At 64.1% G+C, this 57,093-nt stretch carries 54 protein-coding genes (2 of these 54 running past the window's edge); 25 read left to right on the forward strand and 29 right to left on the reverse strand.

Annotation, left to right across the window (positions count from 1 at the left end; translation table 11 throughout):
- The 4 genes from V3314_RS00530 to V3314_RS00545 form a co-directional block, all read right to left on the reverse strand.
- Positions 1-358 carry the 5' portion of a pseudouridine synthase gene (locus V3314_RS00530; protein ID WP_085599635.1) on the reverse strand. It extends 281 nt beyond the left edge of the window, so only the first 358 of its 639 coding nucleotides appear in the window; it begins with the start codon at positions 356-358; the stop codon falls past the left edge of the window.
- 6 nt (positions 359-364) lie between these two features.
- On the reverse strand, positions 365-1,828 hold the full coding sequence (amn, locus tag V3314_RS00535) for an AMP nucleosidase (RefSeq protein WP_085625739.1): 1,464 nt from the start codon (positions 1,826-1,828) through the stop codon (positions 365-367).
- Between the two features lie 177 nt (positions 1,829-2,005).
- Positions 2,006-3,658, reverse strand: coding sequence for an acyl-CoA dehydrogenase family protein (locus tag V3314_RS00540; protein ID WP_046613208.1), 1,653 nt, complete (start codon positions 3,656-3,658; stop codon positions 2,006-2,008).
- Positions 3,659-3,870: 212 nt separating this feature from the next.
- Complete coding sequence (locus V3314_RS00545) at positions 3,871-5,859, reverse strand: hybrid sensor histidine kinase/response regulator (protein ID WP_196173156.1); 1,989 nt, start codon at positions 5,857-5,859, stop codon at positions 3,871-3,873.
- Positions 5,860-6,124: 265 nt separating this feature from the next.
- Here V3314_RS00545 and V3314_RS00550 point away from each other — a divergent pair, with 265 nt between their 5' ends.
- From V3314_RS00550 to V3314_RS00565, 4 genes are all read left to right on the forward strand, one after another.
- Positions 6,125-6,922: a hydroxymethylpyrimidine/phosphomethylpyrimidine kinase gene (locus V3314_RS00550; RefSeq protein ID WP_046613210.1), complete on the forward strand. Its 798-nt coding sequence runs from the start codon at positions 6,125-6,127 to the stop codon at positions 6,920-6,922.
- Positions 6,923-6,935: 13 nt separating this feature from the next.
- Positions 6,936-7,559 (forward strand): thiamine phosphate synthase, encoded by a 624-nt coding sequence (gene thiE / locus V3314_RS00555; protein WP_046613211.1) that lies wholly within the window; start codon positions 6,936-6,938, stop codon positions 7,557-7,559.
- A gap of 15 nt (positions 7,560-7,574) precedes the next feature.
- Positions 7,575-8,858 (forward strand): glutamate-1-semialdehyde 2,1-aminomutase, encoded by a 1,284-nt coding sequence (gene hemL / locus V3314_RS00560; protein ID WP_013974339.1) that lies wholly within the window; start codon positions 7,575-7,577, stop codon positions 8,856-8,858.
- A gap of 257 nt (positions 8,859-9,115) precedes the next feature.
- Positions 9,116-9,661 carry a tetratricopeptide repeat protein gene (locus V3314_RS00565; protein WP_046613212.1) on the forward strand — a complete coding sequence of 182 codons (546 nt, stop codon included), beginning with the start codon at positions 9,116-9,118 and terminating at the stop codon, positions 9,659-9,661.
- 3 nt (positions 9,662-9,664) lie between these two features.
- Here V3314_RS00565 and V3314_RS00570 read toward each other — a convergent pair whose 3' ends face one another.
- Complete coding sequence (locus V3314_RS00570; RefSeq protein ID WP_013974341.1) at positions 9,665-9,991, reverse strand: DUF1820 family protein; 327 nt, start codon at positions 9,989-9,991, stop codon at positions 9,665-9,667.
- Between the two features lie 276 nt (positions 9,992-10,267).
- Between V3314_RS00570 and V3314_RS00575 the strand changes: the two genes are divergently transcribed.
- Genes V3314_RS00575 through lnt form a run of 4 tightly spaced genes read left to right on the forward strand, consistent with a single transcriptional unit; the run spans position 10,268 to position 14,123 of the window.
- Positions 10,268-11,266 (forward strand): PhoH family protein, encoded by a 999-nt coding sequence (locus V3314_RS00575; RefSeq protein WP_013974342.1) that lies wholly within the window; start codon positions 10,268-10,270, stop codon positions 11,264-11,266.
- Positions 11,259-11,732: an rRNA maturation RNase YbeY gene (gene ybeY / locus V3314_RS00580; protein WP_085599647.1), complete on the forward strand. Its 474-nt coding sequence runs from the start codon at positions 11,259-11,261 to the stop codon at positions 11,730-11,732. Before V3314_RS00575 ends, ybeY begins: the two co-directional genes overlap by 8 nt.
- A gap of 25 nt (positions 11,733-11,757) precedes the next feature.
- Positions 11,758-12,597: an HlyC/CorC family transporter gene (locus V3314_RS00585; RefSeq protein ID WP_046613214.1), complete on the forward strand. Its 840-nt coding sequence runs from the start codon at positions 11,758-11,760 to the stop codon at positions 12,595-12,597.
- A gap of 8 nt (positions 12,598-12,605) precedes the next feature.
- Positions 12,606-14,123 carry an apolipoprotein N-acyltransferase gene (gene lnt / locus V3314_RS00590; RefSeq protein ID WP_046613216.1) on the forward strand — a complete coding sequence of 506 codons (1,518 nt, stop codon included), beginning with the start codon at positions 12,606-12,608 and terminating at the stop codon, positions 14,121-14,123.
- Positions 14,124-14,248: 125 nt separating this feature from the next.
- On the opposite strand, the gene V3314_RS00595 is transcribed toward lnt, so the two are convergent.
- A complete protein-coding gene (locus tag V3314_RS00595) occupies positions 14,249-15,010 on the reverse strand; it encodes a YdcF family protein (protein WP_046613217.1) in 762 nt (253 codons plus the stop codon).
- A 136-nt stretch (positions 15,011-15,146) separates the two neighbouring features.
- Complete coding sequence (locus V3314_RS00600) at positions 15,147-15,461, reverse strand: hypothetical protein (RefSeq protein ID WP_003257582.1); 315 nt, start codon at positions 15,459-15,461, stop codon at positions 15,147-15,149.
- Positions 15,462-15,688: 227 nt separating this feature from the next.
- Here V3314_RS00600 and leuS point away from each other — a divergent pair, with 227 nt between their 5' ends.
- The 5 genes from leuS to V3314_RS00625 all read left to right on the forward strand — a co-directional run bounded on the left by leuS (position 15,689) and on the right by V3314_RS00625 (position 21,723).
- Positions 15,689-18,295, forward strand: coding sequence for a leucine--tRNA ligase (gene leuS / locus V3314_RS00605; protein WP_322492394.1), 2,607 nt, complete (start codon positions 15,689-15,691; stop codon positions 18,293-18,295).
- A 60-nt stretch (positions 18,296-18,355) separates the two neighbouring features.
- Positions 18,356-18,961 carry an LPS assembly lipoprotein LptE gene (gene lptE / locus V3314_RS00610; RefSeq protein WP_003257580.1) on the forward strand — a complete coding sequence of 202 codons (606 nt, stop codon included), beginning with the start codon at positions 18,356-18,358 and terminating at the stop codon, positions 18,959-18,961.
- 39 nt (positions 18,962-19,000) lie between these two features.
- Positions 19,001-20,038, forward strand: coding sequence for a DNA polymerase III subunit delta (holA, locus tag V3314_RS00615; protein ID WP_322492393.1), 1,038 nt, complete (start codon positions 19,001-19,003; stop codon positions 20,036-20,038).
- A gap of 143 nt (positions 20,039-20,181) precedes the next feature.
- On the forward strand, positions 20,182-20,346 hold the full coding sequence (gene arfA, locus V3314_RS00620; RefSeq protein ID WP_025340762.1) for an alternative ribosome rescue factor ArfA: 165 nt from the start codon (positions 20,182-20,184) through the stop codon (positions 20,344-20,346).
- 60 nt (positions 20,347-20,406) lie between these two features.
- Positions 20,407-21,723 (forward strand): lytic murein transglycosylase, encoded by a 1,317-nt coding sequence (locus V3314_RS00625; protein ID WP_322492392.1) that lies wholly within the window; start codon positions 20,407-20,409, stop codon positions 21,721-21,723.
- A 134-nt stretch (positions 21,724-21,857) separates the two neighbouring features.
- Here V3314_RS00625 and V3314_RS00630 read toward each other — a convergent pair whose 3' ends face one another.
- The 13 genes from V3314_RS00630 to V3314_RS00690 form a co-directional block, all read right to left on the reverse strand.
- Positions 21,858-22,796 (reverse strand): LD-carboxypeptidase, encoded by a 939-nt coding sequence (locus V3314_RS00630; RefSeq protein WP_046613222.1) that lies wholly within the window; start codon positions 22,794-22,796, stop codon positions 21,858-21,860.
- Positions 22,797-22,883: 87 nt separating this feature from the next.
- Entirely contained in the window at positions 22,884-23,900 is a 1,017-nt protein-coding gene (gene lipA, locus V3314_RS00635) for a lipoyl synthase (RefSeq protein ID WP_003257574.1), read from the reverse strand.
- A gap of 2 nt (positions 23,901-23,902) precedes the next feature.
- Positions 23,903-24,550: a lipoyl(octanoyl) transferase LipB gene (gene lipB, locus V3314_RS00640; RefSeq protein ID WP_013974352.1), complete on the reverse strand. Its 648-nt coding sequence runs from the start codon at positions 24,548-24,550 to the stop codon at positions 23,903-23,905.
- Positions 24,550-24,825: a DUF493 domain-containing protein gene (locus tag V3314_RS00645; RefSeq protein WP_043211184.1), complete on the reverse strand. Its 276-nt coding sequence runs from the start codon at positions 24,823-24,825 to the stop codon at positions 24,550-24,552. The genes lipB and V3314_RS00645 overlap by 1 nt, the downstream gene beginning before the upstream one ends.
- Positions 24,826-24,898: 73 nt before the next feature.
- On the reverse strand, positions 24,899-26,059 hold the full coding sequence (locus V3314_RS00650; protein ID WP_046613224.1) for a D-alanyl-D-alanine carboxypeptidase family protein: 1,161 nt from the start codon (positions 26,057-26,059) through the stop codon (positions 24,899-24,901).
- A gap of 357 nt (positions 26,060-26,416) precedes the next feature.
- Positions 26,417-27,418, reverse strand: coding sequence for a septal ring lytic transglycosylase RlpA family protein (locus V3314_RS00655; RefSeq protein WP_046613225.1), 1,002 nt, complete (start codon positions 27,416-27,418; stop codon positions 26,417-26,419).
- Positions 27,418-28,428 carry a lytic murein transglycosylase B gene (gene mltB, locus V3314_RS00660; protein ID WP_039613594.1) on the reverse strand — a complete coding sequence of 337 codons (1,011 nt, stop codon included), beginning with the start codon at positions 28,426-28,428 and terminating at the stop codon, positions 27,418-27,420. Before mltB ends, V3314_RS00655 begins: the two co-directional genes overlap by 1 nt.
- Before the next feature lie 17 nt (positions 28,429-28,445).
- On the reverse strand, positions 28,446-29,549 hold the full coding sequence (gene rodA / locus V3314_RS00665; RefSeq protein ID WP_046613723.1) for a rod shape-determining protein RodA: 1,104 nt from the start codon (positions 29,547-29,549) through the stop codon (positions 28,446-28,448).
- 38 nt (positions 29,550-29,587) lie between these two features.
- Positions 29,588-31,477 (reverse strand): penicillin-binding protein 2, encoded by a 1,890-nt coding sequence (gene mrdA / locus V3314_RS00670; RefSeq protein ID WP_015271942.1) that lies wholly within the window; start codon positions 31,475-31,477, stop codon positions 29,588-29,590.
- A gap of 16 nt (positions 31,478-31,493) precedes the next feature.
- Entirely contained in the window at positions 31,494-31,961 is a 468-nt protein-coding gene (gene rlmH / locus V3314_RS00675; RefSeq protein ID WP_003249722.1) for a 23S rRNA (pseudouridine(1915)-N(3))-methyltransferase RlmH, read from the reverse strand.
- Positions 31,962-31,971: 10 nt separating this feature from the next.
- Positions 31,972-32,391, reverse strand: a complete 420-nt coding sequence (rsfS, locus tag V3314_RS00680; protein ID WP_013974359.1) for a ribosome silencing factor — start codon at positions 32,389-32,391, stop codon at positions 31,972-31,974.
- A gap of 43 nt (positions 32,392-32,434) precedes the next feature.
- Entirely contained in the window at positions 32,435-33,094 is a 660-nt protein-coding gene (gene nadD / locus V3314_RS00685; RefSeq protein ID WP_046613227.1) for a nicotinate-nucleotide adenylyltransferase, read from the reverse strand.
- Position 33,095: 1 nt separating this feature from the next.
- Complete coding sequence (locus tag V3314_RS00690) at positions 33,096-34,367, reverse strand: glutamate-5-semialdehyde dehydrogenase (RefSeq protein ID WP_085599653.1); 1,272 nt, start codon at positions 34,365-34,367, stop codon at positions 33,096-33,098.
- A gap of 330 nt (positions 34,368-34,697) precedes the next feature.
- Here V3314_RS00690 and V3314_RS00695 point away from each other — a divergent pair, with 330 nt between their 5' ends.
- Both V3314_RS00695 and V3314_RS00700 read left to right on the forward strand, forming a co-directional pair.
- On the forward strand, positions 34,698-35,366 hold the full coding sequence (locus V3314_RS00695; protein WP_046613229.1) for a DNA-3-methyladenine glycosylase: 669 nt from the start codon (positions 34,698-34,700) through the stop codon (positions 35,364-35,366).
- Between the two features lie 3 nt (positions 35,367-35,369).
- On the forward strand, positions 35,370-36,686 hold the full coding sequence (locus V3314_RS00700) for a bifunctional DedA family/phosphatase PAP2 family protein (protein ID WP_338459830.1): 1,317 nt from the start codon (positions 35,370-35,372) through the stop codon (positions 36,684-36,686).
- Between the two features lie 111 nt (positions 36,687-36,797).
- Here the strand turns inward: V3314_RS00700 and V3314_RS00705 are convergent, their stop codons facing one another.
- From V3314_RS00705 to V3314_RS00715, 3 genes are read right to left on the reverse strand one after another with little or no spacing between them, the layout of a single operon-like run.
- Positions 36,798-37,388, reverse strand: coding sequence for an LON peptidase substrate-binding domain-containing protein (locus V3314_RS00705; protein WP_039613550.1), 591 nt, complete (start codon positions 37,386-37,388; stop codon positions 36,798-36,800).
- Positions 37,389-37,397: 9 nt separating this feature from the next.
- Positions 37,398-38,114: an LrgB family protein gene (locus V3314_RS00710; RefSeq protein WP_338459831.1), complete on the reverse strand. Its 717-nt coding sequence runs from the start codon at positions 38,112-38,114 to the stop codon at positions 37,398-37,400.
- Positions 38,111-38,473 (reverse strand): CidA/LrgA family protein, encoded by a 363-nt coding sequence (locus V3314_RS00715; protein WP_046613232.1) that lies wholly within the window; start codon positions 38,471-38,473, stop codon positions 38,111-38,113. Before V3314_RS00715 ends, V3314_RS00710 begins: the two co-directional genes overlap by 4 nt.
- Before the next feature lie 144 nt (positions 38,474-38,617).
- On the opposite strand from V3314_RS00715, the gene V3314_RS00720 reads away from it, so the two are divergent.
- The 9 genes from V3314_RS00720 to V3314_RS00760 all read left to right on the forward strand — a co-directional run bounded on the left by V3314_RS00720 (position 38,618) and on the right by V3314_RS00760 (position 49,868).
- A complete protein-coding gene (locus tag V3314_RS00720; RefSeq protein ID WP_046613233.1) occupies positions 38,618-39,073 on the forward strand; it encodes a MaoC family dehydratase in 456 nt (151 codons plus the stop codon).
- Between the two features lie 220 nt (positions 39,074-39,293).
- Positions 39,294-40,172, forward strand: coding sequence for a 50S ribosomal protein L11 methyltransferase (gene prmA / locus V3314_RS00725; protein WP_046613234.1), 879 nt, complete (start codon positions 39,294-39,296; stop codon positions 40,170-40,172).
- Between the two features lie 42 nt (positions 40,173-40,214).
- Positions 40,215-41,576: a DUF3426 domain-containing protein gene (locus V3314_RS00730; protein ID WP_338459832.1), complete on the forward strand. Its 1,362-nt coding sequence runs from the start codon at positions 40,215-40,217 to the stop codon at positions 41,574-41,576.
- Between the two features lie 253 nt (positions 41,577-41,829).
- Positions 41,830-42,843 (forward strand): tRNA dihydrouridine synthase DusB, encoded by a 1,014-nt coding sequence (dusB, locus tag V3314_RS00735; RefSeq protein ID WP_046613238.1) that lies wholly within the window; start codon positions 41,830-41,832, stop codon positions 42,841-42,843.
- Complete coding sequence (fis, locus tag V3314_RS00740; protein WP_012274390.1) at positions 42,840-43,160, forward strand: DNA-binding transcriptional regulator Fis; 321 nt, start codon at positions 42,840-42,842, stop codon at positions 43,158-43,160. The genes dusB and fis overlap by 4 nt, the downstream gene beginning before the upstream one ends.
- An 81-nt stretch (positions 43,161-43,241) precedes the next feature.
- Positions 43,242-44,849: a bifunctional phosphoribosylaminoimidazolecarboxamide formyltransferase/IMP cyclohydrolase gene (gene purH / locus V3314_RS00745; protein WP_046613240.1), complete on the forward strand. Its 1,608-nt coding sequence runs from the start codon at positions 43,242-43,244 to the stop codon at positions 44,847-44,849.
- Between the two features lie 135 nt (positions 44,850-44,984).
- On the forward strand, positions 44,985-46,280 hold the full coding sequence (gene purD / locus V3314_RS00750) for a phosphoribosylamine--glycine ligase (protein ID WP_046613241.1): 1,296 nt from the start codon (positions 44,985-44,987) through the stop codon (positions 46,278-46,280).
- Between the two features lie 144 nt (positions 46,281-46,424).
- Complete coding sequence (locus tag V3314_RS00755; RefSeq protein ID WP_046613243.1) at positions 46,425-49,196, forward strand: hybrid sensor histidine kinase/response regulator; 2,772 nt, start codon at positions 46,425-46,427, stop codon at positions 49,194-49,196.
- 75 nt (positions 49,197-49,271) lie between these two features.
- Positions 49,272-49,868 (forward strand): MarC family protein, encoded by a 597-nt coding sequence (locus tag V3314_RS00760; protein WP_046613244.1) that lies wholly within the window; start codon positions 49,272-49,274, stop codon positions 49,866-49,868.
- Here V3314_RS00760 and V3314_RS00765 read toward each other — a convergent pair.
- From V3314_RS00765 to cobG, 6 genes are all read right to left on the reverse strand, one after another.
- Entirely contained in the window at positions 49,846-50,529 is a 684-nt protein-coding gene (locus V3314_RS00765) for a hypothetical protein (RefSeq protein WP_046613245.1), read from the reverse strand. The two genes, V3314_RS00760 and V3314_RS00765, sit on opposite strands and share 23 nt — an antisense overlap.
- 59 nt (positions 50,530-50,588) lie before the next feature.
- On the reverse strand, positions 50,589-51,269 hold the full coding sequence (locus V3314_RS00770) for a hypothetical protein (protein ID WP_338459833.1): 681 nt from the start codon (positions 51,267-51,269) through the stop codon (positions 50,589-50,591).
- 92 nt (positions 51,270-51,361) lie between these two features.
- The gene (cobJ, locus tag V3314_RS00775) at positions 51,362-53,059 is read right to left on the reverse strand and encodes a precorrin-3B C(17)-methyltransferase (protein WP_080958392.1); all 1,698 of its coding nucleotides are present in this window, start codon (positions 53,057-53,059) and stop codon (positions 51,362-51,364) included.
- Entirely contained in the window at positions 53,047-53,778 is a 732-nt protein-coding gene (locus V3314_RS00780) for a precorrin-2 C(20)-methyltransferase (RefSeq protein ID WP_338459834.1), read from the reverse strand. Before V3314_RS00780 ends, cobJ begins: the two co-directional genes overlap by 13 nt.
- Positions 53,778-54,404: a precorrin-8X methylmutase gene (locus V3314_RS00785; RefSeq protein ID WP_046613252.1), complete on the reverse strand. Its 627-nt coding sequence runs from the start codon at positions 54,402-54,404 to the stop codon at positions 53,778-53,780. Before V3314_RS00785 ends, V3314_RS00780 begins: the two co-directional genes overlap by 1 nt.
- Complete coding sequence (gene cobG, locus V3314_RS00790; RefSeq protein ID WP_200899993.1) at positions 54,397-55,728, reverse strand: precorrin-3B synthase; 1,332 nt, start codon at positions 55,726-55,728, stop codon at positions 54,397-54,399. Before cobG ends, V3314_RS00785 begins: the two co-directional genes overlap by 8 nt.
- 243 nt (positions 55,729-55,971) lie before the next feature.
- Between cobG and cbiE the strand changes: the two genes are divergently transcribed.
- Positions 55,972-57,093, forward strand: the 5' portion of a protein-coding gene (gene cbiE / locus V3314_RS00795) for a precorrin-6y C5,15-methyltransferase (decarboxylating) subunit CbiE (protein ID WP_322492382.1). 90 nt of this gene lie beyond the right edge of the window; the window shows 1,122 of its 1,212 coding nt (coding positions 1-1,122); its start codon is at positions 55,972-55,974; the stop codon falls past the right edge of the window.

A 57,093-nucleotide genomic window follows, 5' to 3' on the forward strand; every position in this document is an offset into this window, starting at 1 on the left:
CATCGCGCAAGCGCTGCAACTGCTCCTCGCTCGGCTCCCCCTCCACCTGAACCCAGTATGTCTTGGCCAGTTTGTGCTTCGGGTCGGCAATGCGCGCCTGCAGGCCGCCATCGTTGGTCAGCAGCAACAGGCCTTCACTGTCGCGGTCAAGCCGCCCGGCCGGGTACACGCCGGGGATGTCGATGAAGTCCTTGAGCGTCGCGCGCCCGTCGCCGTCGCTGAACTGCGTCAGCACGTCGAACGGTTTGTTGAACAGGATCAGGCGCGGCTCGGCCGGTGGGGCCTTGGGCTGGCGACGCGGGCCGGTGGCAGGCCGCGCCTGGGGACGGCGCGGCTTGGAACGGGGTGGCAGTGACATGGATCCTCAGCGGAACGGCGGCTCATCGAAACTGCGCAGTTTACGCGAGTGCAGCGAGTTGAGCTCGGTGCGCAGCAGGTCGAGGGCGGCAATGCCGATCTTCAGATGCTGGCTGACCGCCCGGTTATAGAAGGCGTTGGCCGAACCCGGCAGCTTGATCTCGCTGTGCAGCGGTTTGTCGGACACACACAGCAAGGTGCCGTACGGCACGCGCAAGCGGTAACCCTGGGCGGCAATGGTACCGCTTTCCATGTCCACCGCCACGGCACGCGACAGGTTGATCAGCGGCCGCTCCTGGGCCCAGCGCAGCTCCCAGTTGCGGTCGTCGTAGGTCAGTACGGTGCCGGTGCGCAGGCGCTTCTTCAGCTGTTCGCCACGCTCGCCGGTGACCTGCGCGGCGGCTTCCTGCAAGGCCAGCTGCACTTCGGCCAGGGCCGGAATCGGGATGTTCGGCGGCACCACCCGGTCGAGAATGCCGTCACGGCGCATGTAGGCGTGTGCCAGCACATAATCGCCGATAGTCTGCGACTGCCGCAGGCCGCCGCAGTGGCCGATCATCAGCCAGCAGTGCGGGCGCAGCACGGCCAGGTGGTCGGTGATGTTCTTGGCATTGGACGGGCCGACGCCGATGTTGACCAGCGTGACGCCGTCGCCATCGGCGGCGATCAGGTGATACGCCGGCATCTGGTAGCGGTGCCAGACCACGCTGGCCACCAGGGCCTGGGTTTCACCGTGGTCCATGCCCTTTTCGATCACCACGTTGCCCGGCAGCACCATGCGCACGAAGCGCGGGTCGTCACGCAACTGGTCGAGGCCGTGGCTGATGAACTGGTCGACATAGCGGTGATAGTTGGTCAGCAGGATCCACGGCTGCACATGGCGCCAGTCGCTGCCGGTGTAGTGCACCAGGCGACGCAGCGAGAAGTCGACCCGAGCGGCATCGAACAGCGCCAGCGGCAAGGTTTCGGCACCGCCCCAGTCATACAGCCCGTCGGCGATGTTGTCGGTGGCAGCCGACAGGTCGGTGCTGGGGAACACCCGCGCCAGTTGCGCGGCGGTGATGCCGCTGCCGGCCAGTTCGTCGCCCTGATCGACCACGTAGGGGTAAGGGATGTTCTGTTCGCTGACGCCGACCTCTACCGTGACGGTGTAGTCGTGCATCAGCGGGCGCAGTTGCTCCAGCAGGTAGCCACGAAAAGCAGCCGGCTGGGTGATGGTGACGCTGTAGGTACCGGCCACCTGGACCTTGGCGTAGGCCCGCGTGGTGGCGGCGACTTCACCGTGGCTGTAATAGGTCAGGCGCAGCGCCGGGTAGCGGAACAGGTCGCGCTCTTCGACGCCCGGCTCGGTACGGTCCTTCAGGTAACGCTTGAGGGCCTGGCTAAGGGCCCCGGTGGCCTGTTCATGCAGGGCCGCCAGACGGTCGACGGCCTGCTCGGGGGTATCAACGACTACAAAAGCTTGGCTCACACTGTGCTTCCTGTCTGGACATGCATGTGAACCATCTTGCCTGCCTTCTTGGCTAAATACACCCCCATTGATCGGTGTTGCATCCATTCGCGGGCACGCCCGCTCCCACATGTACTGCGTCGTACTTGAGGGCAGTGAAGATCCTGTGGGAGCGGGCGTGCCCGCGAAGAAGCCAGCTCAGTTTGCCCAGGCTGGCGTCGCCCTGGTCACCAATGCCGCCACATCCACACCCCGCGGCAACGCCCCGTACACGCGCCCGCCCCCCGTCAAGCGGCTGTCGATAAACGCATCACTGACCACCGCATTGCCCGCCTCCAGCAACAGCTTGGCCTGCAGCGCCAGGGCAATATCCTCGGTCAGTTGCCGCGCGCGGTACTGCATGTCACCAGTGTCGGCAAACGCCCCCTTGAGGTTGCCGATGTGCGCCGCCAGACGCGGGTCCCCGTGCCCATCGCCCAGCTCGGCGAACAGCGCATCCAGCACGCCCGGCTCCTTGGACAAGGCCCGCAGCACATCCAGACACTGCACATTGCCCGAGCCTTCCCAGGTCGAGTTGACCGGCGCTTCGCGGTACAGCCGTGGCAGGATGCTGTCTTCCACATAACCTGCCCCGCCCAGGCACTCGGCGGCCTCGTTGATCATGGCCGGCGCGCGCTTGCAGATCCAGTACTTGCCCACCGCCGTGACCAGCCGGGCGAAATGCGCCTGCTGCGGGTCTTCCAGCTGTTCCAGCGCCTGCCCCATGCGCAGGCTCAAGGCCAGCGCGGCCTCGCTTTCCAACGCCAGGTCGGCCAGCACGTTCTGCATCAACGGCTGCTCGCTCAGCAGCCGCCCGCCGACCTTGCGGTGCGCGCAATGGTGGGTCGCCTGGGTCAGCGCCTGGCGCATCAGGGCGCTGGAGCCGACCATGCAGTCGAAGCGGGTCATGGCCACCATTTCGATGATGGTCGGCACGCCCCGCCCTTCTTCCCCGACCATCCACGCCAGGGCACCGCGGAATTCCACCTCGCTGGAGGCGTTGGAACTGTTGCCCAGCTTGTTCTTCAGGCGCTGGATATAGAACTGGTTGCGGCTGTCATCCGGGCGGTGACGCGGCAGCAGGAAGCAGCTCAGGCCTTTTTCGGTCTGGGCCAGGGTCAGAAAGGCATCGCACATCGGCGCCGAGCAGAACCACTTGTGCCCGACCAGTTCGTAGGGCTGCCCCGGGCCCGCGGCACCGACCGGATAAGCCCGGGTGGTGTTGGCGCGTACATCGGTGCCGCCCTGCTTCTCGGTCATGGCCATGCCCAGGGTGACCCCGGCCTTGTGACGGTCACCGACGTTACGCGGGTCGTACTCGCAGGCGAGGATTTTCGGCAGCCAGTATTCGGCCAGTTCGGGTTGCAGCCGCAGCGCTGGCACGGCAGCGAAGGTCATGGTCAGCGGGCAGCCGGTACCGGCCTCGGCCTGGCTGTGCAGGTAGGTCATCGAAGCCCGCGCCACATGGGCACCTGGGCGGGGTTCGGCCCATGGCAGCGACGGCAGGCCGTGCTCGACGGCGGTGCGCATCAGTTCGTGGTAGGCGGGGTGGAACTCGACCAGGTCTATGCGATGGCCGTAGCGGTCGTGGCTGCTGAACTCCGGCTTGTGTGCATTGGCCAGGAAGCCCGCCTGCATCAGCGGGCCGCCGGCCAGTGCCCCGTAGGCATCGATCCGCGATTCGGCCCAACCCGCACCGAAACGCCGAGACCATTCCTGTAGCGGCAGGTCAAGGCGGTAAAGGTTGGCACCGTCGAGGGGCGGTGGCTGGTTGGTGACTTCGTGGGTTTCAGCGTACTGGTGCAGGTTCATCTGGGGCTCCTGGATCCGGGTAGGCTTGAGAGACCCAGTGAAGCACTCCCTGGGAGTCAGTCAAAGTGACATTAATGACTAAAGAGCGTGAAACGCGGTCAGTTGCAGGTGCTGCTTGTGTCGCGAAAGGGCCGCAGAGCAGCAAGAAGACTGATGCACCCTTAGCGCCGGTCAGCGATAAATCGCGTGCGTAGCACAGCCTGCGAAAACCTTTAAAGCGACCGTCGCGCCTGCAGAACATTCGATGCCATCTGCACCTGCGCAATAGCCATGTTCAAACTCAACTCGAACCGGCTCCCCAACCCCCGCGTCGATTCATGCGACAACCGTGCCCCAAGCAATTCCCCCATCTGCCGGCAGATCGACAAACCAATCCCCAGCCCGCCATAACGCCGGGTCATCGAGCCATCGACCTGGAAGAAGCGCTGGTACAGGGTCGCCTGGTCGAGGTCATCGAAGCCGATACCGCTGTCGCTGACCATGAAGGTCAGCGACAGGTCGTCAGGCCCCACCCGGCGCCCGCGCACCTGGATCATCACCCCGCCCTGGTGGGTGAACTTCAAACCGTTGTCCACCAGGCACCCCAGGCAGCGTGCCAGCTTCTGAGCATCGCCCAGCAACCCGTCCGGCACATCGGCCGGGATGTCCAGGCTCAGGTACAAGCCTTTGCCCAAAGCCTGCCCGGCATAACCGGCACGCACGCCCTGCAGCAGATCACGCAGGCTGAACGGCGCCGGCTGCGCACGCAGGCGGCCGGCCTGCAGTTCGGACAGGGTAAGAATGGCATCAACCATATCCATCATGCCCTGGGCCGACCCCACCGCCGTGCGGTGGTACTGGGCCATCTCGGCCTCCATCGGCAGGGTATGCATCAGCTCCAGCGAACCGATCACACCATTCATCGGCGTGCGCAGTTCATGGGTCACGCTGGCAAGGAATTCGTCTTTCAGCCGGTTGCTCCTGGCCAGTTGCAGGTTCAGTTGCTCCAGTGTGCGCCCGGTGTCACGCAAGGTCTGCGCCTGCTGCTCGCGCAGGCTGTTGATGCGGTCGGCCAGCGCCAGCGACAGTAAAGCCACCTCCAGCGCCGAGCCCAGCTGGCTGGCATACATGGTGATGAACAGGTTCGGAAGGTAGCCCAGCACCATCAGGGTGTTGACCAGGCCACCGAGCAGGAACGCCGTCCAGGCGATGATGAACCAGCGAGCCACGCGCAAACCACGCCACCAGGCGTATAGCCCGGCCGCGAAGATGCTCACGGTAAACAGCAATGCCAGCACCGTAGCCATGCGCAGCGCGACGCCGTAGGGCATGCTCACCGCCAGCACCATGACCAGCGCGCCACCCAGCATCAGCAGCTGCAGCAGCCGGTCGAAACCACGGCTGATGCTGCCCAGTTGCAGGAAATGCCGGGCGAACTGGCAGCCGAACAGGCCAGCGGCACCGATGAACAACGGCGTCGAAGCATTCGCCCACCACGGGCTGTCCGGCCAGAAGTAGGCCACACCGGCGCCATTCACCGACACCTGGTAAAAGCCGAACGAGGCGATATAGAGGATGTAATAGAGGTAGCTGACGTCGCGCACGCTGAGGTAGATGAACAGGTTGTACACCAGCATCACCAGCAGCACGCCGTAGATCATCCCCAGTACATACAGGCGCGTGGGCTGCTCCTCCATGTAGGCCTGGGCGGACCACAGTGCCAGCGGCGCCTGCACCGAGCCCTGGCTGTGCAGCCGCAGGTAGGCAGTGGTCACCTGGCCAGGCGGCAGCTGTAGTTCGAACAGGTAGTTGTTCTGCAGGATCTGCCGGCTCTGGTAGGGCAAGGCGTCGCCGGTGCGCCGGGCCAGGCGGTAACTGCCACTGCTGTCGGGCAGGTACAACTCGAGGTGGTCCAACGGTGGATAGGCCAGCTCCAGCAGCCATTGCCGTGGGGCGGCGCCGGCCGCGGCGACAGGCCGCAGTTCGACCTTGAGCCAGAACACCGAAGTGGAGTAACCAGCGTTCAACACGTCTTCGTGATGGGGGCGAAAATGCTTGGCGAACCCAGGGGCACTGACCTGGTTGATGCTGGCACTGCCATCGGGGTCTTCATAAACCTGCATGGCCTTGCCCAGCGGAAGATGCCGGGTAGCTGCGTCGAAATCGACTGCCCCGGCCAGCACGGGCAGCAAGCCCAAAAGCACAATCAGCAAATAGCGCATACAGCCCCAGCATGGCCTGTCCAGTCGAGTCGCGGTTGCCTCCCATCCGTTTGAGACGACACGATCCGGCAGAACCCGTTTGTAGAGTTATCCGAGCACTCTAGCATAGCTTCGCAACCTGGCAATCGACCATATCCAATCACAAAGAAAAGGCTCTAAATCAATGCTTTCAGAAATTAAACAGACAAAAATCTGACCTTATGATCAACAAAACTCGTTTGTAGGACGATCCGCCCAAACAGGATTGGTGGTAAGCTCGCCGACCATGAATACCTACAGCTCCCGCCCCGTTGTCCTCTGTCTATCCGGCCACGACCCCAGTGGCGGCGCCGGCCTGCAGGCAGATATCGAAGCCCTGATCGCCCAAGGCTGTCACGCCGCACCCGCGGTGACCGCCCTGACCGTGCAGGATACCGTCAACGTTTCCGACTTCCGCGTGCTCGACCGCGAGTGGGTGCTGGCCCAGGCCAACGCCGTGCTGGCCGACTCTACGGTGGCCGCTGTCAAGCTGGGCATGCTCGGTTCGATCGAAATGGTCGACACTGTCGCCGAACTGCTGGCCGCTCACCCGCACCTGCCGCTGGTCTGCGACCCGGTGCTGCGTGCCGGTGGTGGTGGCCGCCTGGGCAAGGACGAAGTGGGCTACGCCCTGCGCGAACGCCTGCTGCCGCTGGCGACCATCGCCACGCCGAACCTGCCCGAAGCCCGCATACTTGCCGAACTGCCCGAAGGCACCGCCGACGAGTGTGCCGAGAAACTGTTGCCGTTCTGTAGACACCTGCTGATTACCGGCGGTCACGGCGATGAAGACGAAATTCACAACCGCCTGTACAGCCGCGACGGCCAGCGCCACACCTGGACCTGCCAGCGCCTACCGGGCAGCTACCACGGCTCGGGCTGCACCCTGGCCAGCGCCCTGGCCGGCCGCCTGGCACTCGGTGAGCAGCTGGAAAGCGCCGTCCGCAGCGCCCTGGACTACACCTGGCGCACCCTGCGTGACGCCGAACAACTGGGCAAGGGCCAATTCGTGCCACGCCGCCTGCCGCTGGATTTCTGCTCCTGACACGAGGCCTCCAATGAAGCTACGCGGTCTGTACGCCATCACCGACAGCCAGCTGCTCGCTGGCCGTTTTCTGTCCCATGTCGAGGCGGCACTGGAAGGCGGCGTGTGCCTGCTGCAGTACCGCGACAAAAGTGACGACGCGGCGCGCCGCCTGCGTGAAGCCGAAGGGCTGCTGAAGCTCTGCGAGCGCTACGGCACCCAGCTGCTCATCAACGACGACGCCGAACTGGCCGCGCGCCTGGGCGTCGGCGTGCACCTGGGCCAGACCGACGGCCCGCTGACCCCGGCCCGCGCCCTGCTCGGCCGCCAGGCGATCATCGGCTCCACCTGCCACGCCAGCCTCGAACTGGCCACCCAGGCTGCCAACGAAGGCGCCAGTTACGTGGCCTTTGGCCGCTTCTTCAATTCCGTCACCAAGCCGGGTGCCCCCGCTGCCAACATCGAACTGCTGGAGCAGGCCCGCGCCCAGGTGAAACTGCCGATCGCGGTGATCGGCGGCATTACCCTCGACAACGCCGCCCCGCTGGTCGCCCATGGCGCCGACCTGCTGGCGGTGATCCACGGCCTGTTCGGTGCCGACAGCGCGCAGGAAGTCACCCGCCGCGCCCGCGCCTTCAACGCCTTGTTCGCATCCTGATTCGAGAGAACCCCCATGTCCCGTTCCGAAGCCCTGTTCGCCCAAGCCCAGAAGCACATTCCCGGTGGCGTCAACTCGCCGGTCCGCGCTTTCAAGAGCGTTGGCGGCACGCCGCTGTTCTTCAAGCATGCCGAAGGCGCCTACGTCGTTGACGAGGATGACAAGCGCTACGTCGACTACGTCGGCTCCTGGGGCCCGATGATCCTCGGCCACGGCCACCCAGAGGTATTGGACTCGGTACGCAGGCAGCTGGAGCACGGCCTGTCCTATGGCGCCCCGACCGCCATGGAAACCGAAATGGCCGACCTGGTCTGCTCGCTGGTGCCGTCCATGGAGATGGTGCGCATGGTCAGCTCGGGCACCGAAGCCACCATGAGCGCCATCCGCCTGGCCCGTGGCTACACCGGCCGTGACGCCATCATCAAGTTCGAAGGCTGCTACCACGGCCACTCCGACAGCCTGCTGGTAAAAGCCGGCTCCGGCCTGCTGACCCAGGGCGTGCCAAGTTCGGCGGGCGTACCGGCGGACTTCGCCAAGCACACCCTGACCCTGCCGTTCAACGACATCGCCGCCGTCGAGAAAACCCTGGCCGAAGTCGGCCAGACCGTTGCCTGCATCATCGTCGAACCGGTCGCCGGCAACATGAACTGCGTACCGCCGGCGCCAGGCTTCCTCGAAGGCCTGCGCGAGCAGTGCGACAAGCACGGCGTGGTGTTGATCTTCGACGAAGTGATGACCGGTTTCCGCGTTTCGCTCGGCGGCGCCCAGGGCCACTACGGCATCAAGCCGGACCTGTCGACCTTCGGCAAGATCGTCGGTGGCGGCATGCCGGTCGGCTGCTTCGGCGGCAAGCGTGAAATCATGGGCTGCATCGCCCCGCTCGGCCCGGTCTACCAGGCCGGTACCCTGTCGGGTAACCCGCTGGCCATGGCCGCCGGCCTGACCACCCTGAAGCTCATCAGCCGCCCGGGCTTCCACGCCGAGCTGACCGACTACACCAGCCGCATGCTCGACGGCCTGCAGCAGCGCGCCGATGCCGCTGGCGTGCCGTTCGTCACCACCCAGGCCGGTGCCATGTTCGGCCTGTACTTCAGCGGTGCCGACGATATCGTCACCTTCGAAGACGTGATGGCCAGCGATGCCGAGCGCTTCAAGCGCTTCTTCCACCTGATGCTCGATGGTGGCGTGTACCTGGCGCCGAGCGCGTTCGAGGCCGGCTTCACCTCCATCGCCCACGGCGACAAGGAGCTGCAGATCACCCTGGATGCGGCTGAGAAGGCTTTTGCAGCCCTGAAGTAATGCAGCGTCTGTACCGGTCCTTTCGCGGGTAAACCCGCTCCCACAGGGACTGCGCAAGCCTTGAAAACGGCGCGCCCCTTGTGGGAGCGGGGTCAACCGCGAAGAGGCCGGTACAGGCAACAAATACCCTTGCACAATCAGCTGACTTCCCTAACCAAGCAGAAATTCGAGTAAAACTTTGTAAGGTTGGCGCTGCTTATCCCATAATGTGCCACCAGAGACATTGGCCGCAGCTTTGCAGAGGTAAGTCGATCCCCATGAACCGCACCGGCCGCGCCCTGACCCTGGGCTGCCTGTTGCTTCTTCAGCCCCTGCTGGCCCTGGCGGAGGGCGGTAACTCGTTGCTGATTCCGGCGACGGGCCGCTGCACCTTGAATGTCCAGCCTGAAGACTTGGCAAACGCCCTCAAGGCTTGTGAGCAGACGGCAACGGCGGGGGATGCCCAGGCGCAATTCGAACTGGGCGATTACTACTACACGCAAACGCCGAAAAATCTGGGCAAAGCCTTGAACTGGTTCGAAAAGGCCTCGCTGCAAGGCCACGCCGAGGCCCAGTACCGCCTGGGCGCCATGTTCTTCCGTGGTGAAGGGGTCAAGGCCAACAATGTGCAGGCCTACATCCTGCTGAAGATGGCCGCGGTCAACGGCGCCGAGGATGCGCTGGACATGGCCGACGAAGTGACCGAGCAAATGCCCCGCGACGAGCTGGAGCATGCCACCCAGGTGCTCGGCCAGATCTTCCGCAAGTACCTGCTCGAACTGCAGAACGCCGAAGGGCGAACGCCGTTCTCGCCACTCCCCTGAGGGTTACTTTTCCGGCATCGGCATGGGGAACGGCATCACGTTGCCGCCGCCCTTGGCTTCGCTGATCTTAGCTGTGCCCAGTCGCTCCACCTCGTCGATGCGCACGATCGAGTGCATCGGCACGAAGCTGCGGATCACCCCATCGAACTGGCTTTTGAGCTTCTCCTCGCTCGGGTCCACCACCAGCTGCGAACGCTCGCCGAACACGAACTCCTCGATTTCCAGGAACCCCCACAGGTCGCTCTGGTAGATCTGCTTGGCATACATCTCGAAGACCTGCCCCTGGTTGAGGAAGATCACTTTATAGATGGCAGGTTCGCGTTTGCTCATGTTCGTCGGGATAACACATGCGTAAGAAAAGGCGGGCATCATAGCAGACAGGTTTGCTGATCTGTGTTGCCTGTCCGGGCCTCATCGCCGGCAAGCCAGCTCTCACAGGTACTGCGCCAGCTTCAGGCCTGTGCAATATCTGTGGGAGCCCGGCTTGCCGGCGATAGGGCCGGAGCAGGCCATACATACCGTTGAACGTTTCAGTGCTTTCGCCACTGGCATTCAAGGGTTATTCTTGAGTTCACATCCATTGCCGTCGAGCGGCTAAAAACGACCTTGAACGCACCCATACAACCCCATCGTTTCATCCTCGAACCTTTCGAGGCCCACCGTTTCGCCAACTTGTGCGGCCAGTTCGACGAGCACCTGCGCCTGATCGAACAGCGCCTGGCCATCGAGATCCGCAACCGCGGCAATCAGTTCGAACTGATCGGCGAACCCAAGACCACCTCCGCTGCCGAACAGCTGCTGCGCCGTCTCTACCGCGAGACCAAGGCCAGCGACCTGTCCCCGGAAACCGTGCACCTGTACCTGCAGGAATCGACCGTCGAGAACATCGACAACCCGGCCGTCAACGAGGTCAGCGTGTCGCTGCGCACGCGCAAGGGCAACATCCGCCCGCGCGGGGTCAACCAGCAACGCTACGTCAAGGAAATCCTGGCCAACGACATCAACTTCGGCATCGGCCCGGCCGGTACCGGCAAGACCTACCTGGCCGTGGCCTGCGCCGTGGACGCGCTGGAACGCGAACAGGTGCGCCGCATCCTGCTGGTGCGCCCGGCGGTAGAGGCGGGCGAAAAGCTCGGCTTCCTGCCCGGCGACCTGGCCCAGAAGATCGACCCGTACCTGCGCCCGCTGTACGACGCCCTGTACGAAATGCTCGGCTTCGAACACGTGGCCAAGCTGATCGAGCGTCAGGTAATCGAGATCGCCCCGCTGGCCTACATGCGTGGCCGCACCCTGAACAACAGCTTCATCATCCTCGACGAGAGCCAGAACACCACACTGGAACAGATGAAGATGTTCCTCACCCGTATCGGCTTCGGCTCCACCGCGGTGATCACCGGTGACATCACCCAGGTCGACCTGCCCCGTGGCACCAAGTCGGGCCTGGCGCACGTCATCGAGGTGTTGAAGGACGTTCCGGGGATCAGTTTTACCCATTTCCAACCCAAAGATGTGGTTCGTCACCCACTGGTGCAGCGTATTGTCGAGGCCTACGACCGCTTCGATGCCCGCCAGGCCAAGCCCGAGGCGCCAGGCAAAGATGCTTGAACTCGATATTCAACGGGCCACGGATGCTGCCGCCCCGGATGACACCGCCTTTCGCCGCTGGTGCGAACTGGCCCTGCGCCAGCGCAGCGCCGATTCGGAAATGACCATTCGCCTGGTCGACGAAACCGAAGGCCGCGAGCTGAACCACAACTACCGGCACAAGGACTACGCGACCAATGTGCTGTCGTTCCCGGCCGATGTCCCCGACGACCTGCTCGATATCCCGCTGCTGGGCGACCTGGTGATCTGCGTGCCGGTGGTCGAGCGCGAAGCCGCCGAACAGGGCAAGTCGCTGGAAGCGCACTGGGCGCACCTGGTCATCCACGGTTGCCTGCACCTGCTCGGCTATGACCACATCGAAGATGAGGAAGCCGAGGAAATGGAAGGCCTGGAACGGGAATTGCTGGCAGAACTGGGTCATCCCGACCCGTACGCCGACGATGAAACCGACACCATCACACACTGATACACGAAGGATCACGAGAACCGCCATGAGCGAAGATCGATCGAGCAACGGGCAGAAGTCCTGGCTGGGTAAACTGACCCAGGCTTTTGCCCATGAGCCGAAAAACCGCCAGCAACTCCTTGAACTGCTGCGCGAAGCCCATCAGAACAAACTGCTGGACAGCGAGGCGCTGACCATCGTTGAAGGCGCCATCCAGGTGGCCGACCTGCAGGTTCGCGACATCATGGTGCCGCGTTCGCAGATGATCAGCATCAAGGCCAGCCAGTCGCCGCGCGAGTTTCTGCCAGCGGTGATCGACGCCGCGCACTCGCGCTACCCGGTGATCGGCGAAAGCCACGACGATGTGCTCGGGATCCTGCTCGCCAAGGACCTGCTGCCGCTGATCCTCAAGGAGAACGGCGACAGCTTCAACATCAAGGACCTGCTGCGCCCGGCCACTTTTGTGCCCGAGTCCAAGCGCCTGAACGTGCTGCTGCGCGAGTTCCGCGCCAACCATAACCACATGGCCGTCGTCATCGACGAGTACGGTGGCGTGGCCGGCCTGGTCACCATCGAGGACGTGCTGGAGCAGATTGTCGGCGACATCGAGGACGAGCACGACGTCGAGGAAGACAGCTACATCAAGCCGCTGCCCAGCGGTGACTTCCTGGTCAAGGCGCTTACCCCGATCGAGAACTTCAACGAGTTCTTCGACAGCGAATTCTCCGATGACGAGTTCGACACGGTCGGCGGCCTGGTGATGAGTGCCTTCGGTCACCTGCCCAAGCGCAACGAAACCACCGAGATCGGCCCTTACAAGTTCCGTATTCTCAATGCCGACAGCCGGCGGATACACTTGCTGCGCCTGACACCGATCACCCGTTAAGGACAAACATGCGTTGGATCACCCGCCCCGGCTGGCCCGGTAACCTGCTGGCCCTGGCGGCCGGTGCCTCCACCCTCCTGGCCCTGGCGCCATTCGACATCTGGCCACTGGCCGTGTTGTCCATCGCCCTGCTCTACCTTGGCCTGCGCGAGCTCAGCCCGCGCCAGGCCATGTGGCGTGGCTGGTGGTTCGGCTTCGGCCTGTACGGTGCCGGCACCTGGTGGATCTACGTCAGCATGAACACCTACGGCGGCGCCTCGCCGCTGCTGGCCATCCTGCTGCTGCTAGCGTTCTTCGCCGCCTTGGCCTGGTTCTTCGCCCTGCCCACCTGGCTGTGGGCCCGCTGGCTGCGTCGCACCGAAGCACCGCTGGCCGACGCCCTGTGCTTCGCCGCCCTGTGGCTGCTGCAAGAGGCCTTCCGCGGCTGGTTCCTGACCGGTTTCCCTTGGCTCTACGCCGGCTACAGCCAGCTGGACGGCCCGCTGGCCGGCCTGGCACCGCTGGGCGGCGTATGGCTGATTTCCTTCGCCCTGGCCCTGACCGCTGCCCTGCTGTGCAACCTGCACCGCCTGCGCGGCCGCCCCTCGTTCCTGGCGGTGGGCTGCCTGCTGTTGCTGGCCCCGTGGGTGCTGGGCCTGGCGCTAAAGGGCCACGCCTGGACCAAGCCGGCGGGCGACCCGCTGAAAGTGGCGGCCATCCAGGGCAATGTCGAGCAGGACCTGAAATGGGACCCGGCACACATCGACGCGCAACTGGCGCTGTACCGTGACCTGAGCTTCAGCTCCAGGCCGGTGGACCTGCTGGTGTGGCCGGAAACCGCGGTGCCGGTGCTCAAGGACCAGGCCCAAGGCTATATCGACGTGATGGGCCGGTTCGCCGCCGAACGGCATTCGGCGCTGATCACCGGTGTGCCGGTGCGTGAAGTGGTGCATCACCAGCGCCGCTACTACAACGGCATCACCGTCACCGGTGAAGGCGATGGCACCTACCTCAAGCAGAAGCTGGTGCCGTTTGGCGAGTATGTGCCGCTGCAGGACATGCTGCGCGGCCTGATCGAGTTCTTCAACCTGCCCATGTCGGACTTCGCCCGCGGGCCGGAAGACCAGCCGCTGCTGCAGGCCAAGGGCTACCAGATTGCGCCTTACATCTGCTACGAAGTGGTCTACCCCGAATTCGCCGCAGGCCTGGCGGCCCGCAGCGACCTGCTGCTGACCATCAGCAACGACACCTGGTTCGGCACCTCGATCGGCCCGTTGCAGCACCTGCAGATGGCGCAGATGCGTGCGCTGGAAGCTGGCCGCTGGATGATCCGCGCCACCAACAACGGCGTGACTGCGCTGATCGACCCGTTTGGCCGCATTACCACTCAGGTGCCGCAGTTCCAGCAGGCGGTGCTGTATGGTGAAGTGGTGCCGATGCAGCAACTGACGCCGTACCTGCAATGGCGATCGTGGCCGCTGGCGATTGTCTGCGCATTGCTGCTGGTTTGGGCGTTGCTGGCCGGGCGCATTGCCAAGACCGTTTGAGCTTTCCTGTACCGGCCTCTTCGCGGGTAGACCCGCTCCCACGGGGACCGCACAAGCCCATGGCCTGCGGTGTACCTGTGGGAGCGGGGTCACCCGCGAAGAGGCCGGCACAGGCAACTCAAGGCTCAATAAAACACCCGGTACCCCACCAACCCCGCGACTTCATTGAGCAACTGCCCGCTCTGCCACATCGCCCGGCTCTCCGGCAGCAACCCGCCGAACGGCCGCGCATGATCGCGCCCGAGGAACCCGACCGGCGCCGGCACCACCTCGAACCCCGCCTGCTCGAAACTCCAGCGCGAGCGCTGCATGTGCCACGCCTGGGTTACCACGACCACCCGGCGAATCCCCAACGGCTGCAACACCTTGGCCGTCAGCCGGGCATTCTCCCAGGTCGTGCGGCTGCCCTCCTCCCGCCATTTCACCTCGACGCCGAAATCTTCACGCAGGCGATCAGCCATCAACTGCGCCTCGCTCGGCGGCGTGCCATAGTGCAACCCGCCGCTGGTCAGCACCGGCAAGCCCGAAGCCTTGGCCAGTCGCGCGGCAAAGCGCATGCGCTCCAGCGCCGTGGCCGTGGGCTGGTCGCTACCCCCCCAGGCCGGGTCACCCCGTTCACGCCCCGCACCCAGCACCACGATGGCATCCGCCCGGCTTGCCAGGCCGGCCCAATCGCCTACCGCCAGCGGCGCTTCCGTCTCCAGTGCACGGGCGGTTTCCTGCACCACCAGCGGCAGGCTCATCAGCCACAGGCCACCAAGGCCCACGGCAAAGCACAGCGCTGCCAGCCTGGGCCGGCGGCGATGCAGCCACCAGGCCACAAGCAGCAGCAGGAACAGGACGCCTGGCGGCATCAGCCATTGTTTGATGAAGTATCGGATCGGCATTGGCCACACCTCCTTGGCAGGCGTGCAGCCTAGAAGGATCGACGCCGGTCAACAAGGGTGCGGCCGGCGCCGATCATGAGTTGTGCAATTTTTGAAGAACCGGCGCGCGATAGCCTGCGCCTGGCGTCCTGAACGGCTAGCGGTGTGGCAGCGTCCTGGATCTCGCCGTGCTGGCGGGGCGTTTCTTGTCCTTGAGCCAGATGATCTTGGCCGATGTCGGCTCCGCTTGTGGGTAACTGCCGACACAGGCATTGTGGCGCTCCGGGAGGGAATCCAGGTAGGCCTTGATCAGTTCGAACTCTGCGTGGCTCAGGCCGCGCAACTCCAGCTCGGCTGGCATTTCGTCGCGCAATCGCACCGATGTCCTGGCCACTTCCAGCGCCAGGCCAAGCCGGTCGATCAGGCGTTCGTATAGCTCCGGTCTGATTGCGGGTAGCTGCGTCTCTCCCATCCGTTCACCTCATTGAAGATAAGAATATCTCCCCCCACACCTGAGCTTAGCGTCGTTGCAAAAAGCAGCCGTGTGCCGCGACCAGCGGGCATTCGCAACGAAGGTTTCCCACGATGCGCGGCGCTGCTGTATGCTACGGCGTTCACTCTAAATGACACCGGAGTGCCGGACGCAGCGAGGTTCCGCTGCCTGGAACAAGGTCTCTTCCCTCTCAGCAAAAAGTAGCCATGCACGAACAATACACGCCCCGTGATATCGAAGCCGCCGCCCAGAAGTTCTGGGACGAGCAACAATCGTTCGCTGTTACCGAACAGCCAGGCAAGGACACCTACTACTGCCTGTCGATGTTCCCGTACCCGAGCGGCAAGCTACACATGGGCCACGTGCGCAACTACACCATCGGTGACGTGATTGCCCGCTACCAGCGCATGCTGGGCAAGAACGTCCTGCAGCCGATGGGCTGGGACGCTTTCGGCATGCCTGCGGAAAACGCGGCGATGAAGAACAACGTCGCCCCGGCCAAGTGGACGTACGAAAACATCGACTACATGAAGACCCAGCTCAAGAGCCTGGGCCTGGCCATCGACTGGGCACGTGAAGTCACCACCTGCAAGCCCGACTACTACCGTTGGGAGCAGTGGCTGTTCACCCGCCTGTTCGAAAAAGGCATCATCTACCGCAAGAACGGTACCGTGAACTGGGACCCGGCGGACCAGACCGTACTGGCCAACGAGCAGGTCATCGACGGTCGTGGCTGGCGTTCGGGCGCGCTGATCGAGAAGCGCGAAATCCCGATGTACTACTTCCGCATCACCGACTACGCCGACGAGCTGCTGGAAAGCCTCGACGAGCTGCCGGGCTGGCCTGAGCAGGTCAAGACCATGCAGCGCAACTGGATCGGCAAGTCGCGCGGCATGGAAGTGCAGTTCCCGTACGACCGGGCCAGCATCGGCCACGAAGGCACCCTCAAGGTCTTCACCACCCGCCCCGACACGCTGATGGGCGCCACCTACGTCGCCGTCGCCGCCGAACACCCGCTGGCCACCCAGGCCGCCCAGGGCAATCCGGCGCTGCAGGCGTTCATCGACGAGTGCAAGAGCGGCAGCGTTGCCGAAGCCGACATGGCCACCCAGGAGAAGAAGGGCATGGCCACTTCCCTGCTGGTCGAGCACCCGCTGACCGGCCAGAAGCTGCCGGTATGGGTCGCCAACTACGTGCTGATGCACTACGGCGATGGCGCCGTCATGGCCGTACCGGCCCACGACGAGCGTGACTTCGAGTTCGCGCACAAGTACAACCTGCCGGTCAAGGCCGTGGTGCGCACCAGCGCTGGCGACCAAGTCGGCAGCGAGTGGCTGGCCGCCTATGGCGAGCACGGCCAGCTGATCAACTCCGGCGAGTTCGACGGCCTGGACTTCGCCGGTGCCTTCGACGCCATCGAAGCCGCCCTGATCCGCAAGGAGCTGGGCAAATCGCGTACCCAGTTCCGCCTGCGTGACTGGGGTATCAGCCGCCAGCGCTACTGGGGCTGCCCGATCCCTATCATCCACTGCCCGTCCTGCGGCGACGTACCGGTGCCGGAAGACCAGCTGCCGGTCACCCTGCCGGAGAACGTGGTGCCGGATGGCGCCGGTTCGCCACTGGCGCGCATGCCTGAATTCTACGAGTGCACCTGCCCGAAATGCGGCACCGCGGCCAAGCGCGAAACCGACACCATGGACACCTTCGTCGAATCGTCCTGGTACTTCGCCCGCTACGCCTCGCCGAACTATGAAGGTGGCATGGTCGACCCGAAAGCGGCCAACCACTGGCTGCCGGTAGACCAGTACATCGGCGGTATCGAGCACGCCATCCTGCACCTGCTGTACGCGCGCTTCTTCCACAAGCTGATGCGTGACGAAGGCCTGGTCACATCGAACGAGCCGTTCAAGAACCTGCTGACCCAGGGCATGGTGGTCGCCGAAACCTACTACCGTGTTGCCAGCAACGGCGGCAAGGACTGGTTCAACCCGGCCGATGTCGAAGTCGAGCGCGATGCCAAGGCCAAGATCATTGGCGCCCGCCTGAAGACCGACGGCCTGCCAGTGGAAATCGGTGGCACCGAGAAGATGTCGAAGTCGAAGAACAACGGCGTCGACCCGCAATCGATGATCGACCAGTACGGCGCCGACACCTGCCGCCTGTTCATGATGTTCGCCTCGCCGCCCGATATGAGCCTGGAATGGTCCGACTCCGGCGTCGAGGGTGCCAGCCGCTTCCTGCGCCGCGTCTGGCGCCTGGCCCAGGCCCACGTGGCCCAAGGCCTGCCGGGCAAGCTGGATGTCGCCGCCCTGGACGACGCGCAGAAGGTCATCCGCCGCGCCATCCACGCCGCCATCAAGCAGGCCAGCACCGATGTTGGCCAGTTCCACAAGTTCAACACCGCCATCGCCCAGGTGATGACCGTCATGAACGTGCTGGAAAAGGCCCCGCAGGCTACTGAGCAGGACCGCGCCCTGCTGCAGGAAGGCCTCGAGGCCGTAACCCTGCTGCTGGCACCGATCACCCCGCACATCTCTCACGAGCTGTGGCAACAGCTGGGCCACCAGCAGGCAGTCATCGACGCCAGCTGGCCAGCCGTCGACGAGGCAGCCCTGATACAGGACACCGTCACCCTGGTGGTGCAGGTAAACGGTAAGCTGCGCGGCCAGGTCGAAATGCCGGCCGCCGCCAGCCGCGAAGAAATCGAAGCCGCCGCGCGTAGCAACGAGAACGTCCTGCGCTTCATCGATGGCCTGACCATCCGCAAGGTCATCGTGGTACCGGGCAAGCTGGTCAACATCGTCGCCAACTGATGGCAACGCCCGCCCGCAGCCACTGCGGGCGGGCGAACAGGCCCACAAGGGAGCAACAACATGATCAAACGCAATTTGCTGGTAATTGGCCTGGCGGTCATGCTCAGCGCCTGCGGTTTCCAGCTGCGTGGCACCGGCTCCACCGAGCTGAGCGTAAAGGAAATGGACGTCAGCGCACGCAACGCCTACGGCCCGACCGTGGTCCAGCTGCGTGAAGTGCTGCAACGTAGCGGTGTCAACGTGCACGCTGGCGCACCGTACCGCCTGGTGCTTACCAACGAGCAGGAGCGCGAGCGCTCGGCGACCTACAACAGCGGCAACCGTACCGCCGAATACGAACTGACCACCGTGCTGAACTACAGCATCCAGGGCCTGAACAACCTGGAACTGATGAGCGACAAGCTGGAGGTGCGCAAGATCTACTTGCGTGACGGCTCGAACATCACCGGCTCCGAGCAGGAAGCCAACCGCGCCCGCGAAGAAATGCGTCGCGACCTGGTCAACGCCATGGTCGTTCGCCTGCAGATGCTGACCCCGTCCCAGCTGGACGAGCTGCAGCGTCAGGCCGACGAGCGCGCCAAGGCCGAAGCCGCTGCGCTGGAGGCCGCTCGCCGCCAGCAGGCCGAAACGCCTCAGCAGTCGCCACTGGAAGTACCGGGCAACTAAGCCCGAGCGGGGTACCTTCGGGTGCCCCGCCTGTTTCCCATGAAGCTCGCCCCCGCCCAACTCAACAAGCACCTGCAAGGCGCCCTGGCACCGGTCTACGTGGTCAGCGGCGACGACCCGCTGCTGTGCCAGGAAGCCGCCGACGCCATCCGCAACGCCGCGCGCCAGCAGGGCTTTGACGAACGCCAGGTATTCAGTGCCGACGCCAACTTCGACTGGGGCACCCTGCTCCAGGCTGGCGCCAGCCTGTCCCTGTTCGCCCAGCGCCGCCTGCTGGAATTGCGCCTGCCCTCGGGCAAGCCCGGTGACAAGGGCGCTGCTGCGCTGATGGAGTACTGCGCCAACCCCGCCGAAGACACCCTGCTGCTGGTCAGCCTGCCCAAGCTCGACGGCAGCGCGCAGAAGACCAAGTGGGGCAAGGCGCTGATCGAAGGCGCCCACTGCCAGTTCATCCAGATCTGGCCGGTGGATGCGCACCAGCTGCCGCAGTGGATCAACCAGCGCCTGCAGCAGGCCGGCCTGTCGGCACAGCGTGACGCCGTCGACCTGATCGCCGCACGCGTGGAAGGCAACCTGCTGGCGGCCGCACAGGAAATCGAAAAGCTCAAGCTGCTCGCCGAAGGCAACCAGATCACCGTGGAGACCGTACAGGCCGCCGTCGCCGACAGCGCCCGCTTCGATGTCTTCGGCCTGGTCGATGCCATTCTCAATGGCGAAGCCGCGCATGCCTTGCGCATGCTCGAAGGCTTGCGCGGTGAAGGCGTGGAGCCACCAGTGATTCTCTGGGCCCTGGCCCGTGAGCTGCGCCAGCTGGCGGGGCTGGCCCAGCAGTTCAGCCAGGGTGTACCTCTGGACAAGGCCTTCAGCCAGGCCCGCCCGCCAGTCTGGGACAAACGCCGGCCACTGGTCAGCAAGGCCCTGCAGCGCCTGTCGGCGCAGCGCTGGGCGCAGTTGCTGCAAGATGCCCAGCGTATCGATGCACAGATCAAGGGCCAGGCCGAGGGCTCGCCGTGGACTGGCCTGGCGCGCTTGTCGCTGCTGATGGCCGGCCAGCGCCTGACACTCCCTCCCGAGTAAACCGTCCACCAGACTGTCCAGGTTGCTCCTACAAGGGTACATCCATGGACCCAGGTATTCGGCCATATACACAATCAATTGGCCCCACCCAGCCCCAAACCCTACAGTGCGCCGCGAAAGCCACCCAACCCGGGAACCCCGCCATGAGCAAAAAGCCGAAAAAGCACGGCCCCAACAAGGCCAAGTCGATCATCGCCCAACCGCTGTTCCGCTGCCGCCAGGAGCGGCCGAACAAGGGCAAAGGCAGCTACCGCCGCGAAGCCTTCCAATCGAGAGATTGGGAGGCTTCCTACTTTTTGGCTGCATGAAAGCATCGAAAGCGCAGGCATGGTATGGTCGTCATCTGACCTGCAATTCTGGATCTGTGAATGCTCCTCAGTCTTCTCCCCCACTGGAAAACCCGTCAGCTGATCGCGGCCTCCAGTTTCATCCTGCTCGTGGCCTGCGCAGAAAAGCCCACCGCCGCCGACGCCCTGCCGCTGGCCCCCGCCCAGCCCGCCCCGGTGGTAACCCTGCCCGGCACGACGCTCGATACCAGCACTGAAATCCAGCCTCTGCAAACCTTCGCGCAATGGCAAGCGGGCTTTCGCCAGCAGGCCCTGCAAGCCGGCATTTCGCAGGACACGTTCGACCGCGCCTTTCTCGGCGTCACCCCCGACATGGATGTGATCAAGGCCGATCGCAGCCAGCCGGAGTTCACCCGCCCGGTATGGGAATACCTCGAAGGCGCTCTTTCCCCCCTGCGCGTGCGCAACGGCAAGAAGCTGCTGGAGCAGAACGCCGAACTGCTGACCCGCATCGAGCAACGCTATGGCGTCGATCGCCAGGTGCTGGTCGCGGTATGGGGCATGGAAAGCAACTTCGGCCAGTTCCAGGGCAACAAGTCGGTGATCCGCTCACTGGCTACCTTGGCCTATGAGGGCCGCCGCCCACAGTTCGCCCAGGACCAGTTGATCGCCGCGCTGCAGATCATCCAGCATGGCGATATCCAGCCTGAGGCCATGCGTGGCTCCTGGGCCGGCGCGATGGGCCAGACCCAGTTCATCCCGACCACCTACAACACCCATGCCGTGGACTTCGACGGCGATGGCCGCCGCGACATCTGGAACAGCACGGCAGACGCCCTGGCCTCGACAGCGCACTATCTGCAGAGCTCGGGCTGGAAACGTGGTCAGCCGTGGGGCTTCGAGGTCCAGGTGCCACCTGGCTTTGATTACTGGCAGGCCGATGGCGCCCTGCGCAAGCCCGTGAGCGAGTGGCTGGCAATGGGCGTGAAACTGCCTGCCGGTACCCAGTTGCCGGCGGGCAGCAACCAGCTGTCTGCCGCCCTGCTGCTGCCAGCGGGCGCGCGTGGCCCGGCGTTCCTGGTGCTGGACAACTTCCGAGCCATCCTCAAGTACAACAACTCGTCGTCCTACGCGCTGGCAGTAAGCCTGTTGGGTGATCGCTTCACGGGCTGGGGCTTCATTGCTGGCAGCTGGCCGAAAGAAGACCTGCCGCTCAGCCGCAGCGAGCGCATGGAACTGCAGAACCTGCTGAACCGCAACGGGCACGATGCAGGCAATGCCGATGGCATCATTGGCGCCAATACCCGCAAGGCGATCCGCAATGCCCAGCAGGGGCTGGGGTGGCCGGCAGATGGGTATCCGACCCACAAGCTGCTCGAGAGCCTGCGTCAGCCGTAAGAATCTTGGGGCCGCTGCGCGGCCCATCGCGACACAAGGCCGCTCCTACAAGCGATCGCGAACCATCGGGGTAACGCGGTCTCCTGTAGGAGCGGCCTTGTGTCGCGATGGGCTGCAAAGCAGCCCCGACAATCTCAAGCCTGGAAAAGATCCTGCTCCAGCAGCAAGCTCTGCCGAGAGCTATCCAGCATTACCCGAGCCCCCAACGGCAAGCACACATTCGGGTCACAATGCCCACTGCGCCACCCTGCCAGTACCGGCACACCCAGCGGTGCGAAGATGTCCTCCAGCAGGGGCGTCAACGCCACAGTGGTAATCCCGGCAAAGTCCCCCACCAGCACCCCCTTCACCCCCTCCAGCTTGCCCGCCAGGCGCAGCTGGGTCAGCAAGCGGTCCACCCGGTACAGCGGCTCGTTGACGTCCTCGATGAACAGGATGCAGCCCTGCGTATCCAGCTCGGCAATCGTCCCCAGGGTCGCGCCCAGCATCGACAGGTTGCCGCCCAGTAGCGGCCCGCTGGCCACACCATGTAACACGCTGCTCAAGGCGAATTCAGCAGGGTGCACGATCTGTTCCCCTGCCCGCACATGCCCACCCAGCTGTGCCAGCAACGAAGCCTCGGTCGGTGGCAACTTGGCCCCCAGCAGGTCGGCATTGAGCATCCCGCCATGGAAGGTGACCAGCCCGGTATGCCGGTAGATCGCCGCGTGCAGCGCTGTGATGTCGCTGTAACCGATCAGCGGCTTGGGGTTGCGCCGGATAAGTTCGAAATCGAGCTGATCGAGCAGGCGCATGCTGCCGTACCCGCCACGCATGCACAGAATGGCATCGATGGCCGGGTCGGCAAAAGCATCATGAAGGTCCTGCAACCGCTGCCGGTCCGGCCCCGCCAGATAGCCCTGGGCCTGAAGGGCACCCGGGTAGATGCGGCAACTGTAGCCTCGGTCAACGAACCACTGGTTGACCTTGTGCGTATCCAGCCGCGCCGCGCCGGCCGGGGCGACAATGGCAAAACAGGCATCACGCGGCAGCGCGGCGGGCAGGCTGGGTTGGAAGGTTTCGGCGCAATTCATCGCGGCTCCTTTCAGCGCGTGTGACACAAACAAAAATGCCGATGCCGCCCTTCGGCGTGCATCGGCATGCGTGGCTCTGTGCTTGGCTCAGAGCTTGATCTTGGCTTCGTGAGCTTGCTGGTCGGCGTGGTACGAAGAACGCACCAGCGGGCCGGAAGCAACGTTCTTGAAGCCCATCTTGTAACCTTCCTCGGCGAACCAGGCGAAGGTGTCCGGGTGGACGAAACGCTGCACCGGCAGGTGGCTGCGCGACGGCTGAAGGTACTGGCCGAGGGTAAGCATGTCGATGTCATGCTCGCGCATGCGGTGCATCACTTCGATCACTTCCTCGTCGGTTTCGCCCAGGCCGAGCATCAGGCCCGACTTGGTCGGTACGTGCGGCACCAGCTGCTTGAACTTCTGCAGCAGGTCCAGTGACCAGTCGTAGTCCGAACCCGGGCGCGCGGCCTTGTACAGACGCGGTACGGTCTCGAGGTTGTGGTTGAACACATCCGGCGGCTCTTGCGCGGTGATCTCCAGGGCAATATCCATGCGCCCACGGTAGTCAGGCACCAGGGTTTCCAGCTGTACGCCCGGCGACAGCGCGCGAATTTCGCGGATGCAGTCGGCAAAGTGCTGGGCACCACCGTCACGCAGGTCGTCGCGGTCCACCGAGGTGATCACCACATACTTCAGGCGCAGATCGGCGATGGCAATGGCCAGGTTCTTCGGCTCGTCCAGGTCCAGCGGTTTCGGCCGACCGTGGCCAACGTCGCAGAACGGGCAACGACGGGTACAGATGTCACCCATGATCATGAAGGTGGCGGTACCACCGGAGAAGCACTCGCCCAGGTTCGGGCAGGATGCCTCTTCGCATACGCTGTGCAGCTTGTGCTTGCGCAGCAGCTGCTTGATACGATCTACCTCGGGCGACACCGGGATACGCACGCGGATCCAGTCGGGCTTCTTCGGCAGCTCTTCGGTGGGGATGATCTTCACCGGGATGCGAGCCACCTTTTCGGCACCACGCAGCTTGACCCCGGCTTCCACCTTCTTCGGCGCTGGGCGTGGGGTGGCATCCTGGGTAGGTATCAGGTTCGGCACGGCTTCTTGCACAGTTGTCATATTCAGTCGATTCCGCCCGTGAGGGTCGTCTGCTCAGCGTAGTCGAGGTGCTTGACCAGCTGTCCGCGCAGCCTTGTCCTGACCTCGTCGAGTTCGATCGGACCTGCCAGGTCGCGCAGCTGGGTCATCGCCAGCCCCGCATAGCCGCAGGGGTTGATTCGGCGGAATGGCGCAAGGTCCATGTCCACGTTCAGGGCAAGGCCGTGGAACGAACGGCCGTTGCGGATTCGCAGGCCGAGGGAGGCGATTTTCGCTCCGTCGACATAGACACCCGGGGCATCGGGCTTGGCCGCTGCCTGGACATCGTAACTGGCGAGCAGGTCGATGAGGGTCTGCTCGATACGGCTGACCAGCTCACGCACGCCAAAGCCCAGCCGACGCACATCCAGCAGCAGGTAGGCCACCAGCTGCCCGGGGCCATGGTAGGTCACCTGGCCACCACGGTCGGTCTGCACCACAGGGATGTCGCCCGGCACCAGCAGGTGCTCGGCCTTGCCGGCCTGGCCCTGGGTGAAGACCGCAGGGTGCTCGACCAGCCAGACTTCATCCTGGCTGTCCGGGCTGCGCTGCTCGGTGAAGCGACGCATGGCCTCCAGCACCGGTTCGTAGGGCTGCAGGCCAAGCTCGCGAAAACCGAGGCAGGCGGACATCAGAGCACCATTTTCACGATGCCGGTAGCGCGCAGGGCGCTGTTGATATCGTGCAGCTGGTTCTCGCTTTCGGCAACGATGTGCAATTGCACGGTGGTGTACTTGCCTTCCTTGCTCTGGCGCTCGGCCAGGGTGGAAAGGTCGACCTTCGCGTACTTGCTCAGGATCTCGATGACCGTGTCCTTGAAGCCGACAACGGTGTCACCGATGACCTTGATCGGGTAATCGTCGCAGGGGAATTCGATCTTGTGCGACTTGACGTCTGGTTCGCTCATGGCGGAAACGGCCTCGTAAGCCGTGGCAACAACAACGCCCCCGCAGGATACGCGGGGGCATGCAGGTCACGTATCAGTTGAACAACCCGTAGAAGAATAGACGGATGCTATCCCACATACGGCGGAAGAAACCACCTTCCTCGACGCCGTCGAGGGCGATCAGGTCGGCACTGTGAACCACTTTATCGTCCAGTTTGACTTCCACTTTGCCGATCACGTCACCTTTGGCGATTGGCGCTGTGAGCTGCGGATTCATGGTCATCGAAGCCTGCAGGCGCTTCAATTGGCCTTTAGGCATAGTCAGGGTCAGGTCGTTGGCCAGGCCGGCTTTCACTTCACCAGTCGCGCCCTTCCAGACAGGCGATTTGGTCAGCTCGGTGCCCTTCTGGTAGAAGGTCTGGGTTTCGAAGAAGCGGAAACCGTAGGTCAGCAGCTTCTGGGTCTCGGCAGCACGCGATTGCTCGCTGTTGGTGCCGAACACCACGGCGATCAGGCGCTGGCCGTCGCGAACGGCCGAAGCCACCATGCAGTAGCCGGCTTCGTCGGTATGGCCGGTCTTCAGGCCATCGACGGTCTTGTCACGCCACAGCAGCAGGTTGCGGTTTGGCTGCTTGATGTTGTTCCAGAAGAATTCTTTCTGCGAGTAGATGGCGTAGTGGGCCGGATCGACGTTGATGATCGCACGCGCCAGGGTAGCCATGTCGTGGGCCGACGAGTAATGGTCCGGGTGCGGCAGGCCGGTCGGGTTCATGAAGTGGCTGTTGGCCATACCCAAGTCGGCAGCGGTCTTGTTCATCATGTCGGCAAAGGCGTCTTCGCTGCCGGCGATGTGCTCGGCCAGGGCGACCGAGGCGTCGTTACCGGACTGGATGATGATGCCGTGCAGCAGGTCGCTGACGGTCACCTGGCTGCCCACCTTGATGAACATGCGCGAACCGCCGGTACGCCAGGCGTTTTCGCTGACGGTAACCGGGTCGTTTTCACCGATCTGACCGCGACGGATGTCCAGGGTGGCGATGTAGGCCGTCATCAGCTTGGTCAGGCTGGCTGGCGGCAGTCGCTCGTCACCGTTGTTCTCGACAAGCACGTTGCCGCTGGACGCGTCCATGAGTACGTAGGACTTGGCTGCCAGTTGCGGTGGCGCCGGCGTCATCTGCTCAGCCGCGAAGGCGGCAGGCGTGATCATCAGCAGTACGGGCAGGCAAAGTCGTTTGGCAAGGTTGGTGATGTTCATCCGTCTCTCGAAAATCGCTAATGGTCTGATGTTCCCTGGGCAAGATCATGTGCCCAGCGCCAGTCAGTCTAGTTTTTGCGGCCGTAGGCCTGGCTCGCAATGTGCGGCTTTATGTCGCTGCGGGCAAAAGCCGACATTGTACATGCCTGCGCCCGGCAATTCATGACAAAACCGACAGTTTAACGGTTGCCTTGAATGGGAACGCGGTCATTGTAGGAGCGGCCTTGTGTCGCGATCGGGCTGCAAAGCAGCCCCAGCCACTTTTGCATTCATGCAGAAACCCTGGGGCCGCTGCGCGGCCCTTTCGCGACACAAGGCCGCTCCTACAGAAAGCGCATCAAGGCTGGAGCTCCGCTGTCAGTCTGCTGTGACCAGCTTGGCCTGCCCAAGGTTCGCCAGGCGGATGCTGTCCTGCGCTTGCTGGATCTCGCCCTGGCTGTTGATCGGCCCCAGGCGCACGCGGTGCAGGGTCTGCTGGTTGCGCACGATCGAGCTGATGAACACGGGCGCGCTGACCATGCTGCTGAGCTTGGAGCGCAGCAGTTCGGCGGCGTCCGGGTTGGCGAAGGCGCCTACCTGCAGGAAGCTGCCGCCACTGCCGGCCGGCACGTTGTTGCCAGCCACCTGCACCGGCACCACCGGCGCCGCATGCTGCTGGGGCGGCGGGGTCCATTGCTCGACGCGCCCGGTACTGGCCGGGATTGCCTGGGTCTGGGCTACCTGCGGCTCTTTCAGCACCATCGGTGGCGTCTGGCCACGCTGGGCCCACCATTGCTGCGGATCGATGCCTTCGACGCGCACGTGCGCGGTACCGATCTCGGCATAACCGAGCTTTTTCGCCGCGGCATAGGACAGGTCGATGATGCGGTCCGAATAGAACGGCCCACGGTCGTTCACCCGCAGGATCACGCTGCGGCCGTTGGCCAGGTTGGTCACCCGCACGTAGGCCGGCAGCGGCAGGGTCTTGTGCGCCGCGCTCATGCCGTACAGGTCATACAGCTCGCCGTTGGCGGTGTTCTGGCCGTGGAACTTGGTGCCGTACCACGACGCGGTACCCTCGGCGCGATAGTTGCGCGAGTCCTGCATCGGATAGTAGGTCTTGCCCAGCACCGTGTACGGGTTGGCCTTGTAGTTGCCGGTGTGCACGGTTGGCGTGGCGTCGGGAATCTTGTTCACATCCACATCCCACCACGGCGCGCCGTCCTTGTGCGCCCGGTTGATATCCAGACCGGGCTGGGTGCGCACCACGTTGCCACTGCTTTGCTGGGACGGGCGGTTGGACGAACAGCTGGCCAGCACCACGCCAACGGCGAGGCAGGTGAGCAGCTTGAAAGAGTTGCCAGAGAAGATTGCGCGCATTACTTGACGCCCCGTGCTTGAACCAGCTGTTCCGATAGCTGATGCACCGCCATGGCATACATCACGCTGCGGTTGTAGCGAGTGATCGCGTAGAAGTTCTTCAGGCCCATCCAGTACTCGGGGCCATTGTCGCCCTCGAGACGGAAGGCGGTCACCGGCAGATCATCGCGCAGCGAATCATGAACCGACCAGCCAAGCGTGCGCAACTCCCCAACGGTTTTTACCGGCTCGATGCCGGTCGTCAGGCCTTCGTCGGCGCGCCCACCGTCCACCCAGGCGCGGCTGACCACACCTTCGCCGGCCACCCAGCCGTGGCGCTTGAAGTAGCTGGCCACGCTGCCGATGGCATCGTCCGGGTTGTTCCAGATATTGATGTGGCCGTCGCCGTCGAAATCCACCGCAAAGTTGCGGAAGCTGCTCGGCATGAACTGCGGCAGACCCATGGCGCCAGCATAGGAACCCTTGAGCGTCAGCGGGTCTAGCTGTTCCTCACGGGCCAGCAGCAGGAATTCGCGCAGCTCCTTGCGGAAGAATTCGGCCCGTGGCGGGTAATCGAAGCCCAGGGTCGACAAGGCATCGATCACCCGGTAGTTGCCGGTGTTGCGGCCAAAGAAGGTTTCCACACCGATGATGGCGACGATGTACTGCGCCGGCACGCCGTATTCCTGCTCGGCACGGGCCAGCACCGCCTCGTGCTGGCGCCAGAAGTCCACACCGCGGGCGATGCGCGCGTCGGTGATGAACATCGGCCGGTAGTCCTTCCACGGCTTTACCCGTTCGGCCGGGCGCGAAATGGCGTCGAGGATCGACTGTTTGCGCTGCACCTCAGCGAACACACCCATCAGCTGCTCAGGGGCAAAGCCATGGTCGCGGCTCATTTCGCCAACGAACTGGGCAACCTGGGGCGAGCCTTGATAATCGCCGGCATGGGCCAGCTGTACAGCGCCGAACAGGCCCACCGCGCCGATCCACGGCGCACAACGGGCAGCCCAGTTACGCACTGCTTGCATGAAATTCTTCACCTTATTCAAACCTGAGCGATCCATTTGCGGTGCGTGTGGATCGACATCAGAACGCCAAACGCTGACAGCAGCGTCACCAACGAAGTTCCGCCATAGCTGATGAAGGGCAGCGGCACGCCCACCACGGGCAGAAGGCCGCTGACCATACCGATATTGACGAACACGTATACAAAGAAGGTCATGGTCAGGCTGCCCGCCAGCAGCTTGCCGAACAGGGTCTGCGCCTGGGCGGTGATCATCAGGCCGCGGCCGATCAGCAGCAGGTAGACGATCAGCAGCAGGCAGATGCCGACCAGGCCGAATTCCTCGCCGAGCACGGCGATGATGAAGTCGGTGTGGCTTTCCGGCAGGAAGTCCAGGTGCGACTGGGTGCCGAGCAGCCAGCCCTTGCCGAACACGCCACCCGAGCCAATGGCCGCCTTCGACTGGATGATGTTCCAGCCAGTGCCCAACGGGTCGCTTTCCGGGTCGAGGAAGGTCAGTACCCGCTGCTTCTGGTAGTCGTGCATCACGAAGAACCACATCGCCACCGCCACGGGCACCGCAGCCGCCAGTACGCTGAGGATCCAGCGCCAGCGCAGGCCGCCCATGAACAGCACGAAAGCCCCGGAGGCGAGGATCAGCAGCGCCGTGCCAAGGTCGGGCTGGCGCACGATCAGGATGAACGGCACACCGATCAGCACCAGGCTGATCGCCACATGCTTCAGATGCGGCGGCAAGGTCCGCTTGGACAGGTACCAGGCGATGGTCGCTGGCATGATGATCTTCATGAACTCCGAGGGCTGGAAGCGGATCACCCCGGGGATGTTGATCCAGCGCGTGGCGCCCATGGCGTTGTGCCCCATCACGTCCACCACCACCAGCAACAGCACACCGGCCAGGTAGGCCAGCGGCACCCAACGGGCCATGAAGCGCGGCTCCAGCTGGGCGATGATGAACATCGACACCAGGCCGATGCCGAACGAGGTAGCCTGCTTGAGCAGCAGGTCCCAGTTTTTGCCACTGGCCGAGTACAGGACAAACAGGCTGCCGGCCGCAAGGGTCAACAGAATGATCAGCAAAGGGCCGTCGATGTGGATGCGCTGCAGAAAGCTGGCGCGCCGACGCATCACATCCTCGCTGGAGAGCATGCGATCGAAATTGTTCATCACAGGGCTGATTCCTGGGTAACGGTGGCAGGCGCGAACTCGGGCTTGAGCCGGCCGTTTTCGTCGAGCAACCAGGCGTCCATCACCTGGCGTACCACAGGGGCGGCGACGCCCGAACCGGACTCACCGTTCTCGACCATCACCGAAACCACGATCTTCGGGTCCTCGGCGGGGGCGAAGGCGACGAACAGGGCGTGGTCGCGGTGGCGCTCCTGAAGCTTGTTGCGGTCGTACTTCTCACCCTGCTTGATCGCCACCACCTGGGCGGTACCGCTCTTGCCGGCAATGCGATACTGCGAGCCGATGGCCGCCTTGCGTGCGGTACCGCGAGCGTTGTGCATCACCTGCTCCATGCCATGGGTGACCTTGGCCCAGTCGGACTTGTCGCGCAGCACGATGTTTTCCATGGGGTTGTCGTCCACCGGCGGCTGGCCTTCGATGGTCTTGGCCAGGTGCGGACGGTTCCACACGCCCTTGTTGGCGATCAGCGCAGTGGCCTGGGCCAATTGCAGCGGCGTGGCCTGCATGTAACCCTGGCCGATGCCGAGGATCAGGGTTTCGCCGGGGAACCAGGCCTGGCGGCGGGTGGCGCGCTTCCATTCGCGCGACGGCATCAGCCCGGCGGATTCCTCGAACATGTCGAGGGAAACCCGCTGGCCGATGCCGAACTTGTTCATGTAGCTGGACAGCCGATCGATGCCCATCTTGTGGGCAAGGTCGTAGAAGTAGGTATCGTTGGAGCGCATGATCGCGGTATCCAGGTCGACCCAGCCATCGCCCGAGCGGTTCCAGTTACGGTATTTGTGGTCGTAGTTGGGCAGCTGGTAGTAGCCCGGGTCGAACACCCGGCTACCGGCATTGACCACGCCGCTGTCCAGGCCGGCGATTGCCACCGCCGGCTTGATGGTCGAGCCTGGCGGATACAGGCCGCGCAGCACGCGGTTGAACAGCGGTCTGTCGATCGAATCGCGCAGTTCGGCATAGGCCTTGAAGCCGATGCCGGTGACGAACAGGTTGGGGTCGAAGCTGGGTTGGCTGACCATCGCCAGCACCTCGCCGGTACGCGGATCGAGCGCCACCACCGCACCACGCCGACCCCCCAGGGCAGCCTCGGCGGCCTCCTGCAGCTTGATGTCCAGGCTCAGCACGATGTCCTTGCCCGGTTTCGGGTCGGTGCGCTTGAGCACCCGCAGCACGCGGCCACGGGCGTTGGTCTCGACTTCCTCGTAGCCCACCTGGCCATGCAGGTCGGCTTCATAAAAGCGTTCGATGCCGGTCTTGCCGATGTGATGGGTACCGCTGTAGTTCACCGGGTCGAGGGTTTTCAGCTCTTTCTCGTTGATCCGCCCCACATACCCCACCGAATGGGCGAAGTGCGCGCCCTGCGGGTAATGGCGCACCAACTGGGCCACCACTTCCACGCCCGGCAGGCGGAACTGGTTCACTGCCACGCGAGCGATCTGCTCTTCGTTGAGCTCGAACAGGATCGGCACCGGCTCGAACGGCCGGCGCCCCTGGCGCATGCGCTTCTCGAACAAGGCGCGATCGTCGGGCGTCAGTTCCAGCACTTCGACGATGGTATCCAACACTTCCTGCCAGTTACCCGCACGCTCTCGGGTCATCGACAGGCTGAAGCTGGGCCGGTTGTCGGCGACGATCACGCCGTTGCGGTCGAAGATCAGCCCGCGGGTCGGCGGGATCGGCTGCACATGCACCCGGTTGTTCTCCGACAGCGTCGAGTGGTAGTCGTGCTGGATGACCTGCAGGTAGTACAGCCGCGCGATCAGCACACAAATGAGCAGCATGATCGCCACTGCGCCGACCACGACGCGGTTGCGCACCAGGCGGGCGTCTTTCTCGTGGTCCTTGAGACGGATCGGCTGCGACATCGGACTGCTTACAGGCTCATTTATGGTAAGGATGCCCGGACAACACGGTCCAGGCGCGGTAGATCTGCTCGCCGATGAGTATCCTTACCAATGGGTGCGGCAAGGTCAGCGGCGACAGCGACCAGCGTTGCTCGGCGCGCGCACAGACCTCGGGCGCCAGGCCTTCCGGGCCGCCCACCATCAAATTCACCGTGCGCGCATCCAGGCGCCAGCGGTCCAGCTCGGTCGCCAGCTGTTCGGTACTCCAGGGCTTGCCGTGGACCTCGAGGGTGACGATGCGTTCCCCTGGCTGAACCTTGCTCAGCATGGCCTCGCCCTCCTGACGGATCAGGCGGGCAACGTCGGCATTCTTGCCTCGGGTGTTCAGCGGGATTTCCACCAGCTCCAGCGACAGCTCGGCAGGCAGGCGCTTGGCATATTCATGCCAGCCTTCCTCGACCCACTTCGGCATGCGCGAGCCGACCGCGATCAGGCGCAGACGCACAGCGCTTTCCTTATTCCCGGTCCTTGAGCTTGTCGGAGTACTCGTGGGCATGGTCCGGGCTATGGTGCTTGCCATCGGCTGCACGGCTTTGCTCGGCACCCTGCCACAGGCGCTCCAGGTCGTAGAACTGGCGGGCAGCGGCGGTCATCATGTGCACGATGACATCGTTCAGGTCCAGCAGCACCCAGTCGCTGTCGCCTTTGCCTTCTTCACCCAGTGGCTGGGCACCCTTGGCCTTGACCGCTTCGCGGACCTTTTCCAGCATCGCGTTGATCTGGCGGTTGGAAGTACCGGTGGCAATGATCATGTAGTCGGTCAGGCTGTGCTTTTCGCGTACGTCGATGACCTGGATGTCCTGGGCCTTGACGTCTTCCAGCGCTGCCTTGGTCAGGGCGACCAGTTCTTCGCCGTGGATTTTCTGCTTGGTCATATAAAACTCGTTCAACTCGTTGGATGAGGCGCCAGAGGCACCGTCAGTTAGGTGCACGATACAGTTCGTGCGCCTCGATGTAGGCCAGTACGGCGTCCGGCACCAGGAACCTCACCGATTTGCCGCTGGCCAGCAGCTGTCGGATCTGTGTAGCCGACACCGCAAGCGGCGTCTGCCAGACGAACGAAATGTTTCCCGCCGGGCCGGACATGGCGGTGGGATCGCTCTCCGAGCGCGCAGCCAGCAGGTTACGCAGCTCGTCAGGGGGTTCTACGTCGGCATCCGGGCGTTGCAGCACCAGGATATGACAGTGTTGCAGCAATTCTTCCCAGCGGTGCCAGCCGGGCAGGCCACAGAAGGCATCCCAGCCCAGCACCAGGAACAGCTGGTCGTCGGTGGCCAGTTCGGCACGGATCGATTCCAGCGTGTCGATGGTGTACGACGGTTTGTCGCGCGCCAGCTCGCGGGCATCCACGCTCAGGCAAGGCACGCCCTGCACGGCGCTCTGCACCATGGCTAGGCGATCCTGCGCGGCCACCTGCGGGGTGTCGCGGTGTGGCGGCCGGGCGTTGGGCAGCAGGCGCAGCTCGTCCAGCCCCATGAACTCGGCCACTTCCAGCGCGCTGCGCAGGTGGCCGATGTGCACGGGGTCGAAGGTACCGCCAAGAATGCCGATGCGCCGGACTGCCTGGGCCTTGCTCAACTCAGCAGGACTCCTGGCCACGCAGCTGGCCGTCGCCGATCACGACGTACTTCTCGCAGGTCAGGCCTTCCAGGCCGACTGGGCCACGGGCATGCAGCTTGTCGGTGGAAATGCCGATTTCCGCACCCAGGCCGTACTCGAAGCCGTCGGCGAAGCAGGTCGGAGTATTGAGCATGACCGACGCCGAATCGACTTCGGCCATGAACTGGCGGGCTTCACCCTGGTGTTCGCTGATGATCGAATCGGTGTGGTGCGAGCCATAGTGGTTGATGTGCTCGATGGCCTGGTCCAGGCCGTCGACCACACGGATCGACAGGATCGCGTCCAGGTATTCGGTGTGCCAGTCGGCCTCTGTGGCCGGCTTGGCGTCGATGATCGCCCGGGTGCGTTCGCAGCCACGCAGTTCGACGCCCTTCTCCTGGAAGCGACGGGCCATTTCCGGCAGGAAGCGCTCGGCCACCTGCTTGTCGACCAGCAGCGTTTCCATGGCGCCACAGATGCCGTAGCGGTAGGTCTTGGCGTTGAACGCCACGCGCCAAGCCTTGTCCAGATCGGCGTGCTGGCTGACGTAGACGTGGCAGATACCGTCCAGGTGCTTGATCACTGGCACTCGGGCATCGCGACTGATGCGCTCGATCAGACCACGACCACCGCGAGGCACGATGACGTCGACGAACTCCGGCATGCTGATCAGCGCGCCCACGGCTTCGCGGTCGGTAGTCTCGACCACCTGAACCACGGCAGCCGGCAGGCCGGCGGTGGCCAGGCCACGCTGGATGCAGGTGGCGATGGCGCGGTTGGAGTGGATGGCTTCGGAGCCACCACGCAGGATGGTCGCGTTACCCGACTTCAGGCACAGGCTGGCGGCATCGATGGTCACGTTCGGGCGCGACTCGTAGATGATCCCGATCACCCCCAGCGGCGTGCGCATCTTGCCGACCTGGATACCGGATGGGCGGTAGCTCATGTCGCGGATGGCACCGACTGGGTCCGGCAGGCTGGCCACCTGGCGCAGGCCGGTGATCATGCCGTCGATACGCGCCGGGGTCAGCGCCAGACGGTCGAGCAGCGCCGGTTCCAGGCCGTTGGCGCGGCCGGCAGCCAGGTCCAGTTCGTTGGCAGCGGTCAGCTCGGCACGAGCGGCATCCAGCGCATCGGCGGCAGCTTGCAGGGCGCGATTCTTCTGCGCGGTGCTGGCACGGCCGATCACCCGTGAAGCCTCACGGGCAGCGCGACCCAGGCGGGTCATATAGTCAAGAACGGACTCAGTCATGGGTTCGGTGTCTTGGCGAAGGGGAAATCGGCTGATTATAACTGGCGCGCAGGTGTACGCCCAGCGGCGGGTGGCGGATGGTAGAAAATGGCTGAGGGCATTGTGTAGGAAAGATGTAACCGGGGTTATCGAAATTTCTATCTCTTGTTGTGGCCCTTTCGCGGACAAACCCGCTCACACAGTGATTGCACAAGGGTTGGGACCTCCGAGGTATCTGTGGGAGCGGGTTTACCCGCGAAGAGGCCGGAACTGCCAACATCCCACTCGATTCAGCCTCGATTAAGCCATTCATTGCTATCATCCCAGCCTTCTCAACCACAAACCGCCCGCATGCCAGCCTTGCCCGACAGCTTTTTCGACCGTGATGCCCAGACCCTGGCCAAGGCCTTGCTGGGCAAAGTCATCCGCCATCGCCAAGGCGACCTGTGGCTGGCCGCGCGCATCATCGAAACCGAGGCCTACTACCTCACCGACAAAGGCAGCCACGCCTCGCTCGGCTACACCGAAAAGCGCAAGGCGCTGTTCCTCGATGGCGGCCACATCTATATGTATTACGCGCGCGGTGGCGACTCGCTGAACTTCAGCGCCCATGGGCCGGGCAACGCGGTGCTGATCAAGTCGGCCTATCCTTGGCAGGACGCCCGCTCGGGCCCTAACAGCCTGGCGCAGATGCAACTGAACAACCCGGATGCCAGCGGCAACCTCCGCCCGGCCGAGCGCCTGTGCGCCGGCCAGACCTTGCTGTGCCGGGCCCTGGGCCTGAAGGTGCCGCACTGGGACGCCCAGCGTTTCGACCCCGAGCGCCTGTACGTGGAGGATTGCGGCATCACCGTGCCGCGGGTGATCCAGGCCGCCCGCCTGGGCATCCCCCATGGCCGCGACGAGCACCTGCCCTACCGCTTCGTCGATGCCGAATACGCCCGTTTCTGCACGCGGAACCCGTTACGTCGCGGCCAAGTCGAAGGCCGGGACTTCTTCATTCTCGAACAAGGAAGCTGAACCATGGGCCAATGGCTCGACAGCCTGACCGGCTGGCTCAGCGCCAACCCGCAGTGGCTTGGCCTGGCGATTTTCCTGGTGGCCTGCATCGAGTGCCTGGCCATTGCCGGCATCATCGTGCCTGGCACCGTTCTGCTGTTTGCGGTCGCGGTACTGGCTGGCAGCGGCGCCTTCAGCCTGGGCGAAACGCTGCTGCTGGGCTTTCTGGGCGGCCTGGTAGGTGATGCCTTGTCGTACACGGTGGGCAAGTACTTCCACCAGAACATTCGCCGCCTACCCCTGCTGCGCCACCATCCGGAATGGATCGGCAGCGCCGAGGCCTACTTTCAGCGCTACGGTATCGCCAGCCTGTTGGTAGGGCGTTTCATCGGGCCGTTGCGGCCAATGCTGCCGATGGTCGCCGGCATGTTCGACATGCCACTGCCGCGCTTCATCGCCGTCAGCCTGGTGGCCGGTGCCGGCTGGTCGGTGGCCTACCTGCTGCCCGGCTGGGCTACCGGCGCTGCCATGCGCCTGCCCTTGCCGGAGGGCTTCTGGCTGGATGCAGGGATCATCGCCGGCACCCTGGCAGTCTTCATCGGACTGAGCCTGAACACCAGCATTCGCGATCAACGCCACGGCACCCGGCTGATCGCCGGCATGAGTTTCCTGGCGTTGGCCGGGGTTTTCCTCGGCTGGCCCTACCTGCACGAATTCGACCAGGGTGTGATGACGCTGGTACAGGAGCACCGCAGCCAGGCCATCGATGGCACCGTGGTGCTGGTGACCCGGCTGGGCGATTTCCGCACCCAGTTGTTCCTCGGCGGCCTGCTGACGGGCCTGCTGCTGCTAGCGCGGCAGTGGCGGCATGCCATGTTCGCTGCGGGCGCGCTGATGGGTACGGCGTTTGCCAATGGCACGCTGAAGTGGCTGTTCGCCCGGGCTCGCCCGGAAGTGCTGAGTGACCCGCTGACCAGCTACAGCATGCCCAGCGGGCACAGTTCGGCGTCATTTGCGTTCTTTCTGGTGATGGCGGTGCTGGCCGGTCGCGGTCAACCGCCGCGGATGCGCCTGACCTGGGTGATGCTGGGCTGCATTCCGGCGCTGGCGATTGCCCTGTCACGGGTGTACCTGGGGGCGCACTGGCCGACCGACATCCTCGCCGGGGCCTTGCTGGCATGCTGTGTGTGTGCGCTCAGCCTCGCACTGGCGCAGCGTCACCAGACCCTCCCGGCCTTGCCGCTGCGAGTGTGGTGGCTGGTGTTGCCGGCATGTGTCGCATTGCTGGCGTTCTTTGCCATGCATGCGCTGCCGCAGGCTTTGCTGCGGTATCAATATTGATGTCGCCTGTACCGGCCTCTTCGCAGCACAAGGCTGCTCCTACGGGGATCTCGTCAGCCTGTAGGAGCAGCCTTGTGTCGCGAAGAGGTCGGCACTGACAACACATCACTATCAGGCAAACAACTCACCCTGAATCCGCTCCAGCAGCTTCTGGATTTCCCCCAACCGCTCCTGCGGCGAGTCGAGGGTCAGCAGATCCAGCTTGTCCTCTTCCATGAACGGCAGCAGGTACGCCAACTGGTTGGCCAACGTCTGGCGCCCGTCCACAGGCCGCGGCATGTCCAAGGCTTCGACCATCGGGTGTTCACCCAGGGCCACCAGCAACGCCAGCAGGTCTTCGTCCGCCTCTAGCAACGGGCTGTCCGCCTGCTCCGGCAGCCATTGCACCTGCCCCACCAGCAACTGGTCCTTCTGCACCTCGGTGCTTTCCAGATTGAAGCGCCGCACACCTTCGACGCGGATACCCAGCAAGCCGTTATCCTGCTGCACGAAGTCACGGATCACCGCCTCGCAGCCGATCGAGGCAACCACCGGCGGCGCCTTTCCGACCTGCTCGCCTTCGAGGATGCACACCACTCCAAAACCTTCGCCCCGCTTCATGCAGCGCCCGATCATGTCCAGGTAGCGCGCCTCGAAAATCTGCAAATCGAGGAAACAACCGGGAAACAGCACGGTATTGAGGGGAAACAGCGGTAGCGTCATCACAAGTCCTCAAGCCACCAGGCTGACCGCAAGCGGCAGGAACACCGCCGTGGCCACCCCCATCAGGCTCATCGCCAGCGCGGCAAAGGCGCCGCATTCGTCACTTTCCTGCAGGGCCACCGAAGTGCCCACCGCGTGCGCGGTCACGCCCAGAGACATGCCGCGCGCCTCGGGGCTATGCACGCCAAAACGGCTCAGCAGCGCCGGGCCGAAAATTGCCCCGATCACCCCGGTAATCAGCACGAACACCGCCGCCAGGGCCGCCACGCCGCCAATCTGCTCGGCCACCAGCATGGCGATTGGCGAGGTCACAGACTTCGGTGCCATGGTCATCAGGATCATGTGCTCGGCACCGAACCACCAGCCCAGCAACAGGCAGCACAGCGTGGCGAACAGGCCTCCGATTACCAGCGTAGTAAATGTGGGCCAGAACAGCTGCCGGATACGCCGCAGGTTGAGGTAGAGCGGCACGGCCAGGGCCACGGTGGCAGGCCCCAGCAGGATATTCATGATTTCGGTGCTCTTGCGGTACTCGCTGTAGTCGATGCCACACACTAGCAACACGCCGATCACCAGCAGCATCGACACCAGTACCGGCTGCAGGAAGATCCAGCGGGTCTTCTCGTAGGCCGCCAGTACCAACTGGTAGGCCCCAAGCGTGATGCCGATGCCGAACAAGGGATGATGAACAACCGCATCCAGTGCGCCTTGCCAGTCGAATATCATGGCTGCTCCTCGCGCCGGCCTTGGCGGTGGATGAGCTTTTGCATCAACACGCCGACAAACACCAGAGTTACCAGGCAGGAGATCAGCAAGGCACCGGCAATGGCCCAGAAGTCGGCAGCGATATCCTTGGCATACACCATGACTCCCACCGCTGGTGGCACCAGCAACAGCGGCAGGTAGCGCAGCAGGCTGCTGGCGGCCTCGTTCAGCGGCTTGCCCACCTCACCACGGGCCATGAGGAAGAACAACAGCAGCAACAGGCCGATGATCGGCCCCGGCAGAAACGGCACCAACAGGTGGTTGATTGCCGTTCCCAGCAGCTGGAACAGCACCAGCCAGGTCAAACCACGCAACAGCATAAGCATCTCCCTCGGGCATGACCGCCATTATAAGCACGTGGCCGCCATATACCGATATTCGTCGAAAAGCGCGCAACTTGACTGAAACGGTTCGCCGTGCTGATCTTGCACTTTCGTACCAACTGACAACCTGGAGAGTCCGCGATGCCCCATGTACCGGTTACAGAGCTTTCGCAGTACGTTGGTAGGGAACTGGGCCGCTCGGCCTGGCTGAAGATCGATCAGCAGCGCATCAACCTGTTTGCCGAAGCCACCGGCGACTTCCAGTTCATCCATGTTGACCCGGAAAAGGCGGCGAAAACCCCGTTTGGTAGCACGATCGCCCACGGTTTCCTGACGTTGTCGCTGATTCCCAAGTTGATCGAGGACATCCTGGTCTTGCCGGAAGGGCTGAAAATGGTGGTGAACTATGGACTGGACAGTGTGCGCTTCATCCAGCCGGTTAAGGTCGACAGCCAGGTGCGACTGAAGGTGGATTTGGCCGAGGTGACGGAGAAGAGGCCGGGGCAATGGTTGCTCAAGGCGATTGCCACGCTGGAGATCGACGGTGAGGAGAAGCCTGCTTATATAGCTGAGTCGCTTTCGCTGTGTTTCGTCTGAACCATCCATGAACGGGCTGATGGCTTAATCGCCGGCAAGCCAGGTCCCACAGGATTTGCATAGGCCTCAACAATTGCGCGAACCCTGTGGGAGCTGGCTTGCCGGCGATTGGGCTGCACAGCAGCCCCCGATTCAATCCACAAAATCCCCGCACTCGCGTAAACTGCCAGCCTTCGTGCAGCCTAGGGCTGCCCCTGTCGATTTACCAAAGGTGCCCGCCATGCCCTGGCTGCAAGTACGCCTGGCCATCAGCCCGGAACAAGCCGAAACCTACGAAGATGCCCTGCTCGAAGTGGGTGCCGTCTCGGTCACGTTCATGGACGCCGAGGATCAACCGATCTTCGAGCCAGACCTCAACACCACCCCGCTGTGGTCGCATACCCACCTGCTGGCCCTGTTCGAGGCCGATGCCGACCCTGAGCAGGTATTCGCCCACCTGCGCCTGCTGACCGGCGCCGAGCTGCCCGAGCACCAGGCCGAGGTGATCAAGGACCAGGACTGGGAACGCAGCTGGATGGACAACTTCCAGCCGATGCGCTTCGGCCGTCGCCTGTGGATCGTGCCCAGCTGGCACGAGGCCCCGGAACAGGACGCGGTGAACCTGCTGCTCGACCCGGGCCTGGCGTTCGGCACCGGCACCCACCCGACCACCGCGCTATGCCTGGAATGGCTCGACGGCCAGCAGCTCGAAGGCACCCAGGTGCTGGACTTCGGCTGCGGCTCGGGCATTCTGGCCATCGCCGCGCTGCTGCTGGGCGCCCGTGAAGCAGTCGGTACCGACATCGACGTGCAGGCCATCGAGGCTTCGCGCGACAATGCCCAGCGCAACGGCATCGCCGATGAAAAGCTGGCGCTGTACCTGCCCGAGCACATGCCGGCCATGCAGGCCGATGTGCTGGTCGCCAACATCCTCGCCGGCCCGCTGGTGTCGCTGGCACCGCGACTGTCCGGCTTGGTCCGCCCAGGTGGCCTGCTGGCACTGTCGGGCATCCTCGCCGAGCAGGGTGACGAAGTGGCTGCGGCCTATGCCGCCGACTTCGAGCTGGACCCGATCGTCGTGCGCGACGGCTGGGTGCGCATCAGTGGCCGCCGCCGTTAAGCGGGCCTAGAATACTTTTCTGCACAGCTCCCGGATTGCCGCATGACCGACAGTTTCGTCACCCAGTGCCCGCATTGCCAGACCAGCTTTCGCGTCACCCATCACCAGTTGAGCGTGGCCCGCGGCGTAGTGCGCTGCGGCCAATGCCTGCAGGTGTTCAACGCCGCCAAACAGCTGCTGGAGCAGAACCGCGCCAGCGGAACCAGCGCACCTGCGGTGCCGGCGCCGATACCTGCGGCCCCTGCGGAGCCGCCGGTCGAACCGGAGATCGCCCCCGAGTCTGTCGCCAGCGAGCCCGGCTCTACCCCGGACGAGGACTGGGCGCTCACCAACCAGGCGCTGGACGCGCTCGACCTCGACATGGAACTGGAGCGCCTGGAGCGCCGCGGCCAACCGGCCACGGCTCGCCCGGCCAGCCAGGATGGCGGCCTGCAAGCCCGACGTGACGAACTGCACCCGGACGAACATGCCAACGACCTGTTCGGTACGGCTGACGATGAACCGTTCGAACCGCAACCGGCGATCGATACCGCGCCCGTGCTACGGGACCCGGAACCCTTGGAGCTGGACCTGGAGCCAGCGCCGGGCGAGCGTACCGAGCCGACGTTAGGTGGCAACCTGGACCTGGACATCGACGACGAGCCACCGGTACACCGTGCCGCCGAAATCGATGACCGCACCGAATTCAACGAACCACTGCGTGCCAGCGTTGATGAAGCCCCGGTACAGGGCCTGAGCGCCCGCGACGATGAGCCCCTGGAGCTGCACCTGTCGGCGCGCGATGACGAACCTGTAGAGCCGCTGCCCGGCGAACGCCTGGAACCAGGCCTTGCCGGCAAAGCCGAGCGCCCGGCGCGCAAGGAGCCGCTGGTCGACGTGGTCGACGACCCGCTGCAACTGGGCTGGGAAAAGCCCGCGCCCAACTGGGGCAAGCGCCTGCTGTGGGGCTTCCTGACCCTGCTGGCCGCTGGCATGCTGGCGTTCCAGTACGTGTGGTTCCACTTCGAGGAAATGGCCCGCCAGGACCAGTACCGGCCACTCTTCCAGCAAATCTGCCCGTTGGTCGGTTGCCAAGTGCCGACCCGCGTCGATATCGCCCGAATCAAGAGCAGCAACCTGGTGGTACGCAGCCACCCGGACTTCAAGGGTGCACTGATCGTCGATGCGATCATCTACAACCGCGCGCCGTTCGCCCAGCCGTTCCCGTTGCTGGAACTGCGCTTCGCCGACCTCAATGGCCAGCTGATCGCCAGCCGGCGCTTCAAGCCCAGCGAGTACCTGTCCGGCGAACTGGCCGGGCGCGGCGAAATGCCCAGCCAGACTCCGATCCACATCGCCCTGGACATCCTCGACCCGGGGCCTAAGGCCGTCAATTACAGCCTGAGCTTCCGTTCGCCGGAATAGCCACCACCCTGTGGGAGCGGGCGCGCCCGCGAACACGGGCGAAGCCCGTGCCGTCCATCGCGCCGCCTGCTTCGCGGGCACGCCCGCTCCCAAAGGGGCCGCACAAGGTTCAGGGTCCTCGCCCATACCAAAAGTCATAAGCCGACAACTGTTCAGATTTTATCCAAATCCATCTTTATCCGGTCACCGAGAGCGGGTATCATGCCAACCCTTTTTCGAACTCCAAGATTCGGCCCCACAACAGGGATCACCTATGTCGGCGGTACGCATCGGCCCATACACACTACGCAACAACCTGATCCTCGCGCCCATGGCCGGGGTCACGGACCAGCCTTTCCGTACACTTTGCCAGCGCCTGGGCGCCGGCATGGTGGTGTCGGAAATGGTCTCCAGCGACATGAGCCTGTGGAACAGCCGCAAGTCGAGCCTGCGCCGCATCCATGAAGGTGATCCCGAGCCACGCTCGGTGCAGATCGCCGGTGGTGATGCGCAGATGATGGCAGCGGCGGCAAAGGCCAACGTCGAAGCAGGCGCCCAGATCATTGATATCAACATGGGCTGCCCGGCAAAAAAAGTCTGCAACAAAGCCGCAGGCTCTGCTTTATTGAGAGATGAAGCCTTGGTCAGCGAGATACTCCACGCCGTGGTCGGCGCCGTGGACGTCCCGGTGACCCTGAAGATCCGCACCGGCTGGGACCGGGCGAACAAGAACGGCCTGAACGTGGCGAGGATCGCCGAGCAGGCCGGCATCCAGGCGCTGGCGGTGCATGGCCGCACACGCGCCGACCTGTACACCGGCGAAGCCGAATACGACACCATCGCTGCCATCAAGCAGGCGGTGTCGATCCCGGTTTTTGCCAACGGCGATATCACCTCGCCAGAAAAGGCCCGGGCGGTGCTGGACGCCACCGGGGTAGATGGCCTGTTGATCGGCCGGGCCGCCCAGGGGCGGCCATGGATCTTTCGCGAGATCGAGCACTACCTGCGCACTGGCGAACACCTGCCAGCGCCGCAGCTGGACGAAGTGGAACGCATTCTGCTGGAGCACCTGGCCGCGCTGCATGCCTTCTATGGCGATGTGATGGGCGTACGTATCGCCCGCAAGCACGTTGGCTGGTACCTGGCAACACGACCCGGCGGCAAGGAGTTTCGCTCCCGGTTCAACGCTTTGGAAGACACACAAGCGCAGTGCGCCAACGTTCGCGCGTTTTTCAGCGAACGTCGACAGAGCCTTGAGACAGAGGACGGACAAGGGGTGGCCGCATGACGATGATGACCGAGACATTTGTGAGTGGAACAACGCCCGTGAGCGACAACGCCAACCTGAAACAGCACCTCAACACGCCGAGCGAAGAGGGCCAGACCCTTCGCGACAGCGTCGAGAAGGCGCTGCACAACTACTTCGCCCACCTGGAAGGCGCGACCGTGACGGACGTGTACAACCTGGTGCTCTCCGAAGTCGAGGCGCCCCTGCTCGAAAGCGTTATGAACTACGTGAAGGGCAACCAGACCAAGGCCAGCGAGATGCTCGGGCTGAACCGAGGCACCCTGCGCAAGAAGCTCAAGCAGTACGACTTGTTGTAAGCCAGAATCCCAACCAGAAAAGGCGGCTCCCTGAACAGAGGCGCCTTTTTTGCTGACTCCACCGCGTTATTGGAACCCGAAATGACCGACCAGACTACCCGCCTGCCAGTCCGCCGCGCCCTGATCAGCGTCTCCGACAAGACCGGTATCCTCGAATTTGCCCGTGAGTTGCAGCAGCTCGGTGTCGAGATCCTGTCCACCGGCGGCACCTACAAGCTGCTCAAGGACAACGGCGTCAACGCGGTGGAAGTGGCCGACTACACCGGCTTCGCCGAAATGATGGATGGCCGGGTCAAGACCCTGCACCCGAAGATCCACGGTGGCATCCTGGGCCGTCGCGGCACCGACGACGCCATCATGAACGAGCACGGAATCAAGCCGATCGACCTGGTAGCAGTCAACCTGTACCCCTTCGAAGCCACCATTTCCAAGCCTGGCTGTGATCTGCCGACCGCCATCGAGAACATCGACATCGGCGGCCCGACCATGGTCCGTTCGGCTGCCAAGAACCACAAGGACGTGGCCATCGTGGTCAACGCCAGCGACTACGCCGGCATCGTCGAAGGCCTCAAGGCCGGTGGCCTGACCTACGCCCAGCGCTTCGACCTGATGCTCAAGGCGTTCGAACACACCGCCGCATACGACGGCATGATCGCCAACTACATGGGCACCATCGACCAGGCCAAAGAGACCCTGAGCACTGAAGACCGCAGCGAATTCCCGCGCACCTTCAACAGCCAGTTCGTCAAGGCCCAGGAAATGCGCTACGGCGAGAACCCGCACCAGAGCGCGGCGTTCTACGTGGAAGCGAAGAAAGGCGAAGCCAGCGTTTCAACTGCCATCCAGCTGCAGGGCAAGGAGCTGTCGTTCAACAACGTGGCCGACACCGACGCCGCACTGGAGTGCGTGAAGAGCTTCGTCAAGCCGGCATGCGTCATCGTCAAGCACGCCAACCCGTGCGGCGTGGCTGTGGTACCTGAAGAGGAAGGCGGCATCCGCAAGGCCTACGACCTGGCCTATGCCACCGACACCGAGTCGGCGTTCGGCGGCATCATCGCCTTCAACCGCGAGCTGGACGGCGAAACCGCCAAGGCCATCGTCGACCGCCAGTTCGTCGAAGTGATCATCGCCCCGAAAATCTCCCAGGCTGCCCGCGACGTGGTTGCCGCCAAGCAGAACGTACGTCTGCTGGAATGCGGCGAGTGGCCAGCCGAGCGCGCTGCCGGCTGGGACTTCAAGCGCGTCAACGGCGGTTTGCTGGTGCAGAGCCGCGATATCGGCATGATCACCGCCGATGACCTGAAGATCGTCACCAAGCGTGCACCGACCGAGCAAGAGATCCACGACCTGGTGTTCGCCTGGAAAGTGGCCAAGTTCGTCAAGTCCAACGCCATTGTCTACGCCAAGCAGCGCCAGACCATCGGTGTCGGCGCCGGCCAGATGAGCCGCGTCAACTCCGCCCGTATCGCCGCGATCAAGGCCGAGCATGCCGGCCTGCAAGTGCAGGGCGCGGTCATGGCGTCGGACGCGTTCTTCCCGTTCCGTGACGGCATCGACAATGCGGCTAAAGTGGGTATCAGCGCCGTGATCCAGCCAGGTGGTTCGATGCGTGATGCCGAAGTCATCGCCGCTGCCGACGAGGCAGGTATCGCGATGGTCTTTACCGGTATGCGCCACTTCCGCCACTAATCAAGATGGCCGGCCGATCCTCGGCCCCTGTGGGAGCGGGTTCACCCGCGAATGCGATGTTGGACTCACCGCCGCATTTGCGGGTGAACCCGCTCCCACAAGGTACGAGGACTGCCGCCAAACAGAGGTTTTGACATGAAAGTTTTGATCATCGGCAGCGGCGGCCGTGAGCACGCCCTGGCCTGGAAAGTCGCCCAGGACCCGCGCGTCGAGAAAGTCTTCGTTGCCCCGGGCAACGCCGGCACTGCCATTGAAGCCAAGTGCGAGAACGTCGCCATCGACGTGTGCGCCCTGGAGCAACTGGCTGATTTCGCCGAGAAGAACGTCGACATGACCATCGTCGGCCCGGAAGCACCGCTGGTCATCGGCGTGGTCGACCTGTTCCGCAGCCGCGGCCTGGACTGCTTCGGTCCGACCAAGGGCGCGGCCCAGCTGGAAGGTTCCAAGGCATTCACCAAGGACTTCCTGGCGCGTCACAAGATCCCGACCGCCGACTACCAGAACTTCACCGAAATCGAGCCGGCGCTGGCCTACCTGCAGGAAAAAGGCGCGCCGATCGTGATCAAGGCCGACGGCCTGGCCGCAGGCAAGGGCGTGATCGTCGCCATGACCCTGGAAGAAGCCGAAGCCGCCGTGCGTGACATGCTGGCCGGCAACGCCTTCGGCGATGCGGGCTCCCGCGTGGTCATCGAGGAGTTCCTCGACGGCGAGGAAGCCAGCTTCATCGTCATGGTCGACGGCCAGAACGTGCTGCCCATGGCCACCAGCCAGGACCACAAGCGCGTCGGCGACCAGGACACCGGCCCGAACACCGGCGGCATGGGTGCCTACTCCCCCGCCCCGGTGGTCACTGCCGAAGTGCACCAGCGCGTGATGGACCAGGTGATCTGGCCGACCGTGCGCGGCATGGCCGAGGAAGGCAACGTCTACACCGGTTTCCTCTACGCAGGCCTGATGATCGACAAGGCGGGCAACCCCAAGGTCATCGAATTCAACTGCCGCTTCGGCGACCCTGAAACCCAGCCAGTCATGCTGCGCCTGGAGTCGAGCCTGGTGCTGCTGGTCGAGGCCGCATTCGCCAAGGCGCTGGACAAGGTCGAAGCACAATGGGACCCACGCCCGAGCCTGGGCGTGGTACTGGCTGCCGGCGGCTACCCGGGCGACTACGCCAAGGGTGACGTGATCAACGGCCTGGACGCTGCTGCGAAGATCGAAGGCAAGGTGTTCCATGCCGGTACCGCACTGAAGGATGGCAAGGTGACCACCAACGGTGGGCGCGTACTGTGTGCAACCGCCATGGGCAGCACGGTTGCCGACGCGCAGCAGCAGGCTTACCGCCTGGCCAAGGAAGTAAGCTGGAACGGCAGCTTCTACCGCACCGACATCGGCTACCGGGCCATCGCCCGCGAGCGCGGTGAGCACCAGCAATAAGTTGTACCGGCCTGCCGCAGTGCGCCTCAGCACCTTGCGCCTGCGGCATCCGGCTCGTCGACAGGGCCCCGAGAGGCCTTGCCTTCGACTTGGCGCGCCGCGCATAGTTAATACCCGGCACCTTGGCTAAGAAGGGATTTCGTAGTGCGTCGGCTTCGGATTGCCTCAGCTCTGATCGTCAGCTTGCTGACCTTGCTCTGCATGTTCCCGGCTGCGGCCGAACATGACGGAGGCTGGGCCGTTCTGCTCGACGAACAGGCCAACCTGCAACTGAGCGACGTGCGCTCCGAGCGTTACCGCAACCAGTTCAGCCCGCTTGTACTCGCCGACCTGGATGCCGCCCCTGCGGAACAGGCCCTCTGGCTGCACTACCGCCTGGAGCCCGGCGAGCAGGAACAACTGCTGCGGGTTTTCGCCCCAGACCTTTCGGGCCTGGACCTCTACGCCCTCGAGGGCGACCAGCTTCTGCGTCAGCTGCACCATGGGCGCCAGGCCGGCAATGCCAGTCCGACCCTGCGTGGCAGCGACCATGTACTGCCCCTGCCCAACAGCAAGCAACCCCTGGATATCTACCTGCGCCTGGTTTCCGAGCATCAGCTGCGCCCGGCCATCAGTCTGGAGCCTGCGGCCGTGGCAGCCTCCGACCAACGCCAGCCGCTGCTGTTCGGCATGCTGTTCGGCGGCCTGGTGATGCTGATCATGCACAACCTGATCCGCTTCCTCTACAGCCGCTCCAACACCACCCTGATCCTGGCGCTGTACCACGGCCTGATGCTGCTCAGCGGCCTGATCCTGCTGAACCTGAGCGGCCCGTGGTGGCACGTGTGGCACAGCGCGCAGACGCCCGCCGCATATCTGACTCTCGTCCTGGCCGGCCTGGCCGGGCTGTGCTTCACCCAGCATTTCTTCTCGCCATGCAACTCGCCACGGCTCAACCGCCTGCTGCAGAGCGAGATGCTGGTGGTCGGGTTGAGCGGGTTGGTGCTGCTGTTCGTCGACACCCTGCCCCTCAACCTGATGACCTACGCCCTGATGGCCCTGGGCACCGTGAGCATGCTGCTGGTCAGCAGCTACCAGTGGTACAAGGGCTATGCACCCGCACGCCTGTTCAGCCTGGCCATGGTGGTGTTCAACCTCGGTGGCCTGGTGCTGCTGCCTGCGCTGCTGGGCCTGACCCGTACTTCTACGCCCTGGTTGCTGTGCATCCTGCTGGGGCTGACGGTGGCCAGCGGCCTGCTGCTCAACCTGGCAGTCAGCGAACGCCTGCGGCGCATGAGCGAGGAGCGCTTCAGCGCCAGCCGCGCCCTGGCAGCCAGCGATGCCGAAATCAACGCCAAGGCCGAATTCCTGGCCAAGATCAGTCACGAAATCCGCACCCCGATGAACGGTGTGCTGGGCATGACAGAACTGCTGCTGGGGACGCCGCTGTCGGTCAAGCAGCGCGACTACGTACAGACCATTCACAGCGCCGGCAACGAGCTGCTCACGCTGATCAACGAGATTCTCGACATTTCCAAGCTCGAATCCCGGCAGATCGAACTCGATGATGTGCAGTTCGACCTCAACGCTCTGATCGAGGATTGCCTGAACATTTTCCGCGCCAAGGCCGAACAGCAGAACATCGAACTGATCAGCTTCACCCAGCCGCAAGTACCTCGGGTAATCAGCGGCGACCCGACGCGCCTTCGCCAGGCCTTGTCGAGCCTGCTGGAGAATGCCCTGAAAAATACCGATCAGGGCGAAATCCTGCTGGTGGTGGCGCTGGACCAGCGCGGCGAGGTACCGCGCCTGCGCATCGCCGTGCAGGACAGCGGCGAACCGTTGCCCGCCGCTGACCGCGAAGCCTTGCTGCAGGCCGAGTTGCACAGCCACCACTTTCTCTCCAGCAATAAGCTGGGCGGCCATCTGGGGCTGGTGATCGCCAAGCAGCTGATCGGCCTGATGCAGGGAGAGTTCGGCATCAAGAGCAGCACCGGCATGGGCAACACTCTCTGGCTGACGCTGCCGCTGGACCCTTCGCGCCTCGAACAGCCACCGGCCGACCTCGAAGGCCCGCTGCGTGATGCTCGGGTACTGGTGGTGGATGACAACGACACCTGCCGCAAGGTGCTGGTACAGCAGTGCAGTGCCTGGGGCATGAACGTCAGCGCGGTCCCGTCGGGCAAGGAAGCCCTGGCCCTGCTGCGCACCAAGGCCCACCTGCGCGACTACTTCGATGCCGTACTGCTGGACCAGAACATGCCAGGCATGACCGGCATGCAGCTGGCCGCCAAGATCAAGGAAGACCCGAGCCTGAACCACGACATCCTGGTAGTGATGCTCACCGGCATCAGCAACGCGCCGAGCAAGGTCATTGCGCGCAACGCCGGGGTCAAGCGGATCCTTGCCAAGCCGGTGGCGGGCTACACGCTGAAAACCACCCTGGCCGAAGAGCTGGCCCAGCGCGGCCGCGAGCAAGCCGTGCCAGCCAGTTTGCCCGGCATCCCCCAGGCACTGGACCTCCCCGGCGACTTCCGCGTGCTGGTCGCCGAGGACAACAGCATCTCGACCAAGGTGATTCGCGGCATGCTCGGCAAGCTCAACCTCGAGCCAGATACCGCCAGCAATGGCGAAGAGGCCTTGCAGGCGATGAAGGCGCAGCGCTATGACCTGGTGCTGATGGACTGCGAAATGCCGATACTGGACGGTTTCTCGGCCACCCAGCAGCTGCGCGCCTGGGAGGCCGCCAACCAGCGCCAGCGCACCCCGGTAGTGGCGCTGACCGCTCACATACTTGCCGAACACAAGGAACGTGCACGCCTGGCGGGCATGGACGGGCATATGGCCAAACCGGTGGAATTGTCGCAGTTGCGAGAGCTGATCCAGTACTGGGCCAATCACCGGGAAGCCAAGGTGGATCCGGTGCATAGTTCCTGAGCTGAGGCCGGCACAGGCTATCAACAGAATCTGCTGATAGACTCTGCCCAGCCATAACTGCCTGGACTAGCCCCCATGCTCCATGAGTTGTTCAGCGTCTACCTGAAAATGCTCGTGCTCTACAGCCCGTTCTTCGTGCTGTCGTGCTTCATCAGCCTGACCCGCGGCCACTCCAGCAAGGAGCGCAAGCAGCTGGCATGGAAAGTGGCCGTCGCCGCGCTGATCGCCAGTGTCCTGCTGTACCTGTTCGGGCGGGCGATCTTCGGCATCTTCGGCATCACCGCCGACGCCTTCCGCATCGGCGCCGGCAGCGTGCTGTTCATCTCGGCACTGGGCATGGCCCAAGGCAAGTCTGCGGTACAGGCCGACAACGTGCAGCAGGATGTCACCATCGTGCCGCTGACGATCCCGCTGACCGTCGGCCCCGGCACCATCGGTGCACTGCTGGTGATGGGCGTCGGCCACCCGCACTGGGACGACAAGCTGCTGGCCATTATCAGCATCGCCCTGGCCAGTTTTACCGTCGGCCTGGTGCTGTACCTGTCACACCGTATCGAGCGCATCCTCGGCGACCAGGGCCTGCAGATCGTCAGCCGGCTGATGGGACTGTTCGTCTGCGCCCTGGCTGCACAAATCATCTTTACCGGAATCAAAGGCTACCTGGCGCCCTGACCATTGCCGAATTGAGGTCGAACCGGTACTCCCCCTGTGCATCCTTGGTTTTCATCAATGCCTGCAGTTCATCTCGCTGGTGTTGGAAGCGCCCATTATCCAGCTGCAAGGAAACGCCATTGAACCCGGCTTCGCCCTCCAGCGCCTTTTCGACCAGCAGCATGTCCTGAGAGATGCCGGCGATCGGCTTTTCGAATTGCAGGGTGATACTGCAAAGGTCGAGCGCCGGCCCCGATTTGAGCAGGCCAAGCTCGATCACCAGCTGCGAACCCTGCGTGCAGAACTTCAGCTGGTGGCGAAAACCTTCGATCGATCGGCCCAGGCCGCTTCTTACTGCAGCCAGAACGGCCTCATGACGGATCGAGCGCATCTTCAGCCACGCCTCGAGTGGCTGTATCTGCGCGCTGCGTGCGGGTCGCCCCAACTGTTTCAGGTCATGCGTACTGGCCAGCTTGATCCAGCCCAGTTGCCGGTATGCCTCGCGATAGGCGTCATACCAGGCTTCATAGTTGTCAAAGCGTGAGCCCGCATTCCTGTTGGCCACCAACTGAGCGTAAAGGATGGAGTCGAAGGCAGCCTGGCGTTGAATCTGGCCAGCGTCCGCGCGATACAGTAATGCCGTCCCGCCAATCAACATCAATTGTTCAGCTGTTCTGTCCATTGCGTTACCTCGTCACAAAGAGCCGAACAAGGCGGCGTTGCAAAAACGCCGCCCTGCAATCAGATGTCGTACTGGAGAACGTTCTCGACGCTGCGCACGCCGAGTTTGTTTTCCACGGTTTCGCGGACCTTGTCGTAGACGAAAGTGTTGAGGGTGAGCACAGCCATGCCGGCGTAGTACTCGGTCTTTTCCAGCTTCCACTGGATACCCAGGATGTCATCATCCAGTTGTGGGGCAGAGGCCTGGATGCAGTTCACCACCATGACCACATCGTTGTTGTCGGTTTCGACGCAGGCGGCCATCCCGACCATGCCCCTGACCTTGTTCTTGCGCTTGTGATCGACCACCTTGAGATCATTTTCGACGGTAGTGAGTTTGTCGAAGGCCGCCTTGGCCAGCACACCCAACTTGGTACCACCCAGCACCGCATTACCGACCGCACCAATCGCCCGTACAGCGACAGCGCCTATGGTGACAGACAGCTCGGCAGAGGTTTCCAGCTCGAAGGTGCGACGAGGGATGGTAAAGCCAACATCACGCATGACATCGATGAACCGGTCGTACCACTCCCTGCTCTGTTTTTCGGCATCGAAGGACTTGTCAGCCACCAAGGTGGCAAAGTGGAAGGCGTTCTTTACGTCATGACGGCTTTGCGAAGACATGCCTGCGCCGCAGGCCAGCAGGTTGCCTTCGACCAGGATGGCTGTGTCGGTTGCAGTGACTTGTGTTTCTGTGGACATGTGGAAACTCCTAGATGGTTGCCCCCGAGTCAGGGGCGACCACCTTAGCCAGCGCGCCCAGGATGCAGCGCGCTGAAGGGTTTCCGGTGCAACTAGTCGGCCGACGGGTACCAACGCGGCGTGTAGGCCCACACCCCACCCGAGAGGCGAGGAAACACGCAGGTTGTAGATGAACCCACCAGCACCATGGTGCGCATGTCGACCATTTCCGGCAGCAGCTCAGCCAATGTGACGACCTTCAGCGTCTGCCCCGGCCTACCGATGTCACGGCCAAGGACTACAGGCGTGTTCCCCTCGCGATGACGACGTACGACCTCCAACGCTACCCCGAGCTGGTGCGGCCTTGCCTTGGAAATCGGGTTGTAGAACGCCAGCACCAGGTCGGCCTGGGCCGCCAGGTCCAGGCGCTTTTCAATGATCGACCAGGGCTTGAGGTTGTCCGACAGCGACATCACGCAGAAGTCATGCCCCAGCGGTGCACCCGCCTGGGCGGCGGTCGCGAGCGAGGCCGAAACCCCCGGCAGGATCTCGAGATCCACCCGGTGCCAGGCCGGTTCATTGGACTCGTGCAGCGCTTCAAGTACCGCTGCCGCCATGGCGAACACACCTGGATCGCCCGACGATACCACCACCACCGAACGGCCCTGGGCCGCCAGTTCGAAGGCATGCCGGGCACGCTGCATCTCTTCACGGTTGTCGGTGCAGTGCAGCACCTGATCGTCACGAAACGGGCCGGCCATGCGCACATAGGTTTCGTAACCGAGCACATCCTCGGCCCGTGCCAGTTCGGCCTTGACCGCCGGTACCATCAGCTCGGCAGCGCCCGGCCCCAGGCCGATAACCGCCAGGCGACCTCGACGACGGCCAACCTGCTTCACCTCGACCGGGGCAGGTGCCACCGCGATGACCACGTCTGCCACCTCGATCAGTTGCGCAGCGGGCAATGCTGCGGCAACCATCCCGGCCAGGTCATGCGTCCGGGCAGTAAAACGCAGGGCAACTCCCAGGCCCTGTGCTGCCTCGTGCAGGGCGCTGTCGGCCATGGCTCGCTCGTCGGCCAGCAGGCACGCCACCGCAGGCTCGGCTATGCCGGCTTGCTGCAGTGCCGCCCGGATACTGGCCAGGCTGCCGCCGGCAACACCCACTACCACCGAGCGCGGGTGGATCAGCAGCTCATCGCGGCTGGCCGGGCGGGCCTGGTGCCCAACATGGATGGTACGCCGGGCCGCCTCGCTGGCAGGCAACTGCGCCTGCTGCAGCCACGGCGCGTCACCTTCGATGCGCACCGCCTCGCCAGCCAACAGGTCGGAGACAAAGCGCTTGCCTTGCTCGATATCCGCCAATGCATAGCCTTGCGGCGGGTTCAGCAGACAGGTGCCGAAACGCAGCTCGCCGCTGGTGGTGATCGCCGCAGCAACACCCAATGCTTCAGCGATTTCCCGTGCCATCACGTTCACACCGCCAAGGCCTCCGAGCAACGGCACTACGGCACTGCCGTCTTCGGCCACGACCAGTACCGGTGGTTCGACACCTTTCTCGCTGAGCAGGCTGGCCAGGCTGCGGATGACGATACCCGCTGCGCACAGGGCGATGATCGGTGTGTTCTGCTGGTAGAGCCCCCGCAGGGTATCGCCAAACGCGGTGTAGCAAAGGTCGGCACCCTCGACCCGGCCTTCCAGCCCATGGATCGATGCTTGCGGATAACACTGCTGGATACGCTGCGCCGTGGCCAGGCTGCCCTGGCCAAGAATGACGATCGCCGGTGCCTGGTGCATGTTCAGCCCTGCCATTTTTCACCCGGCACGATGATCAGCGAGAAGTACGGCGACGACTGTGGGTCGACCTGGTCCAGCGGCACGATCTTCTGGTTGGCCATGGTGGCCCGTTCCACATACAGCGCGCGCCCGTCCAGGCCCAGTTCGGCCAGCACTTCGCGCACCTTGGGGAAGTTGCGGCCAAGTTTCATGATCACCGCCGCGTCGGCGTCGGCCAGGCGACGCTTGAGCTCATCGGCCGGCAACACGCCAGACAGCACCGACAGGCTCTGGTTGCGGTACACCAGCGGCGCGCCCAGTACCGAGGCGCCACCGAGCATCGAGCAGACGCCGGGGATCACTTCGGCCTCGTAGCGCTGCGCCAGGCGGTCATGCAAGTACATGTAGGAACCATAGAAGAACGGGTCGCCCTCACAGATCACCGCCACGTCGCGGCCGGCATCCAGGTGCTCGGCTACCTGCACGCTGGCCTCGTCGTAGAAGTCGCTGATCACCTGTTCATAGGACAACGGCGCTGGCAGCGCTTCAGTGGTTACCGGGTAGACCAGCGGCAGCAAGGTCTGCTCCGGCTGCAGGTGCGCCTCGATGATGCCGAAGGCATTGCCGCGCTTGCCCTTGGCCACGAAGTAGCCGACCACGGGCGCTTCACGCAGCAGGCGCAGGGCTTTGAGGGTAATCAGTTCAGGGTCGCCAGGGCCTACGCCCAGGCCCAGCAGACGTCCACGTGGCACCATCACTCCACCTCCGTGGCCAGGGCATTGACCGCCGCGGCGGCCATCGCGCTGCCGCCCAGGCGGCCCTGCATGATCACGAACGGCACGCCACGGCTGTCGGCGGCGAGCATCGCCTTGGACTCGGCAGCACCGACGAAGCCGACCGGGAAGCCGAGGATCAGTGCCGGTTTCGGGGCACCGGCGTCGAGCATTTCCAGCAGGTAGAACAGTGCGGTAGGCGCGTTGCCAATTACCACCACACTGCCTTCCAGGTGCGGTCGCCACAGCTCCAGGGCCACGGCGGAACGGGTGTTGCCGGCGTCTTTCGCCATGCCCGGTACGCTCGGGTCGCGCAGGGTGCAGATGACCTTGTTGTCGGCGGGCAGACGGGCGCGGGTGATGCCCTCGGCGACCATGTGCGCATCGCAGAGGATCGGCGCGCCGTTCAGCAACGCCTCGCGCCCGGCCCGGCCGGCACCTTCGGAGAACTGCAGGCCATCGATGGCATCGACCATGCCACAGGCGTGGATCACGCGCACGGCGAGCTTTTCGAGGTCTGCGGGGATCCGCTCGAGTCGGGCTTCCTCGCGGATGATCCGGAAGGAGTTGCGATAGATCTCCTGACCATCGCGGATGTAGTCAATCATCAAGGTGCTCCGTCGGCAGGTCGAGCATGGCGCCTGCTTCATTCAAGGTAAGGTTGGTGGCGCGCAGGGCGCCGAAGCCCGGCAGGCGCGCATCACGCAGGTACAGGTCGTAACGGCCCGGCGCGCGGGCCAGCAGGGTGGCCGGGGCAACATGGGCCACGGCGCAGGATCGGGGGCAACCGGACAAGTGCACGCTGCCGGGCACGCCAGGGCCGAGCAGTGCCGCCAGGGTGACGGCGTCGGCCTTGGTCTCGCCCAGGGCCTTGGCACAGCCACTGGCGCCGGTGCAGGCGCTTATACGGGCCAGTGGCTCATGGTCATGGCATAGCAGGCCCAGGGCGGACAGCCTGGCCTGGGCGTAGTCGATGTGTTGCGCTTGCAGGCTGGTCAGCACCAGGCTTTGCCAGGGGCTCAGGCGCAGGCTGCCATCGCCATGTTCACGGGCCATGCGCGCTGCGCCACGCAGCATGGACGGTGTCAGGCGCCCCTGCGGCGGGGCAACGCCCAAGGCGACGCCCTGCGCCTGGGGCAGAACGCCCAGCCACGAGACAGTGCGCGGTTCACGCCGCCATGCCAGCACGGCGGCATCGCGGCGGATGGCCAGGCCGAGTCCGTCGATGAAATCGGTTGTCGAAAACGTCTCGAGCAACTGGCGCATACGCGACTGTGCCGGGGTGGCCAGGTCGAGGAAGCGCTCCAGCACCGCACGCACCAGTGCCTGGCCTTGTTCCGCCGGCACCGCGCCGAGCACCTGGCCATCTGCCGGGCAACCCGCCAGGCCAAACGCCAACCAGGTCTGCTGCTCCAGGCGCATGGCCGACAGCCACAAGTCATGGGGGTGTTCGAGCATGGCCAGGTTTTCGCCGGCATCGAGCTGCACGGCGAACTTGGCCGATAACTGGTGAAAACGCGGGGTGCCTTCCAGCAGGTCGAGGATCTGCCCGGCCAACGGCCGAGCATCCAGCAGCATCGCCGGGTCATGCCCGGCCAGCGGGCTGAGCATCAGGTTGCGCACATCGTCACCGGCGGCATCACGTGGGCCCAGGCCGGCAGCAAGCAGTGTCTCGACCAGGCCGCGATGCTCGCTGCCGATGCCACGAATCTGCAGGTTGCCGCGGTTGGTGGCCTCGATCACGCCACCGGCGAAACGCTCGGCAGCCGCCGCCACTGCGTCGGCCTGGTCGGCCAGCAGCAGGCCGCCTGGCAGCTTGATGCGGCAGATGCCGCCATCACGGGCACTGACGATGCGCCACAACCCCGGGCAGGCCGAGGGGCGGGGCGATACGTGTGGGGCTTGGGCCTGGGTCAAATGGGCGTCCGGCAATCTGTGAAAATGCGCTTGAGTGTAGAAGGCGCGGTATTATGCCTGCTTTGTCCGGCGGCATGAAAAGCCGGTGGTCGAGCATCATCGATGATCGAGTAGAAATTAAGGACCGCGTCGCCTTCTTCGCGGGCATGCCCGCTCCCACAGAATCACCGCTGCCAGCAACGGCTGCGCTGTACCTGTGGGAGCGGGCGAGCCCGCGAAGGGGCGCGCAGCGGCCCCAAAAATGGCGGAATGAAATACATGGCACCCTGGCTGACAGTTGTAGGTATCGGCGAAGACGGCTTCAGCGGCCTGGGCAAGCAGGCCCGGCGCGCGCTGCTGGGCGCTGCGCGGATCTTCGGCAGCCCGCGCCAGCTGGCCTTGCTGCCACGCTGCGTGGCCGGCGAGCGGCTGGGCTGGCCAAGACCGTTCTCGCTGGCCCCAGTTCTGGCCCTGCGCGGCGAGCCGGTGTGCGTGCTGGCCAGCGGCGACCCGATGTTCTACGGCGTCGGCGCCAGCCTGGCGCGCCAACTGCCCGCCGCTGAAATGCGCGTGCTGTCGATGCCCTCCTCCTGCGCCCTGGCCGCCGCCCGCCTGGGCTGGCCACTGCAGGACGTACAGGTGGTTTCGCTGGTTGCTCGGCCCCCGGCAGCGCTCAATGCCCACCTGCACAGCGGCGTGCGCCTGCTGGTGCTGAGCAACGACGGCGACGGCCCGGCCGTAATTGCCACTCAGTTGCGCGAGCGGGGCTTCGGGCCAAGCCGCCTGCGAGTCTTCGAACACTTGGGTGGCGTGGACGAACGGGAGTTGGCCGGCACCGCCCAGGACTGGCCGCACAGCGACGTCGCCGCGCTCAACCTGGTAGCCATCGAGTGCCTGGCGTCGCCCGAGGCGCCGCGCCTGCACCGGCTGGCCGGGCTGCCGGACAGCGCCTTCCGGCATGACGGCCAACTGACCAAGCGCGATGTCCGCGCCATCACCCTCGCCCGCCTGGCACCACAGCCCGGCGAGCTGCTGTGGGACGTGGGTGCCGGCTGCGGTTCGATCGGCATCGAATGGATGCGCGCCCACCCGGCCTGCCGCGCCCTGGCCATCGAGGCCGACGCAGGCCGCCAGGGCTTCATCGAATACAACCGCGATGCGCTGGGTGTACCCGGCCTGCAATTGGTCTGCGGCCAGGCACCGGCGGCGCTGGAGGGCCTGGAGCGGCCGGATGCTGTCTTCATCGGTGGCGGCGTCACCCGCGAAGGTGTTCTCGACCTGTGCTGGGCAAACCTGCGCCCCGGTGGCCGGCTGGTAGCCAATGCGGTGACCCTGCAAAGCGAACTGGCCCTGGCGCATTTCCGAGAACGCCATGGCGGCGAGCTGACCCGCATCCATGTC

Origin of the sequence: Pseudomonas sp. TE3-3-F2023, from assembly GCF_036784815.1 — a bacterium.
In the GTDB taxonomy this organism is placed as follows: domain Bacteria; phylum Pseudomonadota; class Gammaproteobacteria; order Pseudomonadales; family Pseudomonadaceae; genus Aquipseudomonas; species Aquipseudomonas pudica.

Coding starts and splice junctions, on each gene's coding strand:
- V3314_RS00540 (WP_046613208.1), bottom strand. CDS start 3,658: ATGAACCTGCACCAGTACGCTGAAACCCACGAAGTCACCAACCAGCCA.
- V3314_RS00545 (WP_196173156.1), bottom strand. CDS start 5,859: ATGCGCTATTTGCTGATTGTGCTTTTGGGCTTGCTGCCCGTGCTGGCC.
- V3314_RS00550 (WP_046613210.1), top strand. CDS start 6,125: ATGAATACCTACAGCTCCCGCCCCGTTGTCCTCTGTCTATCCGGCCAC.
- thiE (WP_046613211.1), top strand. CDS start 6,936: ATGAAGCTACGCGGTCTGTACGCCATCACCGACAGCCAGCTGCTCGCT.
- hemL (WP_013974339.1), top strand. CDS start 7,575: ATGTCCCGTTCCGAAGCCCTGTTCGCCCAAGCCCAGAAGCACATTCCC.
- V3314_RS00565 (WP_046613212.1), top strand. CDS start 9,116: ATGAACCGCACCGGCCGCGCCCTGACCCTGGGCTGCCTGTTGCTTCTT.
- V3314_RS00570 (WP_013974341.1), bottom strand. CDS start 9,991: ATGAGCAAACGCGAACCTGCCATCTATAAAGTGATCTTCCTCAACCAG.
- ybeY (WP_085599647.1), top strand. CDS start 11,259: ATGCTTGAACTCGATATTCAACGGGCCACGGATGCTGCCGCCCCGGAT.
- V3314_RS00585 (WP_046613214.1), top strand. CDS start 11,758: ATGAGCGAAGATCGATCGAGCAACGGGCAGAAGTCCTGGCTGGGTAAA.
- lnt (WP_046613216.1), top strand. CDS start 12,606: ATGCGTTGGATCACCCGCCCCGGCTGGCCCGGTAACCTGCTGGCCCTG.
- V3314_RS00595 (WP_046613217.1), bottom strand. CDS start 15,010: ATGCCGATCCGATACTTCATCAAACAATGGCTGATGCCGCCAGGCGTC.
- V3314_RS00600 (WP_003257582.1), bottom strand. CDS start 15,461: ATGGGAGAGACGCAGCTACCCGCAATCAGACCGGAGCTATACGAACGC.
- leuS (WP_322492394.1), top strand. CDS start 15,689: ATGCACGAACAATACACGCCCCGTGATATCGAAGCCGCCGCCCAGAAG.
- lptE (WP_003257580.1), top strand. CDS start 18,356: ATGATCAAACGCAATTTGCTGGTAATTGGCCTGGCGGTCATGCTCAGC.
- holA (WP_322492393.1), top strand. CDS start 19,001: ATGAAGCTCGCCCCCGCCCAACTCAACAAGCACCTGCAAGGCGCCCTG.
- arfA (WP_025340762.1), top strand. CDS start 20,182: ATGAGCAAAAAGCCGAAAAAGCACGGCCCCAACAAGGCCAAGTCGATC.
- V3314_RS00625 (WP_322492392.1), top strand. CDS start 20,407: ATGCTCCTCAGTCTTCTCCCCCACTGGAAAACCCGTCAGCTGATCGCG.
- V3314_RS00630 (WP_046613222.1), bottom strand. CDS start 22,796: ATGAATTGCGCCGAAACCTTCCAACCCAGCCTGCCCGCCGCGCTGCCG.
- lipA (WP_003257574.1), bottom strand. CDS start 23,900: ATGACAACTGTGCAAGAAGCCGTGCCGAACCTGATACCTACCCAGGAT.
- lipB (WP_013974352.1), bottom strand. CDS start 24,550: ATGTCCGCCTGCCTCGGTTTTCGCGAGCTTGGCCTGCAGCCCTACGAA.
- V3314_RS00645 (WP_043211184.1), bottom strand. CDS start 24,825: ATGAGCGAACCAGACGTCAAGTCGCACAAGATCGAATTCCCCTGCGAC.
- V3314_RS00650 (WP_046613224.1), bottom strand. CDS start 26,059: ATGAACATCACCAACCTTGCCAAACGACTTTGCCTGCCCGTACTGCTG.
- V3314_RS00655 (WP_046613225.1), bottom strand. CDS start 27,418: ATGCGCGCAATCTTCTCTGGCAACTCTTTCAAGCTGCTCACCTGCCTC.
- mltB (WP_039613594.1), bottom strand. CDS start 28,428: ATGCAAGCAGTGCGTAACTGGGCTGCCCGTTGTGCGCCGTGGATCGGC.
- rodA (WP_046613723.1), bottom strand. CDS start 29,549: ATGCGTCGGCGCGCCAGCTTTCTGCAGCGCATCCACATCGACGGCCCT.
- mrdA (WP_015271942.1), bottom strand. CDS start 31,477: ATGTCGCAGCCGATCCGTCTCAAGGACCACGAGAAAGACGCCCGCCTG.
- rsfS (WP_013974359.1), bottom strand. CDS start 32,391: ATGACCAAGCAGAAAATCCACGGCGAAGAACTGGTCGCCCTGACCAAG.
- V3314_RS00690 (WP_085599653.1), bottom strand. CDS start 34,367: ATGACTGAGTCCGTTCTTGACTATATGACCCGCCTGGGTCGCGCTGCC.
- V3314_RS00695 (WP_046613229.1), top strand. CDS start 34,698: ATGCCAGCCTTGCCCGACAGCTTTTTCGACCGTGATGCCCAGACCCTG.
- V3314_RS00700 (WP_338459830.1), top strand. CDS start 35,370: ATGGGCCAATGGCTCGACAGCCTGACCGGCTGGCTCAGCGCCAACCCG.
- V3314_RS00705 (WP_039613550.1), bottom strand. CDS start 37,388: ATGACGCTACCGCTGTTTCCCCTCAATACCGTGCTGTTTCCCGGTTGT.
- V3314_RS00710 (WP_338459831.1), bottom strand. CDS start 38,114: ATGATATTCGACTGGCAAGGCGCACTGGATGCGGTTGTTCATCATCCC.
- V3314_RS00715 (WP_046613232.1), bottom strand. CDS start 38,473: ATGCTGTTGCGTGGTTTGACCTGGCTGGTGCTGTTCCAGCTGCTGGGA.
- V3314_RS00720 (WP_046613233.1), top strand. CDS start 38,618: ATGCCCCATGTACCGGTTACAGAGCTTTCGCAGTACGTTGGTAGGGAA.
- prmA (WP_046613234.1), top strand. CDS start 39,294: ATGCCCTGGCTGCAAGTACGCCTGGCCATCAGCCCGGAACAAGCCGAA.
- V3314_RS00730 (WP_338459832.1), top strand. CDS start 40,215: ATGACCGACAGTTTCGTCACCCAGTGCCCGCATTGCCAGACCAGCTTT.
- dusB (WP_046613238.1), top strand. CDS start 41,830: ATGTCGGCGGTACGCATCGGCCCATACACACTACGCAACAACCTGATC.
- fis (WP_012274390.1), top strand. CDS start 42,840: ATGACGATGATGACCGAGACATTTGTGAGTGGAACAACGCCCGTGAGC.
- purH (WP_046613240.1), top strand. CDS start 43,242: ATGACCGACCAGACTACCCGCCTGCCAGTCCGCCGCGCCCTGATCAGC.
- purD (WP_046613241.1), top strand. CDS start 44,985: ATGAAAGTTTTGATCATCGGCAGCGGCGGCCGTGAGCACGCCCTGGCC.
- V3314_RS00760 (WP_046613244.1), top strand. CDS start 49,272: ATGCTCCATGAGTTGTTCAGCGTCTACCTGAAAATGCTCGTGCTCTAC.
- V3314_RS00765 (WP_046613245.1), bottom strand. CDS start 50,529: ATGGACAGAACAGCTGAACAATTGATGTTGATTGGCGGGACGGCATTA.
- V3314_RS00770 (WP_338459833.1), bottom strand. CDS start 51,269: ATGTCCACAGAAACACAAGTCACTGCAACCGACACAGCCATCCTGGTC.
- cobJ (WP_080958392.1), bottom strand. CDS start 53,059: ATGGCAGGGCTGAACATGCACCAGGCACCGGCGATCGTCATTCTTGGC.
- V3314_RS00780 (WP_338459834.1), bottom strand. CDS start 53,778: ATGGTGCCACGTGGACGTCTGCTGGGCCTGGGCGTAGGCCCTGGCGAC.
- V3314_RS00785 (WP_046613252.1), bottom strand. CDS start 54,404: ATGATTGACTACATCCGCGATGGTCAGGAGATCTATCGCAACTCCTTC.